General features: G+C 70.0%; 51 protein-coding genes and 3 pseudogenes (2 of these 54 cut by a window edge). 34 read left to right on the top strand and 20 right to left on the bottom strand.

Annotated features, from left to right (window positions below; translation table 11 throughout):
* From AC1HIL_RS40625 to AC1HIL_RS40610, 4 genes and pseudogenes are all read right to left on the bottom strand, one after another.
* On the bottom strand, nt 1–1,758 hold the 5' portion of the coding sequence (locus AC1HIL_RS40625; RefSeq protein ID WP_479669327.1) for an aconitase family protein. It extends 246 nt beyond the left edge of the window; the window shows 1,758 of its 2,004 coding nt (coding positions 1–1,758); it begins with the start codon at nt 1,756–1,758; its stop codon lies beyond the left edge, outside the window.
* A 94-nt stretch (nt 1,759–1,852) separates the two neighbouring features.
* Complete coding sequence (locus AC1HIL_RS40620) at nt 1,853–2,740, bottom strand: LysR family transcriptional regulator (protein ID WP_057594658.1); 888 nt, start codon at nt 2,738–2,740, stop codon at nt 1,853–1,855.
* A gap of 65 nt (nt 2,741–2,805) precedes the next feature.
* Nucleotides 2,806–3,457, bottom strand: a pseudogene (locus AC1HIL_RS40615) (nitroreductase family protein).
* Nucleotides 3,458–3,562: 105 nt separating this feature from the next.
* Nucleotides 3,563–3,691, bottom strand: a pseudogene (locus AC1HIL_RS40610) (SDR family oxidoreductase); the annotation flags it as partial.
* Nucleotides 3,692–3,717: 26 nt separating this feature from the next.
* On the opposite strand from AC1HIL_RS40610, the gene AC1HIL_RS40605 reads away from it, so the two are divergent.
* Entirely contained in the window at nt 3,718–4,581 is an 864-nt protein-coding gene (locus AC1HIL_RS40605) for a LysR family transcriptional regulator (RefSeq protein WP_479669328.1), read from the top strand.
* A 42-nt stretch (nt 4,582–4,623) separates the two neighbouring features.
* Here AC1HIL_RS40605 and AC1HIL_RS40600 read toward each other — a convergent pair whose 3' ends face one another.
* From AC1HIL_RS40600 to AC1HIL_RS40590, 3 genes are all read right to left on the bottom strand, one after another.
* Complete coding sequence (locus tag AC1HIL_RS40600; protein ID WP_057594656.1) at nt 4,624–4,863, bottom strand: hypothetical protein; 240 nt, start codon at nt 4,861–4,863, stop codon at nt 4,624–4,626.
* A gap of 135 nt (nt 4,864–4,998) precedes the next feature.
* On the bottom strand, nt 4,999–5,286 hold the full coding sequence (locus AC1HIL_RS40595; RefSeq protein ID WP_057594655.1) for a type II toxin-antitoxin system RelE/ParE family toxin: 288 nt from the start codon (nt 5,284–5,286) through the stop codon (nt 4,999–5,001).
* Entirely contained in the window at nt 5,283–5,576 is a 294-nt protein-coding gene (locus AC1HIL_RS40590) for a hypothetical protein (RefSeq protein WP_057594654.1), read from the bottom strand. The genes AC1HIL_RS40595 and AC1HIL_RS40590 overlap by 4 nt, the downstream gene beginning before the upstream one ends.
* Before the next feature lie 284 nt (nt 5,577–5,860).
* Here AC1HIL_RS40590 and AC1HIL_RS40585 point away from each other — a divergent pair, with 284 nt between their 5' ends.
* The 5 genes from AC1HIL_RS40585 (at nt 5,861) to AC1HIL_RS40565 (ending at nt 15,041) form a co-directional block, all read left to right on the top strand.
* Nucleotides 5,861–6,898 carry an alpha/beta fold hydrolase gene (locus tag AC1HIL_RS40585; RefSeq protein WP_479669329.1) on the top strand — a complete coding sequence of 346 codons (1,038 nt, stop codon included), beginning with the start codon at nt 5,861–5,863 and terminating at the stop codon, nt 6,896–6,898.
* A 246-nt stretch (nt 6,899–7,144) separates the two neighbouring features.
* Nucleotides 7,145–8,278 carry a non-hydrolyzing UDP-N-acetylglucosamine 2-epimerase gene (gene wecB, locus AC1HIL_RS40580; protein ID WP_261211218.1) on the top strand — a complete coding sequence of 378 codons (1,134 nt, stop codon included), beginning with the start codon at nt 7,145–7,147 and terminating at the stop codon, nt 8,276–8,278.
* A gap of 50 nt (nt 8,279–8,328) precedes the next feature.
* A complete protein-coding gene (locus tag AC1HIL_RS40575) occupies nt 8,329–10,539 on the top strand; it encodes a cellulose biosynthesis cyclic di-GMP-binding regulatory protein BcsB (protein ID WP_479669330.1) in 2,211 nt (736 codons plus the stop codon).
* 18 nt (nt 10,540–10,557) lie between these two features.
* The gene (locus tag AC1HIL_RS40570; protein WP_261211215.1) at nt 10,558–12,255 is read left to right on the top strand and encodes a glycosyl transferase family protein; all 1,698 of its coding nucleotides are present in this window, start codon (nt 10,558–10,560) and stop codon (nt 12,253–12,255) included.
* Nucleotides 12,252–15,041 carry an NfrA family protein gene (locus AC1HIL_RS40565; protein WP_479669331.1) on the top strand — a complete coding sequence of 930 codons (2,790 nt, stop codon included), beginning with the start codon at nt 12,252–12,254 and terminating at the stop codon, nt 15,039–15,041. Before AC1HIL_RS40570 ends, AC1HIL_RS40565 begins: the two co-directional genes overlap by 4 nt.
* An 8-nt stretch (nt 15,042–15,049) precedes the next feature.
* Here AC1HIL_RS40565 and AC1HIL_RS40560 read toward each other — a convergent pair whose 3' ends face one another.
* Nucleotides 15,050–16,039 (bottom strand): DUF4434 domain-containing protein, encoded by a 990-nt coding sequence (locus AC1HIL_RS40560; RefSeq protein ID WP_296734487.1) that lies wholly within the window; start codon nt 16,037–16,039, stop codon nt 15,050–15,052.
* A gap of 277 nt (nt 16,040–16,316) precedes the next feature.
* Between AC1HIL_RS40560 and AC1HIL_RS40555 the strand changes: the two genes are divergently transcribed.
* Together AC1HIL_RS40555 and AC1HIL_RS40550 are read left to right on the top strand one after the other, a co-directional pair.
* Nucleotides 16,317–18,500 (top strand): TonB-dependent receptor, encoded by a 2,184-nt coding sequence (locus AC1HIL_RS40555; protein WP_479669333.1) that lies wholly within the window; start codon nt 16,317–16,319, stop codon nt 18,498–18,500.
* Between the two features lie 23 nt (nt 18,501–18,523).
* Complete coding sequence (locus AC1HIL_RS40550; protein ID WP_261211205.1) at nt 18,524–19,264, top strand: DUF4198 domain-containing protein; 741 nt, start codon at nt 18,524–18,526, stop codon at nt 19,262–19,264.
* An 18-nt stretch (nt 19,265–19,282) separates the two neighbouring features.
* On the opposite strand, the gene prpR is transcribed toward AC1HIL_RS40550, so the two are convergent.
* Nucleotides 19,283–21,247 (bottom strand): propionate catabolism operon regulatory protein PrpR, encoded by a 1,965-nt coding sequence (gene prpR, locus AC1HIL_RS40545; protein WP_479669335.1) that lies wholly within the window; start codon nt 21,245–21,247, stop codon nt 19,283–19,285.
* 163 nt (nt 21,248–21,410) lie between these two features.
* On the opposite strand from prpR, the gene AC1HIL_RS40540 reads away from it, so the two are divergent.
* The 7 genes from AC1HIL_RS40540 to AC1HIL_RS40510 all read left to right on the top strand — a co-directional run bounded on the left by AC1HIL_RS40540 (nt 21,411) and on the right by AC1HIL_RS40510 (nt 28,090).
* The gene (locus AC1HIL_RS40540; RefSeq protein ID WP_479669336.1) at nt 21,411–22,607 is read left to right on the top strand and encodes a CaiB/BaiF CoA transferase family protein; all 1,197 of its coding nucleotides are present in this window, start codon (nt 21,411–21,413) and stop codon (nt 22,605–22,607) included.
* Between the two features lie 8 nt (nt 22,608–22,615).
* Nucleotides 22,616–23,560: a hydroxymethylglutaryl-CoA lyase gene (locus tag AC1HIL_RS40535; RefSeq protein ID WP_479669337.1), complete on the top strand. Its 945-nt coding sequence runs from the start codon at nt 22,616–22,618 to the stop codon at nt 23,558–23,560.
* A complete protein-coding gene (locus AC1HIL_RS40530; protein ID WP_057592716.1) occupies nt 23,557–24,549 on the top strand; it encodes a tripartite tricarboxylate transporter substrate binding protein in 993 nt (330 codons plus the stop codon). Before AC1HIL_RS40535 ends, AC1HIL_RS40530 begins: the two co-directional genes overlap by 4 nt.
* Nucleotides 24,550–24,551: 2 nt before the next feature.
* Nucleotides 24,552–25,418, top strand: a complete 867-nt coding sequence (locus AC1HIL_RS40525; protein ID WP_057592715.1) for an isocitrate lyase/PEP mutase family protein — start codon at nt 24,552–24,554, stop codon at nt 25,416–25,418.
* A 35-nt stretch (nt 25,419–25,453) separates the two neighbouring features.
* Nucleotides 25,454–26,488 carry an alpha/beta hydrolase gene (locus tag AC1HIL_RS40520; RefSeq protein WP_479669338.1) on the top strand — a complete coding sequence of 345 codons (1,035 nt, stop codon included), beginning with the start codon at nt 25,454–25,456 and terminating at the stop codon, nt 26,486–26,488.
* A gap of 107 nt (nt 26,489–26,595) precedes the next feature.
* Nucleotides 26,596–27,519: a Bug family tripartite tricarboxylate transporter substrate binding protein gene (locus AC1HIL_RS40515; RefSeq protein WP_479669657.1), complete on the top strand. Its 924-nt coding sequence runs from the start codon at nt 26,596–26,598 to the stop codon at nt 27,517–27,519.
* A 67-nt stretch (nt 27,520–27,586) separates the two neighbouring features.
* The gene (locus AC1HIL_RS40510) at nt 27,587–28,090 is read left to right on the top strand and encodes a hypothetical protein (RefSeq protein WP_057592712.1); all 504 of its coding nucleotides are present in this window, start codon (nt 27,587–27,589) and stop codon (nt 28,088–28,090) included.
* Here AC1HIL_RS40510 and AC1HIL_RS40505 read toward each other — a convergent pair.
* Nucleotides 28,074–28,697, bottom strand: coding sequence for a TetR/AcrR family transcriptional regulator (locus AC1HIL_RS40505; protein WP_261211196.1), 624 nt, complete (start codon nt 28,695–28,697; stop codon nt 28,074–28,076). The genes AC1HIL_RS40510 and AC1HIL_RS40505 overlap by 17 nt on opposite strands.
* A gap of 89 nt (nt 28,698–28,786) precedes the next feature.
* Between AC1HIL_RS40505 and AC1HIL_RS40500 the strand changes: the two genes are divergently transcribed.
* Entirely contained in the window at nt 28,787–29,521 is a 735-nt protein-coding gene (locus tag AC1HIL_RS40500) for a class I SAM-dependent methyltransferase (RefSeq protein ID WP_479669339.1), read from the top strand.
* Here AC1HIL_RS40500 and AC1HIL_RS40495 read toward each other — a convergent pair.
* Nucleotides 29,428–30,297: an AraC family transcriptional regulator gene (locus AC1HIL_RS40495; protein WP_479669340.1), complete on the bottom strand. Its 870-nt coding sequence runs from the start codon at nt 30,295–30,297 to the stop codon at nt 29,428–29,430. The genes AC1HIL_RS40500 and AC1HIL_RS40495 overlap by 94 nt on opposite strands.
* Nucleotides 30,298–30,397: 100 nt before the next feature.
* Between AC1HIL_RS40495 and AC1HIL_RS40490 the strand changes: the two genes are divergently transcribed.
* The 6 genes from AC1HIL_RS40490 (at nt 30,398) to AC1HIL_RS40465 (ending at nt 34,786) form a co-directional block, all read left to right on the top strand.
* A complete protein-coding gene (locus AC1HIL_RS40490; protein ID WP_479669341.1) occupies nt 30,398–30,943 on the top strand; it encodes a carboxymuconolactone decarboxylase family protein in 546 nt (181 codons plus the stop codon).
* A gap of 41 nt (nt 30,944–30,984) precedes the next feature.
* Nucleotides 30,985–31,545, top strand: a complete 561-nt coding sequence (locus AC1HIL_RS40485) for a peroxiredoxin family protein (RefSeq protein WP_479669342.1) — start codon at nt 30,985–30,987, stop codon at nt 31,543–31,545.
* 202 nt (nt 31,546–31,747) lie between these two features.
* Entirely contained in the window at nt 31,748–32,638 is an 891-nt protein-coding gene (locus tag AC1HIL_RS40480) for an SDR family NAD(P)-dependent oxidoreductase (RefSeq protein WP_479669343.1), read from the top strand.
* A 133-nt stretch (nt 32,639–32,771) separates the two neighbouring features.
* Entirely contained in the window at nt 32,772–33,728 is a 957-nt protein-coding gene (pip, locus tag AC1HIL_RS40475) for a prolyl aminopeptidase (protein ID WP_479669344.1), read from the top strand.
* A gap of 3 nt (nt 33,729–33,731) precedes the next feature.
* Entirely contained in the window at nt 33,732–34,394 is a 663-nt protein-coding gene (locus AC1HIL_RS40470; RefSeq protein ID WP_479669345.1) for a hypothetical protein, read from the top strand.
* 35 nt (nt 34,395–34,429) lie between these two features.
* On the top strand, nt 34,430–34,786 hold the full coding sequence (locus tag AC1HIL_RS40465; RefSeq protein WP_479669346.1) for a hypothetical protein: 357 nt from the start codon (nt 34,430–34,432) through the stop codon (nt 34,784–34,786).
* Nucleotides 34,787–34,835: 49 nt separating this feature from the next.
* Here the strand turns inward: AC1HIL_RS40465 and AC1HIL_RS40460 are convergent, their stop codons facing one another.
* Nucleotides 34,836–35,717: a LysR family transcriptional regulator gene (locus tag AC1HIL_RS40460; RefSeq protein ID WP_479669347.1), complete on the bottom strand. Its 882-nt coding sequence runs from the start codon at nt 35,715–35,717 to the stop codon at nt 34,836–34,838.
* Nucleotides 35,718–35,869: 152 nt separating this feature from the next.
* Between AC1HIL_RS40460 and AC1HIL_RS40455 the strand changes: the two genes are divergently transcribed.
* Nucleotides 35,870–36,523 (top strand): hydrolase, encoded by a 654-nt coding sequence (locus AC1HIL_RS40455; RefSeq protein ID WP_479669348.1) that lies wholly within the window; start codon nt 35,870–35,872, stop codon nt 36,521–36,523.
* A 38-nt stretch (nt 36,524–36,561) separates the two neighbouring features.
* On the opposite strand, the gene AC1HIL_RS40450 is transcribed toward AC1HIL_RS40455, so the two are convergent.
* From AC1HIL_RS40450 to AC1HIL_RS40430, 5 genes are all read right to left on the bottom strand, one after another.
* A complete protein-coding gene (locus tag AC1HIL_RS40450; protein ID WP_479669349.1) occupies nt 36,562–36,981 on the bottom strand; it encodes a BLUF domain-containing protein in 420 nt (139 codons plus the stop codon).
* 64 nt (nt 36,982–37,045) lie between these two features.
* A complete protein-coding gene (locus tag AC1HIL_RS40445; protein WP_261211182.1) occupies nt 37,046–37,579 on the bottom strand; it encodes a DUF695 domain-containing protein in 534 nt (177 codons plus the stop codon).
* Nucleotides 37,576–37,803 carry a hypothetical protein gene (locus tag AC1HIL_RS40440; protein ID WP_479672815.1) on the bottom strand — a complete coding sequence of 76 codons (228 nt, stop codon included), beginning with the start codon at nt 37,801–37,803 and terminating at the stop codon, nt 37,576–37,578. The genes AC1HIL_RS40445 and AC1HIL_RS40440 overlap by 4 nt, the downstream gene beginning before the upstream one ends.
* A gap of 481 nt (nt 37,804–38,284) precedes the next feature.
* Nucleotides 38,285–38,776 (bottom strand): GNAT family N-acetyltransferase, encoded by a 492-nt coding sequence (locus AC1HIL_RS40435; RefSeq protein WP_479669351.1) that lies wholly within the window; start codon nt 38,774–38,776, stop codon nt 38,285–38,287.
* A 57-nt stretch (nt 38,777–38,833) separates the two neighbouring features.
* Nucleotides 38,834–39,787 (bottom strand): AraC family transcriptional regulator, encoded by a 954-nt coding sequence (locus AC1HIL_RS40430; protein ID WP_479669352.1) that lies wholly within the window; start codon nt 39,785–39,787, stop codon nt 38,834–38,836.
* 247 nt (nt 39,788–40,034) lie between these two features.
* Here AC1HIL_RS40430 and AC1HIL_RS40425 point away from each other — a divergent pair, with 247 nt between their 5' ends.
* Both AC1HIL_RS40425 and AC1HIL_RS40420 read left to right on the top strand, forming a co-directional pair.
* On the top strand, nt 40,035–41,522 hold the full coding sequence (locus AC1HIL_RS40425) for an aldehyde dehydrogenase family protein (RefSeq protein ID WP_479669353.1): 1,488 nt from the start codon (nt 40,035–40,037) through the stop codon (nt 41,520–41,522).
* A gap of 59 nt (nt 41,523–41,581) precedes the next feature.
* Entirely contained in the window at nt 41,582–42,685 is a 1,104-nt protein-coding gene (locus AC1HIL_RS40420) for an NAD(P)-dependent alcohol dehydrogenase (RefSeq protein ID WP_479669354.1), read from the top strand.
* Nucleotides 42,686–42,701: 16 nt separating this feature from the next.
* Here AC1HIL_RS40420 and AC1HIL_RS40415 read toward each other — a convergent pair whose 3' ends face one another.
* The 3 genes from AC1HIL_RS40415 to AC1HIL_RS40405 form a co-directional block, all read right to left on the bottom strand.
* A complete protein-coding gene (locus AC1HIL_RS40415) occupies nt 42,702–43,088 on the bottom strand; it encodes a response regulator (protein ID WP_057592693.1) in 387 nt (128 codons plus the stop codon).
* A gap of 32 nt (nt 43,089–43,120) precedes the next feature.
* A complete protein-coding gene (locus AC1HIL_RS40410) occupies nt 43,121–44,146 on the bottom strand; it encodes an alpha/beta hydrolase (protein WP_057592692.1) in 1,026 nt (341 codons plus the stop codon).
* A 142-nt stretch (nt 44,147–44,288) separates the two neighbouring features.
* On the bottom strand, nt 44,289–45,830 hold the full coding sequence (locus AC1HIL_RS40405) for a carboxylesterase family protein (RefSeq protein ID WP_479669355.1): 1,542 nt from the start codon (nt 45,828–45,830) through the stop codon (nt 44,289–44,291).
* 173 nt (nt 45,831–46,003) lie between these two features.
* On the opposite strand from AC1HIL_RS40405, the gene AC1HIL_RS40400 reads away from it, so the two are divergent.
* The 9 genes and pseudogenes from AC1HIL_RS40400 to AC1HIL_RS40360 form a co-directional block, all read left to right on the top strand.
* Nucleotides 46,004–46,879: a fumarylacetoacetate hydrolase family protein gene (locus AC1HIL_RS40400; protein WP_422098942.1), complete on the top strand. Its 876-nt coding sequence runs from the start codon at nt 46,004–46,006 to the stop codon at nt 46,877–46,879.
* On the top strand, nt 46,876–47,673 hold the full coding sequence (locus AC1HIL_RS40395; protein WP_422098941.1) for an alpha/beta fold hydrolase: 798 nt from the start codon (nt 46,876–46,878) through the stop codon (nt 47,671–47,673). Before AC1HIL_RS40400 ends, AC1HIL_RS40395 begins: the two co-directional genes overlap by 4 nt.
* A gap of 2 nt (nt 47,674–47,675) precedes the next feature.
* Nucleotides 47,676–48,983 (top strand): metal-dependent hydrolase family protein, encoded by a 1,308-nt coding sequence (locus tag AC1HIL_RS40390; RefSeq protein WP_208512426.1) that lies wholly within the window; start codon nt 47,676–47,678, stop codon nt 48,981–48,983.
* Nucleotides 48,984–49,011: 28 nt separating this feature from the next.
* On the top strand, nt 49,012–50,307 hold the full coding sequence (locus AC1HIL_RS40385; protein ID WP_479669356.1) for a metal-dependent hydrolase family protein: 1,296 nt from the start codon (nt 49,012–49,014) through the stop codon (nt 50,305–50,307).
* A complete protein-coding gene (locus tag AC1HIL_RS40380) occupies nt 50,304–51,254 on the top strand; it encodes a branched-chain amino acid ABC transporter permease (protein WP_057592689.1) in 951 nt (316 codons plus the stop codon). Before AC1HIL_RS40385 ends, AC1HIL_RS40380 begins: the two co-directional genes overlap by 4 nt.
* Complete coding sequence (locus tag AC1HIL_RS40375) at nt 51,251–53,683, top strand: ABC transporter substrate-binding protein (protein ID WP_479669357.1); 2,433 nt, start codon at nt 51,251–51,253, stop codon at nt 53,681–53,683. The genes AC1HIL_RS40380 and AC1HIL_RS40375 overlap by 4 nt, the downstream gene beginning before the upstream one ends.
* 156 nt (nt 53,684–53,839) lie before the next feature.
* A complete protein-coding gene (locus tag AC1HIL_RS40370) occupies nt 53,840–54,661 on the top strand; it encodes an ABC transporter ATP-binding protein (RefSeq protein WP_082321691.1) in 822 nt (273 codons plus the stop codon).
* Nucleotides 54,661–55,158: pseudogene (locus tag AC1HIL_RS40365) on the top strand (ABC transporter ATP-binding protein); the annotation flags it as partial. The gene AC1HIL_RS40370 and the pseudogene AC1HIL_RS40365, both read left to right, overlap by 1 nt.
* 537 nt (nt 55,159–55,695) lie before the next feature.
* A protein-coding gene (locus AC1HIL_RS40360; RefSeq protein WP_479669659.1) for a Tm-1-like ATP-binding domain-containing protein crosses the window boundary here: on the top strand, nt 55,696–55,859 show its beginning. The gene runs 1,054 nt beyond the window's last position; 164 of the gene's 1,218 nt are visible here — the first part of the coding sequence; it begins with the start codon at nt 55,696–55,698; its stop codon lies beyond the right edge, outside the window.

The following is a 55,859-nucleotide window of genomic DNA, read 5'->3' as shown; positions in this document are numbered from 1 at the left end:
ATAGCCGGCGGCGATGCAGTGGTCGCGCACGGCGGTGGTGCCGAACTGCAGGAACAGTTCGACGCCGGGCGCCACGCGCAGCCCGCGCGACGCGGCCCAGTGCAACACCTCGTGGTAGTGCGCGAAGTCCTCGCGCTTGCCGGCGGTGCACGAGCCGCCATAGGCGATGTCCACGCGCACCGGCGCCGCGAGCGCCGCGAGCGGCAAGCCGTTGCCGGGGTCGCCAGGCGCGGCGAGCATGGCGCCGACCGCGGCGCAGTCGACATGCAGGGTCCGGTCGTACACCGCGCCCTCGTCGCTGCGCATCCACGGCTCGAGTTCGAATTCGATGCCGCGCCGCTCGCGCAGGAAGCGCAGCGTCTCCTCATCGGGCGCGACGATGCCGGTGAAGCCGCCGAGCTCGGCCGTCATGTTGGTGAGCGTCGCGCGTTCGTCGATGGACAGAGCCCGCACCGCGGCGCCCGTGAACTCGAACACCATGCCCACCCCGCCGCCCGCGCGGATGAAGGGCAGCGCCAGCAGGTGCAGCACCAGGTCCTTGGCAGTCACGCCCCCGGCGAGCTGGCCGGCGAGTTCCACGCGCAGCGAGCGCGGCATGGTGAGCCGCACGGCGCCGGTGACGAAGGCATTGGCCATGTCGGTGGTGCCGACGCCGAAGGCCACGCAGCCGAGCGCGCCGCTGTGCGGCGTGTGCGAATCGGTGCCGACGATCAGTTGCCCCGGCAGCGCATGGCGCTCGGCCACCATCGCATGCGAGATGCCGGCCACGTTCGAGCCGTCGTCGCGCGCGGCCTCGTCCTCGGTCGGCGTGCGATGGCTGCGCAGCGCGTACTGCGCGGCGAAGCGGCGCTGCGCCTCCACCATGCGATGCACGTTGGGCACCAGGCCACCGCGCACATGGGTCGGGCTTTCCTCCACGTAGGAGGTGTGGTCCTCGAACACGACGATGCTGTCGGGCCGGTGCAGTTCCAGGCGCGGACCGAAGGCGGCATGCAGCATGTGCGCGGCCATGCCGGTGTAGTACTCGTGGATGAAGCGCAGGTCGGCGCGCACGAAGGCGCCGTCGCCCGGCGCGGGCCGGCCGCCGGTGACGGGCGTCGAGAGTGCATGCCGCTCGACGATCTTCTCGAACAGCGTGCGCGGACGTTCCGTGTCCGATGCCGGCGCGGCCTCGGGCTGCCGCAGGTGCGAGGCGCCGAAGCGCAGCAGCCCGCCGCTGCGCAGGATGGCGCAGGCCAGCGCGTCGCGGCCCGCGAGCAGCTCGTCGAGGGCGATGGCCTCGCCGGCCTCGATGCGCTCGACCAGGCCGAAATCGGTGGAGGTGAACAGGCCGATGTTGTCGGCGTTCTGCCGATAGATGCGTTCGAAGCTGCGCGCGATCACCAGCCGCACGCCGGCCAGCTTCTCGGCCGCGGGGCTGTGCTCGCGCGACGAGCCCTTGCCGTAGCGCCCGCCCGCCACCACGACCTCGATGCCCGAGGCGGCGATGGCGCCGGGCGCGATCGGCTTGCGGCCGTCGACCTCGAGGCCGGTGTAGGGAAAGCGGCCGAGCTGCTCGTCGTAGTGCGTGAGGATCGCGATCGGCGTGATCTCGTCGGTCGAGACGTCGTCGCGCAGCGCGCCGGCCGCGGCCAGGCTGGAGCGTTCGCCACGCAGCACGGCCTCGATGGCGTCGGGCGCGGTGCCGAGGAACAGGATGCGGGGATCGAAGCGAAGCGCCGCGTCGCCGGGCGGGTCTTCTTGTCTGTCGTGGAGCATGCCGCATGCTGCGGCCGCCGCCGGCGCGCGGGAAGCGCCAAGGCGGCAGAGGGGGTCACGCGAAACGCGTGATCGGGTGAAACCCGCGGCCGGCTCAGCCGCGCAGGCTGTCGATCAGCGCGAGCACCAGGCGCGGCTGCGGCGAGCGGCGCAGGCTGTAGAGCTGCAGGTTGCGGTCGGCCCAGCGCTCGTCCAGCGGGCGGCGCTCGAAACGTGCGGTGCCCGCGAAGGCCGAGGCCGCGCTGCGCGGGATGATCGCGATGCCGAGCCCGGCCTCGACCATGCGGCAGACGGCGTCGAAGCTGCTGACCGACACCGTGGGCGAGAAGCGGCCGCCGCCGGCCTCGGCGCGCTCGTGCAGCGAGCGGTCGAGCGCGCCGCCCTGGTGCACGCCGATCAGCGGCTCGCGCAGCACGGCGGCGAAGGAGACGCTGTCGAGCGCGGCGAAGGCATGCCCCGCGGGCACCACCACCTGCAGCGGATCGTGCGCGAAATGCCAGGCCTCGAGCCCGGCCGGCACCGCCTGCTCCACGCCGACGCCGACGTCGGCGAGATCGTCGAGGCAGGCGCGCAGCACGTCGCGCGTGTCCTGCTCGTGCAGCGCCACGCGCGCCTGCGGATGCGCCTGCATGAAGCGCCGCAGCCGCTCGGGCAGGAAGCCGACCACGGCCGACATGTTGGCGTACAGCCGCACCGTGCCGCGCAGCTCGCCGCCCTCGCTCTGGACCTCGCGCGCCAGCGCCTCGAGGTCCTCGTCGATCTTGATGCCGCGCGTGAGCACCAGCCGGCCGGCGTCGGTCAGCGCGATGCCGCGCGGCGAGCGCACCAGCAGCGCGGTGCCGAAGGCGTGCTCGAGGTCGGTGATGCGCCGGCCCAGCGCGGAGGCCGCGATGTGCTCGCGCTCGGCCGCGCGCGCGATCGAGCCCGCCTGCGCGGCCGCGACGAAGAGGCGGATGCTGTAGGGATCGATGCGGCGTGCCATGGAGCGGGTGGGTGGAGGCTTCGCCGCATTCTCTCAGTCGCCCTCCGCGCCGATCGCGCCGCCGCTCAGACCAGCTGCAGCACCTGCGCCAGCGGCCGGCGCGGCCGGCGCGGCTTGCGCGGCTTGCGCGGCTTGCGCGGCCAGTTCTGGGGCATGGCATGGCCGATGGCAAGCAGCAGCACCGGGATCTCGTCGGCTGCCAGCGCGAAGGCCTCGGCGACCGCGGGCGCGTCGAAGCCGATCATCGGCGCGGAGCCGAGCCCCATCGCCTGCGCCGCATGGATCATGCATGCCGGCGCCGAAGGTCGCGCTGCGCACTGCCTCGTCGCGCTGGCGCTGCGGCTGCTCGAAGTAGAGGCTCTTCGCGGCGCCCTCCCAGCCCAGGACCATCTCCGCCGGCATGAAGCCGGCCGCGACGGCGCCCGCGAGGCGATCGGGCAGCGTGCGGTGGTCGGCGAGCTGGCCGCAGACGATGAAGGTCACTGCGGCTTCGCTGACCTTGACCTGGTCCCAGGCCAGGGCGCGCAGCCGCGCTTTCCGCTCGGGCGTGCGCACGGCGACGAAGCGCCAGTTCTGCAGGTTGAACGAGGTCGGCGCGGTCGTGGCCAGGCGCACCAGCTCCTCGATGCGCTCGTCGTCGATGCCGCTCGCGGGATCGAATAGGTTGGTGGTGCGGCGCTCTTCGATGGCCTGGAGGATCGGGTTCGGATGGGACATGGAAATCTCCTTGGATGAAAGGGACGAACGCGTGCCGTCCTCCGCCCGCGCGCGGCGGCGCGAGCGGCTGGAACGGGACGCAGGGGATCGGGGGAGAAAGAGGCGCTAGACGATGCTGTCGACCACGCCGCCGTCGACGCGCAGCGCGGCGCCGGTGGTGGCCGAGGCCTGCTCGGAGCTGGCGTAGAGGATCATGTTCGCGACCTCTTCCACGCGCGCGGCGCGGCGGATGAGATCGCCAGCGAAGCCGTGGGCGCGCGATGCCGCGTCGCCCAGCCGCGCCAGCGCGGCCGCCACGCCGGCCTCGGCGCGCCGTTGCCACCTCGACCGTGACCCTGGCCATCAACCAACTCGAGCAGGAGGTGGGCGCGCGGCTCATGCAGCGCTCGACGCGGCGGCTGGCCTTCACCCACGAGGGCGAGTCGCTGGTGGCGGATGCACGCCGCATCGTCTCGGAATGGGATGCGGCCCTGGGCGGCCTGCGCCAGCAGGGCGAACTGTCGGGCCCGGTGCGCGTCACCGCCACCAACGACTTCGGCCGCTCGCAGCTGCGGCCGCTGCTCGACGCCTTCCAGCAGCGCCATCCGCAGGTGCGCATCGGGCTGCATCTCAGCGACAGCACCATCGACCTGATCGAGACCCACATGGACCTCGCGATCCGCTTCGGCCCGCTGCCCGACTCGAACCTGCAGGCCCGCCTGCTGGTGCCCGGCGAGCGGCTGGTCTGCGCCGCGCCGGCCTACTGGAACGCGCGCGGCCGGCCGGCCCATCCTGGTGAGCTGGCGCAGCACAACTGCCTGGTGCTCGCAAGGCCCGGCGCGCCGCTCGCGGCCTGGACCTTTCGCGATGGCGACCGGTCCTTCAACGTCAAGGTGTCGGGCGACCGCGAGGCCAGCGACGGCTCGGTGCTGCGCGAATGGGCCGTGAACGGCACGGGCGTGATCTTCAAGAACCGGCAGGACATGCGCCACGAACTGGCGGCCGGCGCGCTCGAGGTGGTACTGGGCAATTACGTGGCCGGGCCGATCGACCTGTTCGCGGTCTTCCCCGGCGGTGCGCCCAGCCGGCGCGTGGCGGCGCTGGTGGATTTCCTCGCGGCCGCGCTGCAATCGCCGGCCGCCTGAGCCTGCCGGGACTCGGCGCTCAAGCCGCGAGGCTCAGAAATGTCAGAAATGGCCCTGCGCGTCGCCCGTGCGGTCGTGCACCCATCGCATGGCCTGCAGCTGGGCTTGCCGCAGCGCCTCCTCTGCACTGCCGTGGCCGAGGTCGTCCGCGGGCAGTTCATCGGCGATGAAGGCTGGCCCGCCCGCATAGTCGAGCCGCGCCAGGTAGCGGCCGCTGCCGTCGGGTTCCGCACGGCAGATGAACGCGTGTTCCCACAGGTCGATTCTTTCCTCGAAGCTCATTCGGATGGTCCTCTCGTTGTCCAGGTCTTCAATGACTGGAAACGAGTCTATGGACGGCGCGGCCGCGCCGCGTAGGAGCCGCCCGCGTGGGTGGGTGGGTCGGCAGGCGGGACGCGCGGATGCGACAAGCCCGGCTCAACGCGCGGGCGGCCACTGCCGAGCCGTGTGCAGCAGCGTCAACACCCAAACGGTTTGCGCGGCATCGTCCACCTCGTAGACCATGCGATAGCTCTCGTGCGGAATCAGCTCCCGGGTACCGGCGATCCGCCCTCGCTTGCCGAGCAATGGAAAGTCGATCAGCCGGGCAGCGGCGGCGCCGAACAATTCGTCCATCGCGATCGCCGCGTGCACGTTGTCGGCGGCGATGTAGGCCAGGATCTCTTCCCGGTCGCCTTCGGCCTGACGGGTCCAACGAACCCTCACGCGTCAGCCTTGATGCTCCGCTCGAGCAGTTGCTTGCGCCGAACGGCGAAGTCGGCCTCGACCTCGTCATGCGAGCGCCCATCGCCGGCTCGCATGTCGCGGCGGCCGGCTTCCACCTTTCGCGCCACGAAGGCTTCATGCTCCTGCGCCTCGCGCTGATTGCGTACGAACTCCCGCATCAGATCGCGCACCACCTGGGATGCCGGACGGTCCAGCGCCCGGGCGGCGGCCATGAACTCGTCGCGCAGCTCGGGCTCGAGCTTCATCGTGAATACGGCTTCCTTGGACATGGCACTCCTTGTACTGACCAGGTATATACGTCGTCATTATCTCAACAAACCCTGCCGCAAGCGTTCCTCGATCCCTCAGCCCTTTCAGGTCGAAGCTCATCCCTCGCGAAAAACGAAATTTACTGTCTGCAAACCCACCCCGGATACACAGCGATACGCAGCCCCGGCCCCCGGCCCCTCCCGCGAATGAACATCCGCGCCATCGATCGCCAGGCAGCGCAAACGACACCGGCGCGACAGGCCCTCGGCCCGATGCCATCCACCACCATTCGCAAGGAGTTCCCATGACGCTTTCTTCCCCGCTCGAGCGCCGCTCGTTCCTCGCCAAGGCCGCCATCGGCCTCGCCACGGCCCAGTTCGCGGCGGTCGTGCCCGCGTTCGCGCAGTCGAACGCGCTTTCCGCCGGCGGCACGCCGCGGCGCCTCGAGCCGCTCAAGCACATCGATGCGGGCGTGCTCAACGTGGCCTATTTCGAGGCCGGCCCCGCCAACGGCGCGCCGGTGCTGCTGCTGCATGGCTGGCCCTACGACATCCACATGTTCGTCGACGTCGCGCCGCTGCTCGCGGCCGCGGGCTTCCGCGTGATCGTGCCCTACCTGCGCGGCTACGGCGCCACGCGCTTCCTCTCGGCCGACACGCCGCGCAACGGCCAGCAGTCGGTGGTGGCGGCCGACATCTTCGCGCTGATGGACGCGCTGCGGATCCGCAGCGCCACGGTCGCGGGCTGCGACTGGGGCGCGCGCACGGCCTGCATCATGGCGGCGCTGCAGCCCGAGCGCGTGAAGGCGCTGGTGTCGGTCAGCGGCTACCTGATCGGCAGCCAGGAGGCCGGAAAAAATCCGCTGCCGCCCGAAGCCGAGTTCCAGTGGTGGTACCAGTACTACTTCGCGACCGAGCGCGGCCGCCTGGGCTACGACAGGAACCGCAACGCGTTCTCGAAGCTGATCTGGCAGCTCGCCTCGCCGAAGTGGAACTTCGATGCCGCGACCTTCGAACGCAGCGCGCGCGCCTTCGACAACCCCGACCACGTCGCGATCGTGGTCCACAACTACCGCTGGCGCCTCGGCCTGGCCGAGGGGGAAGCCCAGTACCAGCCGCTCGAGGACCGGCTCGCCAAGGCACCCGCGATCACGGTGCCGACCATCACGCTCGAGGGCGATGCCAACGGCGCGCCGCATCCCGAGCCGGCGAGCTACGCGAAGAAGTTCTCGGGCTTCTACGAGCACCGGCAGGTCGACGGCGGCATCGGCCACAACCTGCCGCAGGAAGCGCCCCAGGCCTTCGCGACCGCCGTGGTGGACGTGGCGCGACGCGCCGTCTGAGCCAGGTCTGGTCGCCGCCTCGGCATCCAGAAGTGCCAAAAAGTAGACACTTATGTTCTCATTTGTTGAAAGATTTCTAAAGCTTTAGTTACACTGTCGGCTTCGAGGGTCAGACGGCGCAGACCGGTCCCGCCCTGAGGGGGTACGCGAGTACCCCTTTATTCATTTGTTCGTGTCCGGCTTGCCGCCGCCCTGCGTCCACACGCGGGGAGGCTGTGCGTCGGCGCCAGCCACTGACTCCTCGAAATGCACGTACTGTCGATCTTCGGGACCCGTCCCGAGGCCATCAAGATGGCCCCCCTCGTCGCCGCCCTGCGCCGCGAGCCGCGCGTGCGCAGCTCGGTGTGCGTGACCGGCCAGCACCGCGAGATGCTGACCCAGGTGATGTCGCTGTTCGACCTCGAGGCCGACCACGACCTCGACGTGATGCGGCCCAACCAGTCGCTCAACGGGCTCTACGGCCGCCTGATCGCGGGCGCCGACGCGGTGCTCGAGGCCGAGCAGCCCGACTGCGTGCTCGTGCACGGCGACACCACCACCGCCGCGGCCTGCGCCATGGCCGCCTTCCATCGCCGCATTCCGGTCGGCCACGTCGAGGCCGGCCTGCGCAGCGGCGACATCCGCTCGCCCTTCCCCGAGGAGCTCAACCGCCGCTTCGTCGATTCGGTCAGCAGCTGGATGTTCGCGCCCACGCCCTCCTCGCGCGACGCGCTGCTCGCCGAGAAGCCGCCGGGGCGCATCTGGGTCACGGGCAACACGGTGATCGACGCGCTCGCGGCCACGGTCGAGCGGCTCGAGTCCGACCGCCCGCTGGCCGCCACGCTCGCGAAGCGCCACGGCTGGGTCGATGCCAGGCGCCGGCTGGTGCTGGTCACCGGCCACCGCCGCGAGAACTTCGGCGAGGGCTTTCGCAACATCTGCACCGCGCTGCGCGAGCTGGCGCAGCGCGACGACGTGCAGATCGTCTACCCGGTGCACCTGAACCCCAACGTGCACGACGTGGTGAAGGCCCAGCTGTCGGGCCTGCCCAACGTGCACCTGATCGCGCCGCTGGGCTACCTCGACTTCGTCTGGTTCATGCAGCGCGCCTACCTGATCCTGACCGACTCGGGCGGCGTGCAGGAAGAGGCGCCCTCGCTGGGCAAGCCGGTGCTGGTGATGCGCGACGTGACCGAGCGCCCCGAGGCCGTGGCCGCTGGCACCGTGCGGCTGGTGGGCACCTCGCCCGAGCGCATCGTGGGCGAGGCGCGCCGCCTGCTCGACGACCCCGCCGTGCACGCCGAGTTCTGCCGTCGCGGCAATCCCTACGGCGACGCGCGCGCGAGCCAGCGCATCGTGGACGTGCTGTGCGAGCGGCACACCGCCGAGTTCGTGCCGTGAGCGCCGAGCGCCGTCCCTCTTTTTTCCAAGTCTTTCTGCCGAGTCTTTCCATGCCTTCTCTGTTCTCGCGGCGCTTCGCCCTCCTCGCACCCACGGCGGTGCTCGCCTTGAGCGCCTCCTTCCTCGCGCACGCCAGCCCCGCGAGCGACGCGCTGCAGCGCCTTCAGGGCGAGACCTGGGTCAACCGCAGCTTCGCGCTGTCGGACCTGGGCATCGGCGACACCGTGCTGCTCAACGGCTTCGACAGCCGCCAGGAGTTCTACCTGCCGGTGCCGCGCGGCCTTGCATTGACCGAGGCCAGCATCGACTTCAGCGGCCGCTATCACAAGGCCGAGGGCGGCAGCACCTCGATGCTGCTGACGGTCAACGGCCGGCCGGTGCAGGCGCGCCGCATCGAGGCGGCCGAGGGCGACGCGAGCCAGAGCCTCAAGGTCGACACCGGCGTCGCGCGCACGGCGAACTTCGTGCGCCTCGGCGTCCAGTGGTCGAACAACGTGGCGCGCCGCGTCTGCGAACTCGAGCGCTCGACCGGCAACGTGCTCGCGATCTCGCCCGAGACGCGCTTCAACTACCGCTTCAACAGCGGCGCGCTGACCAGCCTCGCCGACGCCTGGGCCACGCTGCCCGCGCGCCCGGTCCTGCTGGTGGCTTCGCGCAATCTCTCGAAGACCAGCTACGACAGCGCCTGGCGCCTCGGCGTTGCGCTCGAGCAGGCCAACCGCCGCGTGCAGATCCAGGCCTTCCCGGTGGCCGGCGATGTCGTCGACACCTCGGGCTGGCAGGTGCCCGCGGGGCTCGCCGCGCTGCCGGCCTTCGCCGGTCTCGCCGGCGGCAATGCGCGCTACGAACTCAAGAACGAGGCCGAGGTCGGCGCGCTGCTGGTGCTCGGCGCCACCGCGGCGAGCGGCGATCTGCTGGTGGCCGACACGGCGCTGCGCCAGCAGATCGCCAAGGCGCTCGAGGCGCTGGCCGTGCAGTTCGCGGGCGACGCCGACGCGCTGCGCGCCTTCGCGCTCTGGCGCGAGCAACAGACCGCGCTCGCCGCGGATGCCGGCAGCGCCGGCCAGGTGCGCCTCGCCACGCTGGGCGCGCATCCGGTGATCGTGGTGCCCGAGAACGCGGGCGCGCAGGCGGCCGGCGTCTTCGCCGAGACCTGGCGCAACCTGCTGGTGTCGCGCGAGGCCGGCGTGCGCACGGCCGACGCGCCCGATGCGAGCGAACGTCCGGCGATCCGCCTCAACAGCCTCGGCGCCAGCGAGGCCGGCTTCGACGTGGTGTCGCGCGGCGAGTGGACCGCCACCCTGCCGCTGGGCGTGGTCGCGGCCAACGGCCGCATGCCTTCCGAGCTGGTGATCGACGTGGCGGCCGCGCCCGGCGCCTCGTCCACGCGTCCCGTGGCCTCGGTGTTCTGGAACGACGTGCTGCTGTCGGCCAAGCTCCTGGAGGCCGATGGCCGACCCGAGCGCCTCGATGCGCGCATTCCCGGCTATGCGCTGGGCCTGAGCAACGTGGTGCGCGTGTCCTTCCAGCGCCAGCCCTATTCGAACGACTGCCAGGAGATGCCGCAGGGCTTCCCGGTCAACGTGCTGCCCACCAGTTTCGTGCGCGCGGGCGACGCGCGGCCCGATGGCAGCTTCGTCGGCCTGCTGCCGCTGATGTCGGGCAACCCGCAGGTCGCCGTGCCGCAGGCCTGGCTGGCCGACGCGCCCGCGAGCCTCGCGCGCCTGGTGCGCATGGCCGTGGCCGCCGGCGTGACGCCGGTGCGCTCCGAGCTGGTGGTGACGCAGTCCGGCGCCTTCTCGCCGACCCGGCCCTTCCTCGCGCTGCAGGTGGCGGTCGACGGCGCCGCCTCGAAGGTGGAGGTCAAGGACGCGAGCCTGCGCATCCATGGCCGCAAGGCGCCGTGGCTCGAGCTCGACGACCTGTCGCAGCTCAGCGCCATCGAGGTGAGCCGCGCGCATGGCCAGGACGGCATGCAGTGGCAGCCGATCGGCGCGCGCGCCGTGGTGCCGACCAAGCCCTTCGTGCTGAACCGCGGCGACATCGCGATGCTCGGCGCCGACGGCCCCGTGAGCTGGCTCGACAGCGGCAATCCCGCGGACGAGAGCGCGCGCCGCGGCGGCGAAGGCGCGTTCTTCGAATGGCGCTCGTACGCCGCCTGGGGCATGCCGGTGATCGGCGTGGCCGTGTTCGCGCTGCTGCTGCTGATCCTGCTGGCCTGGCGCGCGCGGCGCCGCCATGCGCGCAAGTCGCAGCAGTAAGGACCCGACCGAAGCCGCATGTTCGAGCTCTACGGACCCTTCCTGCTGGCCGACTACTACCGCGGTCTGGAGATCGTGACCGCGGTGGTCGGCGTGGTGATCCTGCTGTCGAGCATCGACGACCTGTTCGTCGATGCCTGGTACTGGGTGCGCGAGATCTACCGCTCGCTGACCGTGCGCCGCCGCTACCGGCGCCTGACCGCCGCGCAGCTGCGCGCGGCGCGCGAGCAGCCGATGGCCATCATGGTGCCGGCCTGGCTCGAGTACGACGTGATCGCGCCGATGCTCGCCAACATGGTGTCGACGCTCGAGTACAAGAACTACGCCATCTTCGTCGGCACCTACCGCAACGATGCGCGCACCATCGCCGAAGTGGAGCGCATGCGCCGGCGCTACCGCCAGCTGGTGCGCGTGGAGGTGCCGCACGACGGCCCCACCTGCAAGGCCGATTGCCTCAACTGGGTGGTGCAGGCGCTGTTCCAGCACGAGCGCACCATGGGCGAGCCCTTCGCGGGCGTCGTGCTGCACGACAGCGAGGACGTGCTGCATCCGCTCGAGCTCAAGTACTTCAACTACCTGCTGCCGCGCATGGATTTCATCCAGCTGCCCGTGACCTCGCTCGAGCGCCACTGGTTCGAGCTGGTGGCCGGCACCTACATGGACGAGTTCGCCGAGTGGCACAGCAAGGACCTCGTGGTGCGCGAGAGCCTGTCGCGCATGGTGCCCTCGGCCGGCGTCGGCACCTGCTTCTCGCACCGCGCGCTGCAGACGCTGGCCGCGGAGCTCGACAACCAGCCCTTCAACACCGCCAGCCTGACCGAGGACTACGACATCGGCGCGCGCCTGGGCCGGCTCGGCATGAAGCAGATCTTCGGCAAGTTCGACGTCGAGTACGTGACGCGGCGCACCGCCTGGTTCGGCGCCGGCCGCGAGAAGCTCGGCTCGCTGCGCATGCCGCTGGGCGTGCGCGAGTACTTCCCCGACACCTTCCGCACCGCCTACCGCCAGAAGGCGCGCTGGACCCTGGGCATCGGCCTGCAGGGCTGGGAGCAGATGGGCTGGGCCGGCTCGCTGGCCACCAAATACCTGCTGTTCCGCGACCGCAAGGGCCTGTTCACCGCCTTCGTGGCGATCCTCGGCTATTTGCTGATGCTCAATTTCCTCCTCTTCTTCTTCGCCGACGCCATGGGCTGGTGGACCGTCTACTACCCGTCGATCTTCCAGTCGGGCGGCTGGCTCATGACGGTGATGGAGCTCAATGCCGTGGCGCTGCTGCTGCGCTTCGCGCAGCGCTTCCATTTCGTGTCGGCGCTCTATGGCTGGGAGCACGGGCTGCTGTCGATCCCGCGCATGGTGATCGGCAACTTCATCAACGCCATGGCCGCGGCGCGCGCATGGAAGCTGTTCCTCTCGCACAAGCTGTTCGGCAAGCGGCTGGTGTGGGACAAGACCATGCACGACTTCCCATCGGCCGATCAGCTGGTGCAGCAGCGCCAGCGGCTGGGCGAAGTGCTGCTGTCGTGGCGCGCCATCGACGAGACGCAGCTCGACAACGCGCTCACCATCCAGCGCGGCACGGGCCGCAAGCTCGGCAGCATCCTTCTCGAGCAGGGCTGGCTCGACGCGGGCACGCTCGAGGAGGCGATCTCGTTCCAGCGCGGCGATTCGGTGCTGGCGCCGCTCGCGCCGCAGGGCGCGCAGGGAGTGCCGGCATGAAGGGGCTCGACAACCGCACGCTGCTGGCGGTCGCGCTGGCCGCGGCCTGGCCCGCGGTGCCCGCGTTCGCCGCCGTCCATTCGCTGCCGGCCGCGCCTTCGCCCTCGACGTCCACTTCAACCGCTTCCACGCCCGGCGCCGCGCCGGCGCCGACGCGCACCGCGCCGCGCAAGCGCTCATCGCATGGCCGTGCCTGGCAACTGGCCGACCAGGCCTTCAAGGCCTATGGCCGCGGCGACTTCGAGACCGCGCTCGCGCGCGCCGATGCCGCCTTGCGGCTGCAACCCGCGGCGCAGCGCGTGCACCTGCTGCGCGTGTATGCGCTGCAGAAGCTGGGGCGCAACGACGAGGCCGCGCGCGCGGCCGAGCGTGCCATCGACCAGGGCCATGGCAACGCGGCGCTGCGTACGGCACTGGCCAACCTGCGTGCCACGCCCGCCGACGGCACGCCCGCCACCGAGGCCTACCGCGCGGGCTTCCCGCTCGCGGCGCAGGCCTACCGCGACTACGCCGAGGGCCGCGATGCCGAGGCGGCGAGGTCGGCCGAACAAGCGGTGCGCGCCGATCCGAGCCAGGGTCCCTGGGTACTGCTGTGGCTCGACGCGCTCGCACGGCAGCAGCGCTCCGATGAACTCGTACAGGCGGCAGCCACCGCGCTGGAGCTGGGTGCGCCGAACGCCACCGAGATCGCCGCGCGCGTGCGGCAGGCCAGTCGTTCGATCGCTCTGCGGCATGCGCAGAAGGCCTACGACGCCCTGTCGCGCCAGCAGCCGCGCGCGGCGGTCGACGAGGCCCGCGAGGCGGTGCGCATCGCACCCGATGTCGCGAGCCATCGGCAGTTGCTGATCGATGCGCTGCAGGCCGTGCCCGACCTCGAAGGCGCCGAACAGGCAACCACCGAGGCCATGGCCGCGCAGGACGACGGCGCGGCATTGCGACTGCAACGCGCCTACCTGCGCCAGCAGCTGTCGCGCGGCGGCGAGGCGCAACAGGATGTCGATGCCATGGTCGCCGACGCGAAGGTCGACGAGGCACAGCGCCGCGACGCGCGCCTGATCGGCGCCGACCTCGCGCTGGCCGCGCGCGACGGCGAGCGCGCGCGCACGCTGCTCGCGCCGCTGCCGCCCGACGACACGCAGGTGCGCTCGCGCCGCCAGCGGGCCGAGGATGCGGCGAGCGGCTGGGGCTTGCCTGCTACACCGCCGGTCACCGCCTATGCGCCCGTGAAGCTCTGCAACGACACGCCCGAGGGCCCGGCCTGCGCGCTCGCGCCCTGGGACTCGCCGAAGGCCGGCGATGCCGCCACGCGTGCCTACGCGGCCTATGCGCAGAAGCGCTATCCCGAGGCCATTGCGCTGGCGAAGCAGGCCGCGGCCGAACGGCCCGACGACGCATCGCGCCAGAAGCTGCTGACCACCACGCTCGCCGCGGGCACGACCGCGGAACGCCAGCAGGCGCTGCAGCGGCTCGACACCGCGATCGCCGCGCAGCCCGCCGACGCCACCCTGTTGCGCCAGCGCGGCTACCTGCACATCGCCAACAAGGACCCGGCACTCGCGCTGCAGGACTTCGTCGCGGCCCGCAACACCGGCCAGGCCCCGCGCAGCAACCTGCTCGACGAGGCGCAGGCGGCCGCCGGCACCGGCGACCGCGTCGGCGCGGCCGCCACGCTGCGCCAGGCCGTCGACGACGAGGACGTGGGCTGGCTCTCGCTCGACCGCCAGCAGCTCCACGACCTGCGCAGCACCATCGCCAGCTATTCGCGCGAATGGGGCGTCAACAGCACCGTGGGCTACCGCGGCGCTCATGCCGCCTCCTTCGGGCTGCCCGGGCAGCCGGTGGCCGTGCCCGGCAACGCGAGCTTTAACACCACCGAGGTGTTCTGGCGTCCGAGCGGCTTCCTCAACACCAGCCGCAGCATCTTCGACGTCTACGGCCGCCTCTCGACCACCCTGCACGCCGGCACCGACGTGACCGCCGCGCAGCTCGTGCAGAACCCTTGCGGCGGCATCGGCATCACGCCCGAGCAGCGCACCCGCGGCATCGCGGGCCTGCCCTCGACCAGCGGCGCCCTCGGCGTGCGCTACACGCCCGACACCGCGACCGGCCTCACCTTCGGCCTCGAGCGGCAGTTCATGCTGGGCAGCGCCACGCGGTCCGGCACCATCGATCCCGCGCCCGCGAGCCTGCGCTGCCAGCTCAACAACCGCTCCGCGGCCATCGACTACCGCGCCGACACGGGTTCGGGCGGCTGGCAGGCCTACCTGCTCTACGGCTTCTACGAGGGCACCGGCCTGCGCGTGGACACGCGCAGCTGGTTCACCATGGAGGGCTACCTGCAGGCCGGCTACACCCTGCTCGACATGCCGGCCGCCTACACCGTGCGCGACACCGCCGGCAACGTGCTCGCCGACGGCAGCGGCCGCCTCAAGCGTGGCCAGGGCTTCGCGGCCGGCGAGGTGCGCATCGGGCGCAGCTTCGTCACCGACTACAACGATCGCCTCGTGTTCTTCCCCCACGTCACGCTCGCCGCGGACTGGTTCTCCAACCGCAACCGCGCGAGCGGCGTGCCGATCGCGGGCTTCGACAGCGTGGCCCTGTCCGACCGCGGATCGAGCTGGTCGGCCGGCGCGGGCGCGGGCATCAACCTGCGCTACTGGTTCAACGAGGATCGCTACAACGCGCAGCGCTCGCATGTGGATGCGAGCTTGCAGTATCGGACCACGCTGGGAGGGGTGGCGGGGCGGGCGAAGGGAGTGTTCTTGAATCTGACCCTGTCGTACTAGGCGTCCGGTCAGGGCAGAACTCCCCAGTCCTCGCGCAGCCGCTGCGCCTCGGGTGTATCGCCCACCACCCAGGGATCGATCGCGAACGCGATCACGCGCTCCGCGCCATAGCCGCGCGCGATCTCCATCTGCCGCCGCACGCGCTCGGGCGTCGCGGCACGCGCCTTGAAGCCCTCCTCGCCACCCGGCGCGGCGGGCAACTGCTCGAACAGCTCGACCACCAGATCGAAGGCCACGCCGCGCCGCCGCAACAGAGCGCGCAGCGGCTCGAGCCCCGCGAGGTTGTCCATGCCGCCCACGCCCACGCCGTCCTGCAGCATCGGACGCAGCGGCACGCGGTCGAGGATCCGAGACCACAGGTCCGCGAGCGAGCCCTCGGTCGGCAGCCGGCTGAAGAAGGTCGACACCGCAAGCGGCTGGCCGCCCGTGCGGCGGGCGACGGTCGCGATCCCTTCGAGCCAGTCCACCAGCTGCTGCCGGCGCTCGGCCGTCGCCCAGTTGTACTGGTCGAGCTCGTAGGGCAGGTACCAGCCGCGAAAGCCCGGCAGCTTGGGCCAGCGCGCCGACTCCATGAACCGCAGGCAGCGATCGCGCGCGGTGGCCAGCAAGGACGGCAGCACCGCCGGATCCTTCGAGCCCATGGCCTTCCACCAACTCTCGTCGTAGGGCAGGCCCATGCGGATGCCCATGCCCTCGCGCGCGGCCTCCTCGAACAGCATGGCGAGCAGGCTGTCGGGCAGCGTCCAGTCGAATGCACCGCCGTACAGGGCGCTCCACTGCAACACGATCTCGTCGCAACCCAGCGCGCGCGTGATGCGCAGCCGGCGCCGCCATTCGTCGATGGAAAGCGATTCATGGCTCTTCCAGGGCTGCAGGAAGCTGCCCTGGAACCTCGGCGGCGGCGCGGTGCAGGCGCCCAGCAGGGCGGCCGCGGCCAGCATCAGGCAACTGCGTCGGCGAAGCAGCGGGAGCGGCAAGGGCGCGGGGAGAAAAGACATCGGGCCACAGTATCGGCGCGTCCCGCGCGACGGCTTCGCGCTCCGGCGGCGGGCCGCAGGTCGCTGTGGTCTCGAGGACACATTTGTCCACAAAGGTCAAAAGGCATAGGAAGGTTTGCAGCAACGCCAACCTATGATGAGAATAGTTTTCATTCATAACAAGCTCGCCAGAGCCCGGCCACGCTGGCCCGCCAGCGTCGTGCCGCCCCGTTTCCGACCTCGCCCCGCCCCCGCACCGGCTCGCCGGTGCCTGCTCTTTCTCGCCGATCCCCGACCGATGTCCTCCCGTTCCGCTCCCGCCTCCCGCACCGCCTCCACCCTTCCTCCCTCTTCCCTCCGCCCCCTGGCACGCCATTGCCTGGCCGCCTGCCTGGCTTTCGCCGCCGCCGGCACCGCGGCCCAGACCGCCACCGCGCCCGCGACGGGCCAGCTCGGCGAAGTCGTCGTCTCCGGTGAAGCCGAAGCCATCGGCGGCCTGCAGAAGACCTATGCCGGCGGCCAGTTCGCGCGCGGCGGCAGCCTCGGCATCCTGGGCATCACCGACCTGATGAACGTGCCCTTCAGCACCACCAACTACACGGCCGAGCTGATCCAGAACCAGCAGGCGCTGAGCGTGGCCGACGTGGTGATGAACGACGCCTCGGTGCGCCCGCTGACCTCGCGCGGCGGCTTCGGCGACGACTTCCAGATCCGCGGCTTCACCGTGCCCAACGCCGACATCGGGCTCAACGGCCTGTTCGGCCTCACGCCCACCACGCGCGTGCCGCTCGAGATGATCGAGCGCGTCGAGGTGCTCAAGGGCCCGGGCGCGCTGGCCAACGGCGTCGGCCCCAGCGGCAGCGTGGGCGGCAGCATCAACGTGGTGACCAAGCGCGCGGCCGACGTGCCGCTCACGCGCCTGACCACCACCTACATGAGCAAGGGCCAGCTCGGCACGCACCTCGACGTGGGCCGCCGCTTCGGCGACGAGAACCAGTGGGGCGTGCGCGTCAACGGCGTGTTCCGCAACGGCGAGGGCAACATCGACAACGGCAAGCAGAAGCTCGGCCTCGGCTCGCTGGGCCTCGACTACCTCGGCACGCGCCTGCGCTGGTCGCTCGACGCCTTCGCGAGCAAGGGCGAGACGCGCGAATTCCGCCCGCAGACCAGCTTCGCGGCCGGCATCACGCGCATTCCCGAACCGCCGTCGGCGCGCCTGAACTTCTACCCGGGCACCGAGCTGAACGACAACGTCAAAACAGCCATCTCGCGCATCGAGTACGACATCAGCGACAGCACCATGGTCTACGGCAGCGTGGGCTACACCGACCTCGACTACCAGCAGGTGTTCCCGAGCGGCCGGCCCAATTCGCTGGGCAGCTTCAACGTCTCGAACGCCTACTACGACTTCTACAGCAAGACCACCGCGGCCGACGCCGGCGTGCGCACGAAGTTCAAGACCGGCAGCGTGGGCCACACGGTGGCGCTCGGCGTGAACCTGCTCGACCAGGAGTCGGGTTTCTTCTACGCGACCTCGCGCACCACGAATCCGTCGAGCCTGTACTTTCCCTCTCCACTGCCGCTGGTGACCACGCCGCGCACGCCCGCGGTGAAGTCGGCCGAGCTCAAGCAGTCGAGCGTGGTGCTGGCCGACACCATGTCCTTCGCCGACGGCCGCTTCCTCGCGACGCTGGGCCTGCGCGACCAGACCATCGAGCAGGAGAGCTTCTCGCAGACCTCGGGCGCGTCGACCAGCCGCTACAAGGCCAGCGCGACCTCGCCGCTGGTGGGCCTGGTGTTCAAGCCGGTGCAGAACGTCTCGGTCTATGCCAACTACACGGCCGGCCTCACGCGCGGCGGCACCGCCGGCCCGGGCACCGCCAACGTCGGCGAGACCTTCGCGCCGCAGAAGTCGAAGCAGTACGAAGCCGGCGTGAAGGTCGACTGGGGCCGCCTCACGACGCAGGCCGCCGTCTACCAGATCACGCGGCCCAATGCCCTCACCGACCCGGCCACGCTGGTCTACAGCTTCGGCGGCGAGCAGCGCAACCGCGGCCTCGAGCTCACGGCCTACGGCGAGCTCCAGCAGGGCCTGCGCGTGATGGCCAGCGCGGCCTTCAACGACGCCAAGCTCACGCGCACCGCGGGCGGCACCAACCAGGGCAAGGACGCGGCCGGCGTGCCCAACCGCACCTTCAACCTGGGCCTGGACTGGGACACGCCGTGGGTGGCGGGCCTGAGCCTGAACGGCCGCGTGATCCACACGTCTTCCGTGTATGCCGACGCCGCCAACATCCTGCGCGTGCCGGCCTGGACGCGACTCGACATCGGCGCGCGCTACGCCACGAAGATGGGCGGCAAGCCCGTGACCTTCCGCGCCAACCTCGAGAACGTGTTCGACAAGAACTACTGGGTGACCAGCACCTACGTCACCGTGGGCGCGCCGCGCACGCTGATGCTGTCGGCCACCGTCGATTTCTGAACCTGAACCAAGGAGCTTTACGCATGAACCGCATCACCGCCATCGCCACCGCCGCCTTCGCCCTGCTGGGCCTCGCGGGTGCCGCGCAGGCGCACCAGATCTGGATCGAGCAGCCGGCCGGCGAGAAGACCGCCGTCGTGCGCTTCGGCGAGTTCGGCGAGAACCTGCGCGAGGTCTCGCCGGGCCTGCTCGACAAGTTCGGCAAGCCCACCGCCACCCTGGTGTCGGCCAGGGGCGAGCAGAGCGTCGACGCGCAGAAGACCGCCAGCGGCTTCGCGCTGCCCTTCGGCGCCGCGGCCGGCGAGAGCATCGTGGCCGAGGACGCGGGCTATCCGCTGTTCAACCGCAAGCAGGGCGACAAGCAGACCGTCGGCCGCTACCACCCGGCCGCGCGCCTGGTCACCGGCTTCGCGCCGCTGCAACCGAAGCTGGTGCTCGACATCGTGCCCGCGGGCAATGCCGGCGAGTTCAAGCTGTTCTTCAAGGGCCAGCCCAAGGCCAAGACCAAGGTCGCGCTGGTCACGCAATCGGGCTGGGCCAAGGAAGGCCACACCGACGAACAGGGCCTGGTGAAGTTCGACCTGCCGTGGCAGGGCACCTACGTGGCCGAGGTCAGCGTCAGCGATGCCGTGGCCGGCGAGCGGCCCGGTGCCAACGGTCCCGAGAAGTTCGACAGCGTGAGCTACGTGACGACGCTGACGTACGTGAAGGCGGACGGCATCGCGGCGCTGCCGGCGGGGCCTGCGGCGGCGCCGAACAAGTGATCGATCGCCGCCCGCGTTCTACGCGGGCGGATCGTCGGTCGCGCCCTCCATCTCCCGCACCCACCGCCACAACGTCGATCGGCTCACCCCCAGCTGCCGCGCGGTCTGCTGCCGGTTGCCGCCGTTCGCGGCCAGCAGTTCGCGCCACTGCGATTTCGCGGGCACACCGCTCACCTCGACCGGCACGGCGCTCTCGTCCGCGAACAGCTCCGGGCACTCGTGCCGCAGCTCCTCCCAGCGAATCTCCTCGATGCGCTCGAACTGCATGAGGAACACGGCGATGCGCTCGCCCACGTTCTCGAGTTCGCGCACGTTGCCGGGCCAGCCATAGGCCAGCAGGCGCGGCATCAACGGTGCCAGCGCACGCCGCGCATCGAGCGCGCCATGGCCCTGCCGCTGCAGGCAGCGCTCCACCAGCACCTGGGCCAGCAGCGCGACGTCCTCGCGGCGCTCGCGCAGCGGCGGCAGCACCAGGCGCAGGGTGTTGATGCGGTAGTAGAGGTCCTGGCGAAAGCGCCGCTCGGCGATCATCTGCTGCAGCGGCTGGTGCGTGGCCGCGATCACGCGCACGTCGACGGGAATCGGCGCGGTCGCGCCCAGCCGCGTGATCTCGCGCTCCTGCAGCACGCGCAAGAGGCGCGTCTGCAGGTGCAGCGGCATGTCGCCGATCTCGTCGAGGAACAGGGTGCCGGTGTGCGCGGTCTCGAACAGGCCGCGCTTGCCGCCGCGGCGCGAGCCGGTGAAGGCGCCCTCCTCGTAGCCGAACAGCTCGCTCTCGAGCAGCGCCTCGGGAAAGGCCGCGCAGTTCACCGCCACGAAGGGCCGGCCCGCGCGGGTGCTCTCGTTGTGGATCGACTGCGCGAACAGCTCCTTGCCCACGCCGCTCTCGCCCGCGATCAGCACCGTGAGGTCGTTGCGCGCGAAGCGCTGCGCGGTCTGCACGGCGCGCGCGAAAGCCGGGCTGTGGCCCACCAGGCTCGCGAAGCGATGCCGCGCCGCGCTCTGGCGGCGGCCGTGCTGCATGCGCAGGCTGGTGTCGGCCTCCTGGATCGCGCGCGCGTCGTAGAGCGTGAGCGCGGCGCCGACGATCTCGCCGTGCTCGCGGATCGGCGTGCGGTTCACCACCCAGTCGCGCTGCGCGAAGCGCTGCACCAGCGCACGTTCCTCCAGGCCCTGGTCGAGCGTGGCCCGCAGCGACAGCTCGGGCTGCATCACCTCGAGCGAGCGGCCCAGCAGGCGCGCGGGCGCATGGCCCAGCAGCAGCTGCATCGGCGGGTTGACCGCGATGATGCGGTTGTCGCGGTCGACCGCGAGCACCGCCTCCTGCAGGTTGTGCAGCACGCCGTTGAGCTGCTCGTAGCGCCCGGCCTCGAGCCGCGCCACGCGCGCGAGCTCCATCGCGTCCTCGAAGCCCTTGCGGATGCTCGACAGCGAATAGGCCAGCAGGCCGTGCAGCCCCGCCTGCTGGGCCAGCTCCACCACCAGACTCGAGCCCACGATCACGTCGAAGCCCTCGCGGCGCAATGACTCGAAGCGCTGGCGCGCGTCGTCGGGCGTGCGGTAGGCGTACTGGCTGACCTCGATGTTGAGCAGGTCCTTGACCTCGTCGAGCTCGGGAATGGTCTGGCCGTACATCACCACGCCCACGCGCTTGGCGATGCGCCGCGCCTTGATCAGCGCCTGCATCAGGTCGAAGCCGCCGAGCTGGATCGTCGCGACCGGCGCCTCGAGACCGGCGCGCAGGATGCTCGCATTCGAGCCCGCGCTCACGAAGGCATCGACCAGCCCGCGCTCGAGGCGGTCGCGCGCGATCGCGAGCGCGTCGCCGAAGGTGCCGTCGACCACCTCGATCTCGGCGCGGCCGACGTACTCGGCCACCACGGGCAGCGCGAATTCACGGATCTGGCGGTAGCTCAGGAAGCACAGGCGCGGCAGGCCGCGGCGCGCGGGCGAGGCCGGGTCGGAGGGGAGCGGGCGTTCCATCATGCGTTGCATTGAAACATGCCAAGCGTTTCATCCATGTCGCACAAGACACAGTGAAAACCCGAGTCTCTTGAAAAATATCCTTTCACATCAACGACTTGCCTCCAGCCCCATGCGCTGGCACATGCCGTGCAACACCAAGGTCTTTCAGGAGACACACGACTTGGCACTCGAACACATCACGGTGCTCGACCTGACGCACATGCTGTCGGGCCCCTACGGCACCATGCTGCTGGCCGACCTCGGCGCGCGCACCATCAAGGTCGAGCCGCCCGGCAGCGGCGAAGGCACCCGACGCCTGCTGGAGAACGATCCCGACTACGCACGCGGCGGCATGGGCGCCTACTACCTCACGCTGAACCGCAACAAGGAGAGCGTCTGCGTGGACCTCAAGAGCCCCGAGGGCAAGGTCGTGTTCCTCGACCTGGTGCGCCGGGCCGACGTGGTGTTCGACAACTTCAGCGTCGGCGTCACGCAGCGCCTGGGCATCGACTTCGAATCGCTGTCGCAGGTCAACCCGCGCATCGTGACCTGCTCGGTCACGGGCTTCGGCCAGACCGGCCCCGAGACGCAGCGCCCGGCCTTCGACCAGGTGGTGCAGGCGATGGGCGGCGGCATGTCGATCACCGGCACGCCCGAGAGCGGCCCCACGCGCAGCGGCATCCCGATCGGCGACCTCGGCGGCGGCATGTTCGGCGCGATGGGCGTGCTGGCGGCGCTGGCCGAGCGCGAGCGCACCGGGCGCGGGCAGCACGTCGACATCTCGATGCTCGACGCGCAGATCTCGCTGCTCAACTACATGGCGACCATGCACCTGATGTCGGGCCACGTGCCCGCGGGCATCGGCAACGGCCACTTCGTGCACGTGCCCTACAACAGCTATCCCACGGCCGACGGCCACATCATCATCGCCTGCATCGGCGACCCCTTCTTCGAGCGCTTCGTCGAGTTCATCGACCTGCCGGAGCTGCGCGACCCGGCCTACCGGCAGCAGCCGGTGCGCTTCGCGGCCAAGGCCGGGATCGACGCGCTGATCGCCGGCGAGCTGCGCAAGCAGCCGACCGCCCACTGGCTCGCGCGGCTGCGCGAGGCGCGCATTCCGTGCGGACCGGTCAACGACTTCGCGCAGGCGCTCGGCGACACGCAGGTGCTGGCGCGCGACATGGTGGTCGAGGTGCGGCTGCACACCGGCGAGACCGTGCGCATGCCGGGCAACCCGATCAAGCTCTCGGCCGCCGCGCCGAAGGCCTACGGCAGCCCGCCGTCGCTCGGCGAGCACACGCGCCGCGTGCTCGGCGACTGGGTCGGCTATTCCGACGCGAAGCTGGACGCGCTGCGCCAGGCCGGCACCATCGCCTGAAGATGCCGATGGAAGCCATCCACATCACCGACGTCGCGCCGCGCGACGGCCTGCAGAACCAGCCGGTGCACCTGGGCGCCAACGACAAGCTGCGCCTGGTGCAACTGCTCGCGGCCGCCGGCGTGCGCAGCGTCGAGGCCACCAGCTTCGTGTCGCCCAAGGCCGTGCCGCAGATGGCCGACGCGGCCGAGCTGCTGCCGCTGGTGCACGCCGCGCTGCCCGCGCTGCGCTGCTCGGTGCTGGTGCCCAACCTCAAGGGGCTGGAGCGCGCGCATGCGGCCGGCGCGGCCGAGATCGCGGTCGTGCTCTCGGCCACCGAGACCATGAACCAGCGCAACATCAACATGGGCCTGGAGCAGGCGACCGAGGTCAGCGAACGCACGCTGGCCGCGGCGCAAGCGCTGGGCCTGCGCACGCGCGCCTACGTCGCCGTGGCCTTCGACTGCCCGTTCGAGGGCGAGACCCCGCTGGCCGAGGTGCTTCGCCTCGCGCAACGCATGCAGGCCGCGGGCGCCGGCGAGATCGTGATCGCCGACACCATCGGCTCGGCCTCGCCGGGCATGGTGAAGCAGCGCATGCGCGTGCTCGCCGAAGCGATCGCGCCCGAGCGGCTCGCGATCCACCTGCACGACACGCGCGGCATGGCGGTCGCCAATGCCTGGGCCGCGCTCGAGGCCGGCATCCGCCGCTTCGACGCCAGCGTGGGCGGCATCGGCGGCTGCCCGTTCGCGCCCGGTGCCGCCGGCAACCTCGCCACCGAAGACCTGGTGCTGATGGCCGAGCGCAGCGGTTTTGCGACCGGCATCTCGCTCGACGGCCTGCTCGAGGCGATCGATTTCGCGCAGGAACGGCTGCAGCGCCCGCTCGGCGGCCGCGCGATCGCCTGGCTGCGGCGCCAGCGCGAGAAGACGAATTCATCCAACAACACATCCCCGGAGACAGCAACGACATGACGAACCCATCGACTCCCTTCACCGCGCATCCCACCCGCCGCACGGCACTCGCCGCGCTGGCCGCCATGGCCTCGGCCGGCGCCTGGGCGCAAGCACCGGCCGCCAAGTTCCCGACCAAGCCCGTCACGCTGGTCGTGCCCTATTCCGCGGGCGGCGGCACCGACATCGTGGGCCGGCTGATGGCGCAGCGCCTGTCGGACCTGTGGGGCCAATCGGTGGTGGTGGACAACCGCACCGGCGCCAACGGCGTGATCGGCTCGAACTTCGTCGCGCGCGCGCCTGCCGACGGCCACACGCTGCTGCTGGTGGTGGGTTCGCACGCGGTCAACCCGGTGCTGATGAAGAGCCTGCCCTACGACACCGACAAGGCCTTCACGCCGATCACCAACATCGCGAACTCGCCCTCGGTGCTGGTGGTGCAGGCCAACGGCCCCTACAAGACGCTGCGCGACGTGATCGAGGCCGCGCGCAAGGAACCGTTGGGCGTGGGCTATTCCGAGGGCCAGACCCGGCTGACCGGCGAGATGATCCGCCAGGCCGGCAAGCTGCAATCGACCGGCGTGCCCTACAAGGGCGGCGCGCCGATCATGGTCGACATCATCGGCGGCCACCTGCCGATGGGCGTGACCAGCGTGCTGACCGCCCTGCCCCACGTGCGCTCGGGCGCGCTGCGCGTGGTCGGCGTGGCCGACACGCAGCGCATGGCGCTGTTCCCCGATGCGATGACCTTCAAGGAGGCCGGCCTCGACGGCGTGGAATCGCTGAGCTGGTATGGCCTGTTCGGCCCGGCCGGCCTGCCCGCGCCCATCGTGGCGCAGATCAACCAGGACCTGAAGAAGGTGGCGGCCGACCCGGCCGTGCTCAAGCAGATGGAGGACCAGGGCGCGCACATCACGCTCACGCCGCCGGCCGAGTTCCGCAGCTTCCTCGCGGCCGAGACGAAGAAGTGGACGCAGGTCGCGCAACGCGGCGGCATCCGGGCCGAGTGACGATGGCCAGCCCCCTTCTGCGCGAGAAGCTCGAACGCCGCGAGTTCATCGTCATCCCCGGCCTGCAGGACATGATCGCCGCCACCATGGCGGCCAAGGTCGGCTTCGACATCGTCTACGGCTCGGGCTTCTGGCTCACCGCCTCGAGCCTGGGCCTGCCCGACGCGGGCATCGCCACCTACACCCAGATGCTCGACCGCATGGCGACGCTGGTGCGCGCGAGCGGCGGCGCGGCCGTGATCGCCGATGCCGACACCGGCTACGGCGGCCTGCTCAACGTGCACCACACGGTGCGCGGCTACGAGGCGGCCGGCGTCACGGCCATCCAGCTCGAGGACCAGGAGTTCCCGAAGAAGTGCGGCCACACGCCATTCAAGCGCTGCGTGCCGGTGCAGGACATGGTCGACAAGATCCGCGTGGCCGCCGAGGCGCGCGAGGACAAGAAGAACTTCCTGATCATCGCGCGCACCGATGCGCGCGCCGAACTCGGCGTGGACGAGGCGCTGCGCCGGCTCGAGGCCTATGCGCGCGCGGGCGCCGACATCCTGTTCTTCGAGGCGCCGCAGTCCGAGGACGAGATGCGCCGCGCCTGCGAGGCCTTCGAGCTGCCGATGATGGCCAACATGTCCGACGGCGGAAAGACGCCGATGCTGGACGCGCAGACGCTGCGGGAGATCGGCTTCTCGCTCGCCATCTATCCGTCGATGACCAGCCTCGCGGCCGCGGCCGCGATGGAACGCGCGCTGCGCCACCTGAAGGCCAGCGGCGGCAGCCTGGCACCGGGCGACGACCTGTTCGACTTCAACGAGTTCTGCCGGCGCATCGGCTTCGAGGAGGTCTGGGACTTCGAGAAACGCTGGGCACGATAGCGCCCCACCCCTACGAACAACAACGGAGACAAGAGATGAGACATGCATGGAAGCTCGCGCTGCTCGGCATCGCGGCCGCGGCGCTGGCCGGCTGCTCGACGGGCACGCTGCAGGTGGCCGACGTCGGCAGCTATCACGTGGGCGGACGCGCCGTCACGCTCTCGGGCCTGCCCGAGAAGGAGCTGGTGTTCACGCCCGGCGCGCCGCCGCTGAAGTTCGACCCCAACGGCGACTTCGAGGTCGAGGGGCTCTATGCGCGCTACACGCGCCTGGCGAACCCGAAGGGCCGCTATCCGCTGCTGCTGTGGCACGGCGGCGGCCTCTCGGGCGTGACCTGGGAGACCAAGCCCGACGGTCAGCCGGGCTGGGAGAACCACTTTCTGCGCGCCGGCTGGGACGTGTACGTGAGCGACGCGGTCGAGCGCGGTCGCGCCTCGTGGGCGCGCTATCCCGAGATCTTCAAGAGCGAGCCCTTCTTCCGGCCGAAGAAGGAAGGCTGGGAGCTGTTCCGCATCGGCGAGACCGGCTCGTACGACACCGATCCGGCGAAGCGCCGCGCGCTGCCGGGCACGCAGTTCCCAGTGGCCAGCTTCGACCAGTTCGCCAAGCAGTCGATTCCGCGCTGGAGCACCAACGACGCGGCCACGCAGGCGGCCTACGACGCCTATGTGCGGAAAGCCTGCCCCTGCGTGATCGTGGTCCACAGCCAGGGCGGCAACTTCGCCTTCAATTCGGCCCTGAAGTACCCCGACAAGGTCAAGGCCATCGTCGCCGTCGAGACCTCGGGCTCGCCGAACCCCGAGACCACCGACTTCGCGCGCCTCAAGGGCGTGCCCATGCTGTGGGTGTGGGGCGACAACCTCGAGCGCTATCCGTTCTGGGCGCGCATCACGGCGCAGCAGGAAAACTTCAGGCAGCGGCTGATCGCGGCCGGCGGCACGGGCGACCGACTGCTGCTGCCCGAACTCGGCTGGCGCGGCAACTCTCACATGTTGATGATGGACCGCAACTCGGATGCGATTGCCGAGCGCGTCGACCAGTGGCTCGCGAAGCAGGGCCTGAAGCGCTGAACAGAATCAAGAGCGAATCGAAGAACGAACGAAGGAGACAAGCGATGAATGCATGGAAGAACACGCGGGCGCGCCTGCTCGCGGCCGCGCTGCCGCTCGCGCTGGCCATGGGCCCCGCGGCCGCGCAGCAGGACTACCCGAACAAGCCGATCCGCCTGATCGTGCCCTTCACGCCCGGCGGCGTGACCGACACCGGCGCGCGCGTGGTGGCCGACAAGCTCGGTGCGCGCCTGGGCCAGAGCGTGGTGGTCGACAACCGGCCCGGCGCCTCGGGCAACATCGGCACGCAGATGGTGGCGACCGCGGCGCCCGACGGCTACACGCTGCTGCTGGGCTTCGACGGCACGCTGGTCATCAACCCGCACGTCTATGCCAAGGTGCCGTTCGACACCCTCAAGGACTTCGTGCCGGTCAGCAAGATCGGCGACGCGGTGCTGATCATCGTCGTGCACCCGTCGGTGCCCGCGAAGACGCTGTCCGAGCTGGTGGCCTATTCGAAGACCAACGCGGGCGGCGTCTCGTACGGCAGCGCGGGCACCGGCAGCACGCCGCACCTGGCCGGCGAACTGCTCAAGGCCCGTACCGGCGCGAACTTCGTGCACGTGCCCTACAAGGGCGGCGGCCAGTCGATGACCGACCTCGTCGGCGGCTCGCTGCCGATGCTCTACACCGCGGTGGCCGGTGCCTATCCCTTCGTGCAGAAGGGCCAGATCCGGCCGATCGCCGTGTCGAGCGCGCAGCGGCTGGCCTCGCTGCCCGAGGTGCCCACGGTCGCCGAATCGGGCGTGCCGGGCTTCGAGTCGAGTTCGTGGATCGGCATCCTCGCGCCCGCGAAGACGCCGCAGCCCATCGTCGACCGGCTGCAGCGTGAGCTGCATGCGGTGGTGCAGTCGCCCGAGGTGCGCGAGCGGCTGGCGTCGCTGGGCATCTCGGCGCTGGGCAACACGCCCGCGGAGTTCGGCCAGCAGATCCGCGCCGACCTCGCGAAGTACGATCAGATCGTGAAGGCGGCCAAGGTGCGGGTCGACTGACGTCGGGCGCGCGGCGCGCCACCGCACAATGCACGCGCACGCATCCTCGTGCGACCGCCGCCGCCCCATGAACCCGATCGAGATCCGCGCCCTGCCCGCGCATGCCCTGCTCGCCCGCTACGAGGGCACGGGTGCCTACACCGACTGCCACACGCTCGCCGTCGACGGCCGCGTGCCACTGGCCGCCTACGTCGAGGCCTTCTACACCTCGCCGGCCTTCAAGCCCGAGCGCTGGCTGCTCGGCATCGTGCTCGGACGGCGCGCGAACGACGGCGACGCCGCCGCGCTGGCCGCGGGCCATGTCGAGACCTTCTCGGCCTGGCGCGTCGAGGCGCGCGCGGCCGACCAGATCGTGCTGGCAACCGGGCGCACGCGCAGCTGGCTCATGGTGGCGCCGCGCGCGGACGGCGCGGCACCGCGGACCACGCTGTTCTTCGGCTCGGCCGTCCTGCCGCGCGCGAAGGGCGGGCTCGGCTGGACGATCGATGCGCTGACGGGCTTCCACAAGCTCTACTCGCGCGTGCTATTGCGCGCCGCCGCGAAACGCGTCGCGGCTAGGTCAGGTACCTGATCACGAGCAAGGTCACCTCGTCGGTGAAGGCCTTCACCTTGCGGTTCGCGAGCAGCGCGGGGTTGTGCAGCACGGCCTCGTGCGCGAGCGTCTCGACCGAGGAGACGCAGACGAAGGCCGCGAGATCGAGGTCGAGCGTGCGCAGCTCGGCGCGGTGAGCCTCGAGGTAGGCCCGCACCAGTTCGCGCACCTCGCGGTCGAAACCCTCCACCTCCGCCAGCCGGCCGATGCGCGGAATCTGCTCGACCAGCACGCGGTGCAGCTCAGGGTCGACGCGGTGCGCGTCGATCATCAACGCGACCAGTTCGCGCACACCCTGCTCGAGCGGCATGCCCGCGACCCGCACCAGCGCGCGACGCAGCACTTCCATCATGTCGTTCTTGTGCCGCTCGATGACCGCGGCCACCAGCGCCTCCTTGGTCGGGAAGTACTGGTAGAGCGAGCCGATGCTGGCGCCGGCCTCGGCCGCGATGCGGTTGGTGCTCGCGCGCTCGAAGCCCTCGCGCACCAGAACGCGAGCAGTGGCCTCGATCAGCGCGTCGACGGTCGCGCGCGAACGCTCCTGCGAGGCCTTCTTTCTCGGGTGGACGACGGGTGCGCGGGCCATGGCGTTCCTCGAATGCGAGTAGACATTGTGAGCAATTGCTCGGATTATCGATCGCAACGCAGCGATGCGGAACACCCCCTGGAGATGCCATGAACAAGACCCTGCGCCCGGCGCGCGACTTCACCCCCGCGGTGCCGGTGCTCGGCGCCTACGACCCCATCGTGTCGCTGTTCACGCGCGAGCGGCGGTGGCGTTCGGCCCTGCTGGCGCAGCTCGCGCCGCGGCCTTCCGACGTGATCGCCGATGTGGGCTGCGGCACCGGCTCCTTTCTGGCGCTGCTCGGCCGTTCGGGGTCGACGCCTCGGCTGATCGGCATCGACCCCGACGAGCGCATCCTCGAGCGCGCCCGCGCCAAGCTCGCCGCCACCGGCGTGCGCTGCGAACTGCACCGTGGCTACCTGCGCGACGCGGCTGCGCTGCTGTGGCCGCTGCAGCCGACCAAGATCGTGAGCAGCCTGGTGCTGCACCAGGTGCCGCTGGCGGAGAAGCGCGCGGGCCTCGCGGCCATCCACGCGGCGCTGGTACCGGGCGGCGAGCTGCACATCGCCGACTACGGCCTGCAGCGCACCCGGGCCATGCGAACGCTGTTCAGGCTGGTGCAGTGCGTCGACGGCTTCGCCGACACCCAGCCCAATGCCGACGGCATCGTGCCGCGTTTGATGCAGGAAGCGGGCTTCGCCGAGGTCGAGGAGACCGCGGTGATCCCGACGCTGACGGGGTCGATCTCGCTCTATCGCGGCAGGCGCCGAGCCGCCAACCACTCGCGCGGCGACACGCCCAGCTTCTGCGCGAACACGCGCGACAGCGCCGAGGCATTGGCATAGCCGAGCGCGTCGGCAATGGTCTTCACCGAGGCACCACCACGCAGTTGCGCCTGCGCGATGCTGAGCCGCCAGAGCGCGAGGTAGTCGGCGGGCGTGGTGCCCACCACCTCGCGGAAGCGCTGTGCGAAGGCGCTGCGCGACAAGCCCGCCTCGCGCGCCATCTGCTCGAGCGGCCAGGGCTCGCCGGGCCGTTCGTGCAGGCCGACCAGCACGCGCGCGAGCCGCGGATCGCCGAGCCCCGTCAGCAGGCCCGGCGGCAGTTCGCTCTGCGCCGGATGGTCGAGCAGCCAGCGCAGCAGCTGGATCAGCACCACCTCGAACAGGCGGTCGGCCAGCAGCCGGTGGCCGCACTGCACGCGCAGGGTCTCGGAGAACAGCAGCGCCAGCGACTGCTCGAGCCCCTCGACCTCGCGCAGCGGCAGGCGGATCAGCGGCGGCAGCGCGCGCGCCAGCGGATGCGTCTCGCCGCCATCGAAGTCCAGCGTCGCGCAGACGAAGTCCGAGCCTTCGACGGGCGCGTTGTGGAAGTGGTGTGTCAGCGGGCGTGGATAGAACAGCAGGCTCGGCTCCTTCACGACCAGCTTGCGCGGCGCGCCGCTGCGCGAGGCATGCGTGACCACCATTTCGCCGCGGCGCAGCACGTGCAGGAAGCCGCGCCCCGGCTCGGCCGCGAAGCTGGTGGTGCCGCACAGCGGGCCGTTGTGGAACAGGCGCGCCCGCACGCGGAAGCGCTCGAACAGCGAGGACAGCCTGTCGATGGGAGGTGGCGCGGCCATTCGGACGAAAAGATATGTTTAGTGGATAAAACGATCCGAATGATACGAGCATCACCAGCAAACTTCCTTCACCGACACAACCCCTTGAAAGGAAAGCACCATGTCCCGTATCCCCCTCGTCTCCCCCGCCGAAGCCACCGGCGACACCCAGGCCCTGCTCTCGCAGATCCACGGCGCCTTCGGTGCCACGCCCAACATGTTCCGCGCCGTCGCCAACTCGCCGGCCGCGCTCCAGAGCCTGTGGGGATCGTTCGGCGCGCTCGGCGGCGGCGTGATTCCCGCGCAGCTCGGCGAGAAGATCGCGGTGGCGATCGCCGACCGCAATGCCTGCCACTACTGCCTGGCCGCGCACACGGCGCTGGGTCGCAAGGCCGGTGCCTCGTCGGCCGAGATGACCGCCGCGCAGCACGGCGAGTCCGCCGATCCGCAGACCGCCGCCGCGCTGCGCTTCGCGCTCGCGGTGGTCGAGCAGCGCGGCCGGATCGACGCCGCCGAGGTGCAGGCGCTGCGCGACGCGGACTTCGACGACCGGCAGATCGTCGAACTGCTGGCGCACGTGGCCTTGAACCTGTTCACGAACTATGTGAATGTCGCCCTCGACGTGCCCGTCGATTTCCCGGGCGTGAAGCTGCGCGCGGCCGCCTGAGCGGCGGCGCCGGGCCCTGCCATCTCATTGGAGCCAACACCATGTCGAGAATCCATCCCCCGGCGCCCGAACTGCAGGTCGATCGCTGGCTCAACACCGAGGCCCCCGTCACGCTCGCATCGCTGCGCGGCAAGGTCGTGGTGCTGCACGCCTTCCAGATGCTGTGCCCGGCCTGCGCCACGCACGGCCTGCCGCAGGCCAAGAAGACGCGGCAGCTGTTCGCCGCGAAGGACGTCGCGGTGATCGGGCTGCACTCGGTGTTCGAACACCACGCGGTCATGACGCCCGCGGCGCTCGAGGCCTTCGTGCGCGAGTACCGTTATGTCTTCCCGATCGGCATCGACCGGCCCTCGCCCGGCAGCAGCATTCCGCAGACCATGCGCGCCTACCAGTTCCAGGGCACGCCGAGCGTGGTGCTGATCGACAGACAGGGGCGGCTGCGGCTGAGCCACTTCGGACTGCTCGACGACATGTCGCTGGGCGCGGCCATCGGGCAGCTCGCGGCCGAGGAGTTCGCCGCGCCGCTGGTCGCGGATGCGGTGCGTGCAGAGGAGGCGGCCCCCGGCGATGGCTGCGGCGACACCGGCTGCGCGGCTCGCTGAGCTTGCGCCTAAAGGCTTCAGGCCCGACTCGCGCACACTCTTGCATTACCCCCATTGGCCGATGGTCAGGCCCGTGCCGCGCCGCCACAATGACCGAGGCGCACGCCACGCCCGCGGCCTCGTCGGAGCAGAACATCCGAATCCAACACACCGACACGCGCCGCGGGATCCCACTCCGCTCCACGTCAAGGAAAGCTTTCAGATGTACTTCGAGAACAAGACCGCCTGGGTGACCGGCGCTTCCTCCGGCATCGGCGAGGCACTCGCGCTCGCGCTGCTCGAGCGCGGCGCGCGCGTGATCGCCTCCGGCCGCCGCCCCGAGCCGCTGGCCGCTCTCGCGGCGCGCGCCCCCGAACGCGTGCTGGTACTGCCCTTCGAGGCCACCGACTACGACGCCCTGCCGGCCATCGTCGAGCGCGCCGCCGCCTGGCACGGCCGGATCGACGTGCTGATCAACAATGCCGGCATCGCCCAGCGCAGCCTCGCCATCGACACCGATCTCGCCGTCTATCGCCGCCTGATCGAGGTCGACTACCTCGCCCCCGTCGCCCTCACGCAGCTCGTGCTGCCGCGCATGGCCGAGCGCCGCGCCGGCCACATCGCCGTGATCGGCTCGGTGGCCGGCAAGGTCGGCGCGCCGCTGCGCACCGGCTACAGCGGTGCCAAGCATGCGGTGCAGGGCTACTTCGATGCGCTGCGCGCCGAGGTCGAGCAGGCCTACGGCATCCGAGTGAGCGTCGCGCTGCCGGGCTCGGTGCGCACCTCGGTGTCGATCAATGCGCTGGGCGCCGACGGCAGTGCCCGCGGCCGTTCCGACGCGAACATCGACCAGGGCATGGAGCCCGCCGTCGCGGCCGGACTGCTGCTCGACGGCATGGCTTCGGGCCAGCGCGAGATCGAGATCGCGGCCGGGCTGGAAGCGGCCGCGCTGCAACTGCGCCGCCACGATCCCAACCGCCTGTTCGACATGGCCGCGCAGGAGGGCGCGCGGCTCGCGGCACAGCGCGAGCAGCAGGGGGCGGGGGCGAGCTTCGATCCGGCCGATGTGCGGGCGGCGGGGACTTATGGGCAGGATGCCTTGAAGGCGGCTTGAGCGTTGCTGGTCTGGGCAGACGTGCCGCCGCGGGCTCGGCGCGAGGTCGTTGCAGAATGCGGTCCGACTCCACTCGCGGGCGTGGAGTTCGCGCTCTCGCGCGGCTTTGCATGAACCCCGAAGAAAGCATCGAATGACCGAGACCCTGCGCCAGCCCTACCCCCCGATCGAACCCTACGAGAGCGGCATGCTCGACGTGGGCGACGGCCACCGCATTCGCTACGAGCGCGTGGGCACGCCCGGCGCCAAACCCGCCGTGTTCCTGCACGGCGGCCCCGGCGGCGGCATCTCGCCCGAGCACCGGCGGCTGTTCGATCCCGCGCGCTACGACCTGCTGCTGTTCGACCAGCGCGGCTGCGGCCTCTCGGAGCCGCATGCGGGCCTCGAGGCCAACACCACCTGGCACCTGGTGGCCGACATCGAGCGCCTGCGCGAACTGGTGGGCGCCGAGCGCTGGCTGGTGTTCGGCGGTTCGTGGGGTTCGACGCTGGCGCTGGCCTATGCGCAGAAGCACCCCGAGCGCGTGAGCGAGCTGGTGCTGCGCGGCATCTACACCGTCACGCGCGCCGAGCTCGACTGGTACTACCAGTTCGGCGTGTCGGAGATGTTCCCCGACCGGTGGGAGCGGTTCCAGGCCCCGATCCCCGAGGCCGAGCGCGGCGACATGATCGCGGCCTACCGCAAGCGGCTGACCGGCGACGACCCGGTGGCCCGGATCGAGGCCGCGCGCGCCTGGAGCGTCTGGGAGGGCCAGACCATCACGCTGCTGCCGAGCCCCTCACTCGCGGCCTCGCATGCCGACGACCATTTCGCGCTGGCCTTCGCGCGGCTGGAGAACCACTACTTCGTGCACGACGCGTGGCTCGAGGACGGCCAGCTGCTGCGCGACGCGCACCGGCTGCACGGCATCCCGGGCGTGATCGTGCACGGCCGCTACGACATGCCCTGCCCCGCGCGCTACGCCTGGGCCCTGCACAAGGCCTGGCCCGAGGCGGAGTTCCATCTGATCGAGGGAGCCGGGCATGCGTATTCGGAGCCCGGGATCCTCGATCGCTTGCTGCGGGCGACGGATGGGTTTGCCGGGCGCTGAAGCGTGAATCTCTCGAGCACTGAGCGGCAAGCCCTCGATGCATATCTGGCGCGCATCCAAGACCATGATCTGCCGGGCACGGCACTGCTTCCCGACGCCGAGATCGTCCGCTGGAGCCTGGCGCTGCGTTTTCACCCGATGCTGCGACGCCTCGGCGGCCTGGTGCTCGACGATGCACGGACAAGCAACCATCACGTGCTGCTGACCGAACCACCGCTCGCTGGCGCAGTCCTGTACCTGGCTCATGACGGCGACTCGCGCGTGGTGTTTGCCGACATCGAGGCCTTTCTGGACGCGGCCCGACGCGCCGATGCCGAAGATCGAGATGTCGAGGACCTCCATCCTTCGGTCTCTCCGCTCGCCGGCGACCAGGCAGGCGTGGGCACGTTCATCCGCTCGCTGCTTGCATCCCCAGACGACGAGGATGCGGCCATCGCCTTCATTCCATCGCTGGACCTGCGCGATACCGCGCTGTTGCGCGAACTCGCCTCGCACGAGAACTTCTTCGTGGCGGAAGCGCTCGCGGTGGAGATCGCGAAGCGTCCGGCCGAAGCGCTGCGCGGGATCGCCGGGATGTGCGCGGCGCATTCGCATCCGCAGGCGGCGAATGCGGGCCAGCGGGCCGTGGCCGCGGTGGAGCGGTGGACGCGAAACGGACAGCGCTAGGATCGGCGCCATCCACACACATCATCCCGGCGTCGATGCGCGACTTCCTCTATTACTCGCTGATGCTCCTGCTGGGCTTCGCCTGGTACCGCTTCGGTCAGAAACTGCTTGCGAAAGGCAACCGCGACGAGAACGACGAGCTCACCAAGGGCTTCGTCGGGCCGATCGGCTTCCTCGTGGTGGGTGGCATCGCGTGCTACCTCCTCGTCGCCACCTTGCGCGCGCTGGTCCGGGGCGAGGTGCCCTGCATCGGCAAGGGCTGCGCGGGGCAGGTGTACACGCTGGCGATGCATGCGGGCGAGTACTGGTCGAACGTCTTCTACATGGCGTGGCTGGTGCTCGCGCTGGGGTATGCGTTGCATGTGACGTTCAGGATCTGGTTCCGGGTCTGAGGCTTCCGGCGCGTATCCACACCGCGTCGAAGACCCACGAAGCACCCGTTCACGCGGGGTGCGACAACCGCTCGCAGTGCTCGATCAACAGGTCGGTCAGCACGCGTATCTTCCTGGCCGGATGCTGGCCCGGCGGCCGGATGACGTACGCACCCGCGGGCGGCGGTGGATAGCGCGTCATGACCGGCACCAGCGCGCCGGCGGCCACGTATTCATGCGTGAGCCAGTCCGGCACATAGGCGATCCCGAGGCCCGCCACCGCGGCCGCGACCAGTGCCGTGCCGTTGTCGGCCTTGAATCGTCCCTGCGGTCGGACCGTGATGATCCGGTCGCCATCCATCAGTTGCCAGGCCTCGGTGCCCTGCATCAGCGCTTCATGGGCACCGAGTTCGTCCGGCGTCTCGGGCGACCCGTGCGTGTTGATGTAGCCCGGGCTCGCCACGAGCTTGCCGTAGATCGGGCCGACGCTTCTTGCAATGAGGTTGGAGTCCTCGAGATAGCCGACCCGGATCGCGCAGTCGAAGCCTTCGGCGATGAGGTCGACGAACCTGTCGCTGTAGCAGGTCTGGATGTGGAGCTGGGGATGGCGCTTCGCCATCTCGGCGAGCATGGGCGCGAAGTGGGTCGGACCGAAGCTCAACGGCACCGCGATCCTCAGGCGCCCGCGAAGCTCGCCCGCGGGCAGGATCGTCTCCATGGCCGTGTCGATGTCGATGCAGACCTTGGCCGCATGGTCGCGGAAGGTGCTGCCCGCTTCTGTGAGCGCAGCGCCGCGCGTGGATCGCGCGAGCAGTTGGACACCCAGTTCCGCTTCGAGCCGAAGCAGCCGCCGGCTCACCATCGACTTGGAGATGCCCATCCGCACGGCGGCCGGTGAAACCCCTCCCGCGCTGGCCACTTCGACGAATGTACGCAGGTCCTCGATGTCCAAGCTGGCGTTCCTCCAATCGCGACACAGTTCGCCGAAAGATGGTACTACCGGGCGAAGAGATGGATCGCAATACTCCCTGCGGACGACATCGCCACGAGCGGACTCGTCGTCTCGAACCCATCCCGCAAATAGCGGCAACACAGGAACCAGCCATGACTTCTCGCAACGGCCTCTCTTCGCTTCTTCGTCCCGAAGACTCGGTCCTCGTCCTGATCGACCATCAGCCCTACCAGCTCGCGAATCTCAACTCGCACGAACCGCAGATGGTCATCAACAACACCGTCGGCCTCGCGAAGGCCGCCAAGGCCTTCGGTGTGCCCACCATCCTGACGAGCGTGATCGCCGAGCGCGGCGGCCTGCTCTTTCCCCAACTCACCGACGTCTTCCCCGGGCAGGAGGTCATCGACCGCACCTTCATCAACACCTGGCAGGACAAGGTGGTGGTCGACGCGGTCAAGGCCACGGGGCGCAAGCAACTGATCATCGCGGGCCTGTGGACCGAGGTCTGCGTCGCGATGCCGACGATCCAGGCACTCGGCGAAGGCTGGGACGTCACCGTGGTCACCGATGCGTCGGGTGGCGTCTCGGTCGAGGCGCACCATGTCGCGATCCAGCGCATGATCGCGGCCGGCGCGAACATGCTTACCTGGCTCGCGGTCGCCTCGGAATGGCAGCGGGACTGGGCACGCACCGACAGCGCCGCCGCATTGACCCAGGTGATCACGCAGCACGCGGGAGGCAGCGGCATCGCCTACCTGTGGGAGCAGCAGCTGCTCAAGACCCCCGTGCCCGCCGACGCGGCATGACGATGGATAGGAAGGCGTGAAGGGCCTTCATCCGCGCGTCATGCCGTGCGCCAGTTCGGCGTCCTCGCCAGCGCGCGGAAGATGGCGGCCGCGTCCGCGCCCGGCGTTTCGTAGAGATCGAGCACCTGCCCCGTGACGAGGCCATGGAAGAGGGTCTCGAGGCGCTTGTCCCATTTCAGCAGCGCCATCGACCAGGCCGGAAAGAAGCGCGCCGGGATGCCCGCGAGCTCCAGCAAGCGCGGCGACTGGTGGCGCCTGTCGCGCTCGATCGCGGCATAGAGCGCGCGCACCTCGCGTTCCTCGCCCTCCAGGTACTGCATGTAGGCGCCGTCGAGGAAGCACAGCGCGCCGGTGATACCGAACCGCGGGTTTCGGGTGCGCGATGTGTGGAGGATGCTTGAGAGATCGCTGGGATGCGGCGAGGGCGCACGGCTCGCGTAGATCAAACGTACTAGCATTTATGAATGCTACGCCATGCGGAATACAGCAGCACCGCGAGCCGAGCGAGCTGCCATGGGATCTTCACGCCCGACGCGGCTCGACCTGGGCTCGCTTTCTCAGGTGGGTAGCCCACCCGACATCGAGGACGGTCGAGAACGTGAACATCAGCTCGCTTCTCGAACTCGCCGTGCGCATGGCAGCCTCGACATCGACCGTGTCGTCGACATAGATCAGCCAGAGCCGAACACCATCGCCGACTTCGGCCATGACCAGCTTGGAACGCTGTCCCTCTTCGAGCGCCAGACAGAGTTCGTCCTCCAGCCTGCGCAAGGCCTCGAGTTCGGTCTCGGTCGGCATCCCCCTGTCTTCACCACCGTAGTCGACGGTCACACGCAGCAGACGCGACATGCACCGCAACTCGTCGTCGCCGGGCTCCCGGTCAAGGATCCGGCCAACGACCCGCTTCCCGCCATCGGTCTCTCCTTCGACGATCAGCCATGGCTCGACCGCGAGTGGTTGTGCCCACGGCTGGGCCGGACGCATGAGCGTTGCGCCGACTCCGAACGCGAACGCCAGCCAACGGCGCCGCGAATGCCGCTGCGTCTCGCCGCTCATTGCGCTCGCAACGCCTTCCAACCGATCTTCAACTCGTTGTCGGTCACGACGGTCACGCCGATCTCGGGGCCCGCGACTCGCAATGCCCGCACCACCTTGTCGGTCAGGCCGTCCGCGTGGCACACGCCGGCGCCCAGGCCCAGGGTCGCCGCAATGACCATCCACGATGCACGCCGAAAGCGCCAACTGCGCATCGACGGCCGTTTCACCTCGTGTTCCCTCATCACTGCCACACCGTCATTTCGCGTCTCCTTGCGCTCGTTGATCCCCCTCGATTCCGCATCGTCTGCACAGCCCCCGCACACGCGGCTTCTTTCGAGACTTACCTGACCTCGCCATCTCGCTCGGCAGTCATGCTGGCGCGAACTAATTTCCGGCTTGACGAATTTGCAAGCCTCGCGCAATCTTCACCGAGGGGAGCGACCGCGGAGAGAGGGGTTGACATGATGATTCGTGTTCGCTTGCAGCAAGCACGCCTTGCTCTTCAACAGGACACCATGGCCATGCTCGTCGTGTATGGATCCGTCGGCCTCTGGGTGGTTTTCTGGTTCGGCGACTAGCAAGGCTTCGGGGAAGTTTCGGCCGCATCGGTATATCTCGGGCGAAGGCGTTCGGATCGAACTCGTAGCGCAGGATCGCGGTCCGGGCACGGCCGAACTGCATCGGAGATCGCCCCCCCGGAATTCAGTGGGCCGATATCGCTCGCTAAAGCGCCATCACCATCTCGTGCCAGGACATCCCTCCATGGTCCGACGGCGAAGGCCGCACGTACCCGTAGCCCTGCCGTTCATAAAGGGCCACGTGCCGCTGCTTGCACATCAGGTGGATCGTGCGCTTGCCGGCCCGCCGCATCCGCTCGACGAAGGTCTTCATCATCACGGTGGCATATCCCCGCCCCTGGAACAGCGGATCGATGACCACCGACATGATCACGACGTTGGGCGCCTCGGCGTCGTGGCCGACCAGTTCCTTGAACGCCTCGTCGGACATCGCGACCTCGTGCGCGCATCCGCTGTTGATGAAGCCGATGACCTGCCCCTCGAGCTCCATGACGAGGAAGCCCTGCGGGTACTGCGCGATGCGCGTGCGGATCTTGGCCAGGGTGGCGGCCTCGTCGCCTTCATAGGCACCGATCTCGATCGCGTAGCAGCGTTCGGCATCGGAAGAAAGGGCTTGGCGGAAAACGGGGTCTGACATGGAGAGCGGGGTCGAGGCGAATGGCGAACCCGCCATGGTACGGACTCGCGCGGCGGCTCAGCGTGCCGAACGGCGATGGCGCGCGCGCAAGGTGTCGGAAGGCGACTCGCCGAATTGCGCCTTGTACTGCTGCGCGAGACGGCTCAGGTGAAAGAAGCCATGGGCGAACGCGATGTCGGTCACCGTATCGTCGTCCTCCCCGTCCAGCAAACGCTCGCGCACCTGCGCCAGACGGATGCGCCGCAGGTATGCCGTCGGCGTGATGCCGCGGTGCGCCTGGAACGCCAGCTGCAAGGCACGCACGCCGACGCCCAGCGAAGCGGCGATGTCGGACACCGTCAGCGACAGGTCCGCGATGCGGTCGTGAATGAACGACTCGGCCAGGGTCGCGAGGCGCGCCGGCCGCGAAGCCGGCCGCTCTCCGCGCATCCAGCCGGTGTAGTTGTGCGGATGCCCGTGGAGCAGCGACATGAGGACGAACTGCTCGAGCGACCGATAGGCCGGCGCCGGCAGCGCCGCGGGCAGGGTATCGACCAGGTCCCACACGCCGGACCATGAACGCTCGAGCGCCGGCGTGAACGGCACTGGATCGAACTTCAATCCATCGTCGAGCGGACGGCCGACGAGGCTCGCGCAGCAGGCCTCCAAGGCGGCCGTATCGGGCCGGAAGGTGATCTGCTCGAAGCTGGCGCCGAAATCGAAACGGGTGGGCCGGCCGGCCGACACGGGGATCGTCGTGCCGGCGCGCCAGGTGGCGCTGCGGTTGCCCTGGGAGACGGTGCCTTCGCCGGCGGTGCAGCGCATGAACAGGAACAGGCCGGGGAACTCGCCCGCGTCGACTTCCACGCGCGCGCCGTAGGCCAACTGGACCAGCGCCAGCGGCCGTGCCTCGGTCGCGCTCAACCGCGTGTCCAGGGCCCTGGCCCGGCGATCCAGGTGGAGTTCGTGCGGGCAGTACACGGCGCCCACGGCGTGGATCGCTTCGTCGAGATCATGGGTTCGATAGTGCATGGTCGCCCCTTCCACGGACTGCGTGGCGGCTCGTGCGCACCGCAGCCGCGCGAGCATTCTAGGGGTGCGTTCCCCGCATGGAAACGCGATACGGGAACGCCCGGAGGCCTCTTCCTGCGCATCGCGGATAGCGCTTCGCATTCCGGATCGCGGCGCGCCGCTTCTTCCTCAAGACTGGCGCCAGCCGAGCCGACCGAGCCAACCGGGCCGGTCGCGCTTCCATCCATCCATGCAGAGGAATCCCCTGATGAGCTCGATCCAAGACCTCGGTCTTTCCGAAACCTACGGTGCCTTCATCGACAACGCGTTCCAGCCGGTCGACGGCCCCACCTTCGCGGCCCTGCATTCCGGCACGGGCGAGCAGATCGCCCGCATTGCCCGTTGCGGCGCGGCCGAGGTCGATGCGGCCGTGCAGGCCGCCGCCAAGGCCTTCCCGGCCTGGCGCGCCACCGCGCCCGAGGAACGCTCGGCCCTGCTGCTGAAACTGGCGGCGGCCGCGGAGGCCGATCAGCAGCGCCTAGCGCGCATCGATTCGGTCGACATCGGCCGGCGCCTCTTCGAGACCGGCCTCGACCATCAATTCGCGATCTCGCAGTACCGCTACTTCGCGGCCGCGGCCATCACGCACGAGGGATTCGGCCGCCCGATTCCCGGCGGCTACATGGTCGCCCGCCGCGAGCCCTACGGCGTGTGCGGCCAGATCATTCCGTGGAACGTGCCCGCGATCATGGCGGCCTTCAAGATCGCACCCGCGATCGCGGCCGGCAACACGGTGGTGCTGAAGCCCGACGAGAACGCTTCGCTCAGCACGCTGGAGCTGTGCAGGCACATCGCGAAGATCTTTCCGCCGGGCGTCATCAACATCGTGCCCGGCTTCGGCGAGGAAGCAGGCGCCGCCTTGACCGCGCACCCCGGCGTGGCGAAGCTGGCCTTCACGGGCAGCAGCGAGGTCGGCCGGATCATCTCGCGCGCCGGTGCCGAGCGGCTGGTGCCCGTGTCGCTGGAACTGGGCGGCAAGAGCCCGAACATCATCTTTCCCGACATCGAGGACATCGACGCGGTGGTCGACAACGCGATGTTCGCGACCCTGTACTGCAACGGCCAGTCCTGCCTCGCGGGCACCCGGCTGTTCGTGCACGACGCGGTCTACGACGCCGTGATGGACCGCCTCGTCGCCGGGATGGAGCGCGTCAAGGTCGGAGCGGCGCTCGCGCCCGACACCGTGCTCTCGAACCTCGTGTCGCCCGAGCAGGGCGAGCGCGTGATGAACTACATCGGCATCGGCAAGGCCGAAGGCGCGCGGCTGATGACCGGCGGCCAGCGCATCGCCGTCGAAGGGCAGGCCCACGGCCATTTCATCGCGCCGACGGTGTTCGAGGCCGACAACCACATGCGCATCGCGCAGGAAGAGATCTTCGGCCCGGTGCTCAGCGTGATCCGCTGGAAGGACCACGACCGGATGATCGAGGAGGCCAACGGCGTGCGCTACGGCCTGGCCGCCGGCCTCTACACCAGCAACCTGCGCAACGCCTGGGACACGGCCGAACGGCTGCAGGCTGGCTCGGTGTGGATCAACCACTACTTCAACCTCGCGAGCGGCTCGCCCTTCGGCGGCTTCAAGGAGAGCGGGATCGGCAGCGAGTACTGCCACGAGACGCTCAACATGTACACCCACCTCAAGGCGGTGACGATCCAGACGCGAGTGGCCGCGCCCTGGTTCGCACCCAAGGCCTGAGCCCGCGACACGCAGCCCTTCGCCCTTCCCCCATCCCCATCACCTGAATAGGTCATCCCATGCAGATCACAGCCGCCGTCATGCGCGAGAAGGGTGGCAAGTTCACCCTCGAGGACATCGAACTGGAGCCGCCGCGCGACGACGAGGTGCTCATCCGCATGAAGAGCTGCGGCGTCTGCCACACCGACACCCTGCCCCGCGACCAGGTGGTGCCCGCGCCCTTCCCCGCGGTGTACGGCCACGAGGGCGCGGGCATCGTCGAGCAGGTCGGCAGCCGCGTGAGCAAGCTCCAGCCCGGCGATCACGTCGTGATGAGCTGCAACTCCTGCGGCCACTGCGACACCTGCCAGACCGGCAAGCCCATGTACTGCCGGCACTTCTTCAAGGCCAACTTCGGCTTCGCGCGCATGGACGGAACGCCCACCATGCACAAGGGCAGCGACGTCGTGCACGGCGCCTTCTTCAACCAGTCCTCGTTCGCGACCTACGCCCTGGGCACCGAGCGCAGCGTGGTGAAGATCCCGTCCGATGTGCCGCTCGAGATCATGGGCCCGCTGGGATGCGGCGTGCAGACCGGCGCGGGCGCGGTCATCAACTCGCTGCGCCCGCAGGCCGGCGATTCGATCGCCATCTACGGCGCGGGATCGGTCGGCCTCTCGGCGCTGCTCGCGGCCAACGTGACCGGCTGCGCGATCCGCATCTGCGTCGACCTGAACGAGGCGCGCCTGCAGTTCGCGCTCGAGCTCGGCGCCACCCATGTGATCAACCCGCGAACCACCGACCCGGTGCGGCGCATCCAGGAGATCACTGGCGGTGGCGGAACCCAGTTCTCGCTCGAGACCTCGGGCAATCTCACGGCCCTGCGCCAGGCCGTCGACTCGATCCAGATCATGGGCGAGTGCGGCATGATCGGCGCGCCCGCATTCGGCAGCGAGATCGGCCTCGACACCTGGGGCCTTCTGCTGGGCCGCAAGATCCGCGGCATCTGCGAGGGCGACTCGGTGCCGGACCTGTTCATCCCGAAGCTGGTCGAGCTGTATCGGCAGGGGCGTTTCCCCTTCGACAGGCTGATCCGGTTCTATGCCTTCGATCAGATCAACGAGGCGGTGGAAGACGGCGAGCAGGGCCGGACCATCAAGGCCGTGCTGCGCTTTCCCGACTGAACGACGCGCCCGACCCTCAGGTCCGATCCGCCGCCCGCTCCGTCTCCTCGAGAAAGCGCAGCAGGCCCTCGATCTCCGTGGACTTGTCGAACACCGCATCGGCGCCCAGCAGCATCGCGCGCTCGCGCATGTCGGGCGTCGCGAAGTTCGAGAAGATCACCATGCGCTGGCGCGGCAGGCGGTCCTTGCAGCCCATGAGCACGCCGAAGCCGGTGCCGTGGCGCAGGAAGAGATCGACCACGGCCACGTCCCATTGGCCGTCGGCATCGTGCAGCCAGGCCACGGCCTCGGCCTGGGTTTCGGCCGTGCCCACCATGTGCACGGGCGCGAGCTCTTCCAGTGTCGCGATCAGGCTGTCGCGGATCAGGGGGTTGTCCTCTACGAGGTAACCGTTCAGGCTCATGGTGTTTTCGCCATCGTGTGGACCCTTGGCCCTCAGAGCGCGAACGACCGGCGCAACCGCTCGCCCGCGAAGGCCTGCGCGTCCCGCGCCTTCTCGAGCACCGCCGCGGCGCCGAAGAACTCGTGCGCCACGCCTTCGTACTCCTTGCGCGCGATCTCCACGCCCGCGTCGATCAGCGCGCTCTCGAGCCGCGCGCCGTCGCTGCGCAGCGGATCGAGCCGAGCATTGACGATGGTGACGGGCGCCAGCCCGGCCAGCGGCGCATCGACCAGCGACAGCCGCGGGTCGTCGAGGTCCTGCTCGCTGCGCGTCACATGGGTGAAGAACCAGTCCATCATCGCGCGGTTGAGCGGCTTGGCGATCGCGTTCTCGAGGTAGGACTCGGTGTTGCGGCTGGTCTGCGTGACGGGATAGACCGACAGCACATGGCGTGGCGCGCTGAGGCCGGCATCGCGCGCGGCGATCGCGGTAGCCACCGCGAGATTGCCGCCAGCCGATTCGCCCGCGAGCGCGAGGCGCGAAGCATCGCCGCCGAGCGAGGCCGCATTCTCGATCAGCCAACGATAGGCCGCCAGCGCGTCGTCCCACGCGGCCGGAAACTTGTGCTCGGGCGCGAGCCGGTAGTCGACCGACAGCACCATCGCCTGCGCGGCCGCGGCGAGCCCGCGCGCGCCACCGTCGTACACCTGTCGGTTCGCGATCACCCAGCCGCCGCCATGGAAGTACAGCACGACGGGAAAGGGCCCCTGCCCCGCGGGCGTGTAGAGCGTGGCCGCCAGCGGGCCGGTGGCGCCATCGACCGTGAGTTCGCGCGTGGTCACGCCGGGCACCAGCGCCTCGGGCACGGCCGAACGGTTCTGCTGCTCGAGCACCTTCTTCACGGCATCGGCCGGCGTGGGCTGACGGCGCGCCTCCTGCGGCGTGAGCTTCTCGATCGCCTGGGGCTCCAGCGCGTCATGGGCCTTCGCCACCGCGATCTGGTCGTCGTCCGCGCGCAGCGCCGCCACGACGTTGGACACCGCATTGAGAAGAGGGTTGGGCTTCTTGTCGTCGCTCACCGGTTGCTCCTGGGGCTGAAGAGGGAAGAGGTTGAGCAACTTGTACGACGCAAGCACCCCGGGGGGCTTGTCGGACGTGGGCGCGCGAGGGCGTGAGGCTTCGAAACCCCTCGCCCCGCCGCGTGCCCCGCGTGGGTCGAATTCAGCGCGCCGGAACTGCGAGCCCGAGCAGACCCAGCGCCTGCCGGTGCGTGCCCGATGCCGGGTCCGCGAGATCGGCCAGCACGCTCATGTGATTCCGATGCGCGGGCCGCTCGGCGCCCACCACCACGCGGCGGCCCCAGGCCTTGGCGATCAGCTCGGCCTGGCGATGGAACTCCTCGCTCTCGTCGCCGCCGACCACCGTCACCAGCGTGCCCTGTTTCGGCGCGGGCATCGCGGCCGGGCTCAGTCGAAGCGCCGAAGCCTCGGTCAGCCCGATGTCGGCCGCGAGGAAAGGCGCGTGCCGCAGGGGCTCGAGCTCGTAGACGCCCGAGATCGGCAGTGCCGACTTGACGAGGTCGCGCGGCAGGTCGGGCCCGACCCGTTGCCAGTCGCAGGCCAGCAGCAGCGTTGCGAGATGGCCGCCGGCCGAATGGCCCGCGACGACGATGCGCGCGGGATCGCCGCCATGCGCCGCGATGTTGCGATGCACCCAGGCCAGCGCCTGCGTCATCTGCCGCGCGATGTGCTCGATGTCGACCGCGGGGCACAGCGCGTAGTTGAGCTGCACGAAGGTGGCGCCGACATCGGCCAGCGGTGGCGCGAGGAAGGCATGGTCACGCTTGTCGAGCGCGCGCCAGTAGCCACCATGGATGTAGACGAAGACCGGCGTCTTCCCGGCACCCGATGCGGCCGGCAGGATGTCGAGCCGCTCGCTCTCGTCGTCGCCGTAGGCCAGATCGCGAATCCATTCGGGTCGCTGCAGCGCCTGCGCCGACGCATCGGCCCAGTACTTCAGGATCGACGGGTGTTCGGGAATGCGCGCACGGTTGTTGTACTGCGCATCGAACCATTCGGGCGCCGGCGGCGGTGTCGACGCGGCCGCCGCCTCGGCCGCCGCGCGCTTCGCCGCCGAGTCGCGCAGCGCCGCATCGACCAGCGCATCGGCCATCCACAGCGCGGTGCGCTCGACCTCGCGGTCCTCGAGGCCCCAGATGTCCTTGAGCACCACGTAGGGCTCGATGCCGTAGACGATCGAGAGGGCATGGTGCAAGCGGTCGCGCATGCGCGGGCTCAAGAGCGGCGACATCGGCTCGAGCGCGTGCTCGAGGATGCGCACGCGATGGCCGCGCCGGTACGGTTCCTCGGCCAGCAGGCCCGCGCGCTCGAGGCCCCACTGCTCCAGCGAGAGCTGCGCCGCGGCGCGCATCGGTGCCTCGAATTCCTTGAAGCGCGGGAAGGTCTGGCAGAACAGCTCGTGCAGCCGCTCGCGGCCGTTCGGATTGTCCGACGCCATCTGGCGCACCGGGCCCAGCGAGCTGTCGACCACCGCGGTGACGAGCGCGCTGCGGCTCGGGAAGTAGCGGTAGGCGGTCGCGCGCGACACGTTCGAATGCGCCGCCGCCTCGGCCACCGAGGGGATGTGGCCCTTCAATCGGATGATGTCCATCGCGGCCTGCAGCAGCTGGCGAAAGGTGGCGGCGCGAACGCCGCGTTCCGGCGCGCGCGGCGCCTCGCTCGGTGTGTGCTTGAGTCTTGCCATCGGGTTTGTACGGGGATGGGAAATGCGGAAGTCGTCTTGTGGAGATGGTGACACGGCTCGTATGATCCGCGCACCCAGATTTGAGACTCACGTCTCAAAAATGCCGAATGACTTCCGGAGCCACCGGGGCGATCGCAGCGCGACGACCCCGGGGCCATATGGAGACAAAGTCGATGCGCTTCGCAAGCTGGAGTTGGGGTGGCCGCAACCATGCGGGCACGATCTCGGCCGACGGCCGGGAAGCCACGCCGTTGGCGGTGGGCGACGCCTCGCGCGGCGTGCTGCCGCTGATCGAGGCGCTGGCACGCAACGAGCCGCTGCCGCAACCCTCGGGCACGCGGCTGCCGGTCGAGGTGATCACCCTGCGCGCCCCGCTGCCGCGTCCGCTGCGCGGCCTGTTCTGCGTCGGGCGCAACTACAGCGCGCATGCGGCCGAACTCGCGGGCTCGGTGTTCCGCAGCAGCATGCCCGAGAGCGATCCGTGGCCGATCGTGTTCGGCAAGCTCGGCGAATGCGTGATCGGTCCGCACGATCCGGTGCGGCTGCCGCGCTCCTCGGTGTCGGTGCAGATCGACTACGAATCCGAGCTCGCGGTGATCATCGGCCGCGGCGGGCGCGACATCCCGCGCTCGCAGGCGATGGAGCACGTGTTCGGCTACACCATCGTCAACGACGTCACGGCGCGCGACGTGCAGATGCGCCACCAGCAGTGGGACCTCGGCAAGAGCTTCGACACCTTCTGCCCGATGGGCCCGTGGATCGTGACGGCCGACGAGATGGACGGCCGCGCCACGCGCGTGCGCGGCTGGGTCAACGGCGCACTGCGCCAGGACGGCCTGACGCGCGACATGATCTTCGACATCCCGACGCTGATCGAGACCTGCTCGCGCGGCATCACGCTGCATCCGGGCGACGTGATCGCCACCGGCACGCCCTCGGGCGTGGGCATGGGCCTGAATCCGCCGCAATGGCTGAGCCGGGGCGACACGGTGCGCATCGAGATCGACGGCATCGGCGTGATCGAGAACCGCTTCGAGGCGCTCGCATGAGCTTCCAGTTCATCGACCGCATCGCGGTGGAGGACGAGGGCGAAGGCCCGGTGGTCGTCTGCGTGCATGGCCTGGGCGGCAGCTCGAACACCTACACGCCGCTGATGCCCGCGCTGGCGCGCCATCGCGTGGTGCGCATCGACCTGCCGGGCAGCGGCCGCTCGCAGCGCGCCGAAGGACCGCTCACGATCGAGCGCTACGTAGCGACCGTGCTCTCGGTCTGCGAACGCCTGGGCATCACGCGCGCGCACTGGGTCGGTCATTCGATGGGCACCATCGTCTGCCAGCACATCGCCGCGGCGCATCCCCGGTGCGTGGCGAGCCTCGCGCTGTTCGGCCCGCTGATCGCGCCGCCCGATGCCGCACGCACCGCGATGAAGGCCCGCGCAGACAAGGCACGCGGCGGCGCGGTGGGCATGCACGAGATCACGCAGGCGCTGCTGCAGGGCGCGATCTCGGCCGACACGCGCCAGCGGCTGCCGGTGGCGGTGGCCTTCGTGCGCGAGAGCCTGATGCGGCAGGAAGGCGAAGCCTATGCGCGCAGCTGCGAGGCCCTGGCCGGCGCGCAGCCCGCGGCGGTGGAGAACATCGAGGCCGCGGTGCTGCTGGTGACCGGCGACGAGGACGGCGTGGCGCCGCCGCAGGCGGTGCGCGCCATGGCCGACCGGCTGCACCGCGCCGCGAGCAAGCGCGTGGTGGTGCTGCCGAAGTGCGGCCATTGGACACCCGTCGAGCGCCCCGACGAGTGCCAGCGCGAGTTGCGCGAATTCCTGGCGGCGCAGGCGAGGAGCTGACCGTGGCCGACGTGCTGTTCACCAACGTCCGCATCTTCGACGGCGGCGGCGAGGCGCCCTTCACCGGCGACGTGCTGGTGCAGGGCAACCGCATCGCGCGCGTCGTGAAGACTTCGCACGGCGCGCGCTCCGCGCCCGTGCATGGCGCCCAGGTCATCGACGGGGCTGGCGCCTTCCTGATGCCCGGCATGGTCGAGGCCCACACGCATTTCTCGTGGAACGACCAGCCCAGCCTCGACGCGATCCAGCGCATGCCGCCCGAGGAGCACATCCTGTGGTGCGCCGAGGTCGCGAAGCGCTACCTCGACATGGGCTGGACCAGCTGCGTGGGCGCCGCCACCGCCAAGCCGCGGCTCGACGTGGTGATCCGCAACGCCATCAACGACGGCACCATCGTCGGTCCCCGCTACCTGGCCGCGAGCCAGGAGATCACCGTGCCCGGCGGGCTCGGCGACACCACGCAGCCGCACCTGCCGCAGCCCGAGTTCGCCTTTGGCGCGGTGGTCAGCGGCGCCGAGGAGATGCGCCGCTGCGTGCGCATGTTCGCCAAGTACGGTGTCGATTCGCTCAAGATCAATCTCTCGGGCGAGTCGATCACCGGCATGCCCAGCGAGATGAGCCAGTTCACCGAGGAGGAGATCCGCGTCTGCGTGGAGGAGGCCAAGGCCTGGGGCAAGCGCGTGGCCGCGCATGCGCGCTCGACCTGGTCGATCAAGCAGTGCGTGAAGCACGGCATCGAGGTGATCTACCACGCGAGCTTCACCGACAACGAGGCGCTCGACCTGCTCGAGGCGCACAAGATGGAGCACTTCATCGCGCCCGGCCTCGCGTGGCTGATCAACACCTGCCACCACGCGAGCCAGTGGGGCCTGACGAAGGAAGTCACCACGAAGATGGGCTACCACCGCGAGCTCGATGCCGCGGTGGAGAGCATGCGCGCGATGCGCAAGCGCGGCATCCGCATCCTGCCCGGCGGCGACTACGGCTTCGCCTGGACGCCGCACGGCACCAATGCCAAGGACCTCGAGTACTTCGTGAAGTACGTGGGCATGAGCCCCATGGAGGCGCTGCTGTCGGCCACCGCCTGGGGCGGTCCGATGATGCGCATGGGCAAGGTGCTGGGCTACATCCGCGAGGGCTACCTGGCCGACATCCTGCTCGTGGACGGCGATCCGCTGGCCGACATCACGGTGCTGCAGGACAAGTCGCGCATCCTGGCCGTCATGAAGGACGGCGAGTTCCACCGCGCGCCGCCGCTGCGCCAGGCGCAGGGCCTGCGCGTCGCCCCTCCCACCCGCTGGGCCGCCTAGGCCTTCCGCATCCCGACCGGAGCACCGCATGGCCGACGTCGTCTTCACCAACGTGCGCATCCTCGACGGCACGGGGCAGAACCCCTACAGCGGCAGCGTGCTGGTGCGCGGCAACCGCATCCGGCAGGTGGGCCGCAGCACCGCGCCGATCGCGCCCGGCGGCGCCACCGTGATCGACGGCGCGGGCGCCACGCTCATGCCCGGCATGTGCGAGGCCCACACGCACTTCTCGTGGAACGACGCCGCCACGCTCGCGGCGATCCAGACCATGCCGCTCGAGGAGCACGTGCTGTGGTGCGCCAAGGTCGCGAAGCGCTACCTCGAGGCCGGCTTCACCTCCTGCGTGGGCGCGGCCTGCGCCAAGCCGCGGCTCGACGTGGTGATCCGCAACGCGATCAACGCGGGCCAGATCCCCGGGCCGCGCTACCTCGCGGCGAGCCAGGAGATCACGGTGCTCGGCGGCCTCGGCGACGAGACGCTGCCGCACCTGCCCTTTCCCGAGTTCAGCTTCGGCGTGAACATCTCGGGCGCCGACGAGATGCGCAAGGCGGTGCGGCTGTTCCTCAAGTACGGCGTCGACTCGATCAAGCTCAACCTCTCGGGCGACAACTTCACGCCGCAGTCGCCCTCGGAAACGACCTGGATGCTCGACGAGGAGGTGGCCGCCGCGATGCGCGAGGTCAAGATCCGCGGCAAGCGCGGCGTGGCGCATGCGCGCTCGTCGGAGAGCGTGAAGCAGGCGCTGCGCCACGGCATCGACCTGATCTACCACGCGAGCTTCGTCGACGAGGAGGCGCTCGACATGCTCGAGGCCGCCAAGGACCGCGTCTTCGTCGCGCCCGGCATCGCCATCCTCTACGCCATGCTGCACGAGGCCGAGCCCTACGGCATCACCTACCAGATGGCGGCCGACATGGGCTACCAGATCGAATGGGACGCGGCCTGCGTCTCGCTCGCCAAGATGCACAAGCGCGGCATCCGCGTGCTGCCGGGCGGCGACTACGGCTTCGCCTTCACGCCCCACACGCAGAACGCGCGCGACCTCGAGTTCTTCGTCAAGTACCTGGGCTTCACGCCGATGGAGGCGATCCGCTCGACCACGCTGTACGGCGGCCAGATCATGATGCGGCCCGACGATCTCGGCCTCGTCAAGGAAGGCTATCTCGCCGACCTGATGCTGGTCGACGGCGATCCGCTGGCCAACCTCTCGATCCTGCGCGATGCGAAGCGCATCCTGGCCGTGATGAAGGACGGCGAGTTCGCCAAGGCACCGGCGATCGCCTCCGAGCGCGGCTGGGACCGGGGCTGGGAGCGCGCGGCATGACGCGCGCCGCCCTCACGCGCTGGGCCCTGTGGCTGGTGCTCGGCGTGCCGATCGCGGTGTTCGCGGTCTGGGCCGTGGCCGACAACGCCTCGCTGTTCTTCAAGACCCTGCTCAACGGCCTCACGCTGGCCTCGCTCTACTTCCTCGTGGCTAGCGGCTTTACGCTGGTGTTCGGGCTGATGCGCAACGTGAACCTCGCGCACGGCTCGCTCTACCTGTTCGGCGCCTACGTGGGCTGGTTCGTCGGCGAGCACACCGGCTCCTGGGTGCTCGCGGTGATCGCGGGCTTTCTCGCGGCCGCGGTGCTGGGCCTCTTGATGCAGCTGCTGGTGTTCCGCCACATGCAGGGCCAGGACCTGCGCCAGACGCTGGTGACCATCGGCCTGTCGATCGTGTTCGCCGACCTGATGCTGTGGATCTGGGGCGCCGAGATCTACACCTTCGATCCGCCCTCGTGGATCTACGGCTCGACCACGCTGCCGCTGGTCGAGAAGTTCCCGACCTACCGGCTGGTGGTGCTGCTGGCCTCGGTGCTGATCGGCGTGGGCCTGTGGCTGCTGCTGGCGCGCACGCGCATCGGCATGATGATCCGCGCCGGCGTCGACGACCGCGGCATGCTGGCCGCCTCGGGCGTCAACGTGCAGCTGGTGTTCGCGCTGACCTTCGCGATCGGCGCCGGCCTCGCGGGCCTGGCCGGCGTGGTCGGCGGCACGGCCCTGTCGATCTCGCCGGGCGAGGACACGCGCTACCTGCTGGCCTCGCTGGTGGTGGTGATCGTCGGCGGCATGGGCAGCGTGGTCGGTGCAGCCATCGGCGCGCTGCTGATCGGGTTGGCCGAGCAGTTCGGCCTGGCCTACGCGCCGACCTACAGCGTGGTCTTCACCTTCGTGATCATGGTGGTCGCGCTGGCGTTCAAGCCGCGCGGGCTGATGGGGAAAGCCGCATGAGCGCGGCACAGTGGCGCCGTGCCATGAAGTCGGGCGGGTCGATGCCCGCGCAGGACGCGCGCGTCACCGCGTTGCCGCGCGCGGTCGCGTCGCCATCGCAACCCGCCGAGCCGCCGCCGGCCCACGGCGAGCTGCCGCGCTGGCTGGGCAGGCTGCTGCGCCCCGTGCGCTGGCGCCATCTGGTCGTGGCGCTGCTGGTGCTGGTGTACCCCTTCGTCGCCTCGCCCTTCTTCACCTTCCAGATCGGCGCCCAGTCGCTCGCGCTCGGCCTGATCGCGCTGTCGCTGACCTTCCTCGGCGGCTATGGCGGCATGGTCTCGCTCGCGCAGATGACGGTGGCGGGCTTCGCGGCCTACGTGGTCGCGATCGTGGGCAGCAGCAGCAACACGGCGATCAGCCTGGGCTGGCCCTGGTGGCTCGCGGTGCTGGCGGCGCTGGTGCTGGCCACGCTGTTCTCGGCCGCGGTGGGCTGGCTCTCGGTGCGCACCGAGGGCATCTACACCATCATGATCACGTTGGCCGTGGGCGTGGCCTTCTTCTACCTCGCGCAGCAGAACTACACGCTGTTCAACGGCTTCCAGGGCTTCAGCAAGCTGGCCGCGCCCACCGTGTTCGGGCTCGACCTGCGCGAGCCCGTGCCCTTCTACCTGCTCACGCTGGGCTGCTCGGCGGCAGGCTACTTCTTCATCAAGCACCTGATCCGCGCGCCCTTCGGCGTGGCGCTGCAGGGCATCCGCGACAACCCGCGCCGCATGCAGGCGCTGGGCTTCGACGTCACGGCGCACCGGGTCGCGGCCTATGCGGTGTCGGGCTTCCTGGCCGCGGTCGGCGGCGTGCTGCTGGTCTGGTACAACGGCCGCATCTCGCCCGGCACGCTCGGCATCGGCGCGATGATCAACATCCTCATCATCGCCGTGCTCGGCGGCATGAAGCACCCCATCGGTGCCTTCATCGGCGCGATCGTCTTCGTGCTGCTGCAGAACTTCGCCATCGACCTGGTCGACCGCGAACGCTTCAATCTCGTGATCGGCGGGGTCTTCCTCGCGATCGTCCTCTTTTCCCCGACGGACTGCTGGGCCTGTGGCATCGCTTGCGCACGCGCCTGGGCGCACCTTTCCCCACCCGTGGCTCAGGCCGCATTCACCAGTGACAACAAGGAGCGAGACATGAAGAGAGTCGAGAAGGCGTTCGGACGCGGCATCGTCGCCGCCGCTGCAATGTTGGCGATGGCCGGGGCCGCGGGCCTCGCGCAGGCGCAGGAAACCCTCAAGATCGGCCTGCTGGCCTCGCTCGAGGGACCGTTCGCGGCGCCGGGCCAGGACGGCATGCGCGGCGCCGACCTCGCGCTGAAGGAGAAGAAGGGCATGGCCGGCGGCAAGAAGATCGAGTTCGTGAAGGTCTCGTCGGACGCCACGCCCGACAAGGCCGTGAACTCGACGCGCAAGGCGGTCGAGCAGGACAAGGTGCAGATCATGATCGGCCCGCTGTCGGGCGACGAGGGCATCGCGGTCAAGAACTACGCGAAGACGCAACCCAACGTCACCTTCATCAACGGCTCGGCCGGCGCGCAGGCCGCGACGCTGCAGGACCCGGCTCCCAACTTCTACCGCTTCAACACCGAGGGCGCGCAGTGGATGGTGGGCCTGGGCGAGCATGCGCTGTCCAAGGGCTACAAGCGCACCTTCCTGATCGCCGAGGACTACGGCTTCCCCTACTCGCAGGTGCAGGGCTTCATGGCCAGCTACTGCGCCAAGGGCGGCAAGGTGGTCGACAAGGCCTGGGTGCCGCTGGGCACCAAGGACTACGCCTCGGTGATCGCGAAGATCCCGAAGAACGTCGATGCGCTGCTGGTGGTGCTCGGCGGCTCCGACGCGGTGAACTTCCTGACCCAGTACGAGCAGGCCGGCGGCGACAAGCCGATGATCGGCGGCTCGATCACGGTCGACCAGACGGTGCTGAACTTCAAGGGCAAGCGCCGCGAATCGCTGCTGGGCACGGCCTCGGCCGGCCCGATGGCCGACTCGATCGACACGCCCGAGTGGAAGAAGTTCGTGGCCGACTACAAGGCCAGCTTCAAGGACGGCTTCCCGAGCCCGTCGCTGTTCGCCTACCTCTACTACATCAACACCAAGGCCACGCTCGATGCGCTCGACGCGGTCAAGGGCGACCTGTCGAACAACCAGAAGGCCTACCGCGAGGCGCTGCAGAAGACCAACTTCAAGGGCCCGGCCGGCGACGTGAAGATCGATGCCAACCGCAACGGCGTGGGCACGACCTACATCACCGAGGTGAGCAAGGCGCCCGACGGCTCGTTCTACAACAAGGTCGTGAAGTCGGTGCCGAACATCTCGCAGACGCTGGGGCTGTCGGACGCCGACTTCAAGAAGATGGGGATGGGCACGCGCGACGTGCCGGATTGCCGCACGTGATCCACACCGGTGGTCTTTCTCCCTCCCCCACTGGGGGAGGGCCGGGCTGGGGGCACGACGGCCCGCGCGACCGCGCGGCGTTCGTCGGGCACCGCCCCCATCCCGACCTTCCCCCAGAGGGGGAAGGAGCAAGACATCGCCCCACACGGAACTGAGATGGCCACGATCACCACGCTGCGACCGCCCGCTTCGCGCGCGCCCCAACCCGCGCGCGGCGGGAGCACGCAGCTCCTGTCGGGCGATGCGCTGCGCCTGGACGGCGTGACGCGCGCCTTCGGTGCGCTGCGCGCGGTCGACGGCGTCTCGCTCGCGGTCACGGCGGGGCAGAAGTACGCCATCCTCGGATCGAACGGCGCCGGCAAGACCACGCTGTTCAACGCCATCACGGGCGACTTCCCGCCGACCGCGGGACGCATCCATTTCTTCGGCGAGGACATCACCGACCTGCCGCCGCAGGACCGCATCCGCAAGGGCCTGCGGCGCACCTACCAGTCCTCGCTGCTGTTTCGCGACCTCTCGGTGCGCGACAACCTGTTCCTCGCGGTGCGCGGCGTGGCCAGCGGCCGCTTCAGCTTCCGCCGGCCCGGCGCCGGCCATGCCAGCACGCGCGCGACCGAGGACCTGCTCGAACGCGCGCGCCTCGCGCACATCGCCGACGAGAAGGTCGCCAACCTCGCGCACGGCCAGCAGCGCCAGCTCGAGATCGGCATGGCGCTGGCCGGCGCGCCGCGGCTGATCCTGTTCGATGAGCCCGCGGCCGGCCTCTCGCCGGCCGAGCGGCGCGAGCTGGTGGCGCTTCTGACCTCGCTGCCCGCGCACATGAGCTTCGTGCTGATCGAGCACGACCTGGACATCGCGCTGCGCGTGGTCGACCGCGTGACGGTGATGCACAACGGCCGCGTGTTGCGCACCGGCAGCCCGGCCGAGATCGAGGGCGATGCGCAGGTGCAGGCGATCTACATGGGGAGCAAGCACTGATGGCCTGGTTCGGCGGCGGCGATCGCGACACGGCAGCCGGCCGGTCCACCGCGCTGGTGGTCGAGGGCCTCGACGTCTACTACGGCCGTGCCCACGCGCTGCAGGGCGTGAGCCTGTCGCTGGAGCGCGGCGTGCTCGGCATCGTCGGGCGCAACGGCATGGGCAAGACCACGCTGTGCAACGCGCTCACCGGGCTGGTGCCGGCGCGCGGCAGCGTGCGCTTCAGCGGCGAGGAGATCCTGGGCCTGGCGCCCAACGAGATCACGCGCCGCGGCATCGCCTACGTGCCGCAGGGCCGGCGCGTGTGGCCCTCGCTGTCGGTCGACGAGACGCTGCGGCTGGTGGCGAGCCGCCGGCGCGAGGTCGACCGCGTCTATGCGATGTTCCCGCGGCTGGCCGAGCGGCGCGGCAATGGCGGCGCCCAGCTCTCGGGCGGCGAGCAGCAGATGCTCGCGATCGGCCGCGCGCTGCTGCTGAACCCCAAGCTGCTGGTGATGGACGAGCCGACCGAGGGCCTGGCGCCGGTCATCGTCGACCAGGTGGCGCAGGCGCTGCGCGATCTCGCGGCCGAGGGCCGCATCGCGGTGCTGCTGATCGAGCAGAACCTCGGCGTGGCGATCTCGGTGGCCGACCGCATCGGGCTGATGGTCAACGGCCGCATCGCGCGCGAGATGCCGGCGGCCGAGCTCGCAGCCGACCGCGAGCTGCAGGAGAAGCTGCTGGGCGTGCGCTCGGGCGGCCATGGCGACGAGGCCGAGCCGGAGCAACCGGCGCCGCGCGCGGGCGGGGACGGCGGCCGCGACAACGCGCCACGCGTCTACACCGTGCGCCGCGCCCATGGCGATGGCGCACCCTCGCTCGACGACCTCGCGCCGGCCAGCGTGCGCGGCTTCACGCGCTGGAACGCCGGCGGCACGGCCGCGCCCGCGGCCGACATCCCGCGCCTGATCGCGCCGCCCGAGCCCGCGCCCGAACCGGCGCAGCCCGCGGCCACGTCGGGCCAGGTGTTCGACTTCCCGGTGGCCGCAAGCAGCGTGCGCGCGGCCTACGTGGCCGGCACCTTCGACACCAAGAGCCGCGAGCTGTTCTTCCTGCGCCAGTGCATCGAGCGGCTGGGCCTGCGCGTGGTCACGGTCGACCTCTCGACCTCGGGCAAGCCCTCGACCGCGAGCGTGCATCCGCGCGAGGTGGCACGCCA

The sequence above is a fragment of the Variovorax sp. ISS6 genome, from assembly GCF_056523145.1.
Note: the sequence above shows the minus strand (reverse complement) of the source record. Positions and strands in the feature narration are given on the sequence as shown.

Excerpts from the sequence above, each read along its gene's own strand:
- AC1HIL_RS40515 (WP_479669657.1), top strand. The coding sequence starts at position 26,596 with ATGGGCCCCGCGGCCGCGCAGCAGGACTACCCGAACAAGCCGATCCGC.
- AC1HIL_RS40400 (WP_422098942.1), top strand. The coding sequence starts at position 46,004 with ATGCGCTTCGCAAGCTGGAGTTGGGGTGGCCGCAACCATGCGGGCACG.
- AC1HIL_RS40380 (WP_057592689.1), top strand. The coding sequence starts at position 50,304 with ATGACGCGCGCCGCCCTCACGCGCTGGGCCCTGTGGCTGGTGCTCGGC.
- AC1HIL_RS40530 (WP_057592716.1), top strand. The coding sequence starts at position 23,557 with ATGACGAACCCATCGACTCCCTTCACCGCGCATCCCACCCGCCGCACG.
- AC1HIL_RS40590 (WP_057594654.1), bottom strand. The coding sequence starts at position 5,576 with ATGTCCAAGGAAGCCGTATTCACGATGAAGCTCGAGCCCGAGCTGCGC.
- AC1HIL_RS40555 (WP_479669333.1), top strand. The coding sequence starts at position 16,317 with ATGTCCTCCCGTTCCGCTCCCGCCTCCCGCACCGCCTCCACCCTTCCT.
- AC1HIL_RS40560 (WP_296734487.1), bottom strand. The coding sequence starts at position 16,039 with ATGTCTTTTCTCCCCGCGCCCTTGCCGCTCCCGCTGCTTCGCCGACGC.
- AC1HIL_RS40550 (WP_261211205.1), top strand. The coding sequence starts at position 18,524 with ATGAACCGCATCACCGCCATCGCCACCGCCGCCTTCGCCCTGCTGGGC.
- AC1HIL_RS40435 (WP_479669351.1), bottom strand. The coding sequence starts at position 38,776 with ATGTCAGACCCCGTTTTCCGCCAAGCCCTTTCTTCCGATGCCGAACGC.
- AC1HIL_RS40500 (WP_479669339.1), top strand. The coding sequence starts at position 28,787 with ATGAACAAGACCCTGCGCCCGGCGCGCGACTTCACCCCCGCGGTGCCG.
- AC1HIL_RS40565 (WP_479669331.1), top strand. The coding sequence starts at position 12,252 with ATGAAGGGGCTCGACAACCGCACGCTGCTGGCGGTCGCGCTGGCCGCG.
- AC1HIL_RS40445 (WP_261211182.1), bottom strand. The coding sequence starts at position 37,579 with ATGAGCGGCGAGACGCAGCGGCATTCGCGGCGCCGTTGGCTGGCGTTC.
- prpR (WP_479669335.1), bottom strand. The coding sequence starts at position 21,247 with ATGGAACGCCCGCTCCCCTCCGACCCGGCCTCGCCCGCGCGCCGCGGC.
- AC1HIL_RS40430 (WP_479669352.1), bottom strand. The coding sequence starts at position 39,787 with ATGCACTATCGAACCCATGATCTCGACGAAGCGATCCACGCCGTGGGC.
- AC1HIL_RS40525 (WP_057592715.1), top strand. The coding sequence starts at position 24,552 with ATGGCCAGCCCCCTTCTGCGCGAGAAGCTCGAACGCCGCGAGTTCATC.
- AC1HIL_RS40510 (WP_057592712.1), top strand. The coding sequence starts at position 27,587 with ATGAACCCGATCGAGATCCGCGCCCTGCCCGCGCATGCCCTGCTCGCC.
- AC1HIL_RS40620 (WP_057594658.1), bottom strand. The coding sequence starts at position 2,740 with ATGGCACGCCGCATCGATCCCTACAGCATCCGCCTCTTCGTCGCGGCC.
- AC1HIL_RS40495 (WP_479669340.1), bottom strand. The coding sequence starts at position 30,297 with ATGGCCGCGCCACCTCCCATCGACAGGCTGTCCTCGCTGTTCGAGCGC.
- AC1HIL_RS40585 (WP_479669329.1), top strand. The coding sequence starts at position 5,861 with ATGACGCTTTCTTCCCCGCTCGAGCGCCGCTCGTTCCTCGCCAAGGCC.
- AC1HIL_RS40415 (WP_057592693.1), bottom strand. The coding sequence starts at position 43,088 with ATGAGCCTGAACGGTTACCTCGTAGAGGACAACCCCCTGATCCGCGAC.
- AC1HIL_RS40520 (WP_479669338.1), top strand. The coding sequence starts at position 25,454 with ATGAGACATGCATGGAAGCTCGCGCTGCTCGGCATCGCGGCCGCGGCG.
- AC1HIL_RS40570 (WP_261211215.1), top strand. The coding sequence starts at position 10,558 with ATGTTCGAGCTCTACGGACCCTTCCTGCTGGCCGACTACTACCGCGGT.
- AC1HIL_RS40600 (WP_057594656.1), bottom strand. The coding sequence starts at position 4,863 with ATGAGCTTCGAGGAAAGAATCGACCTGTGGGAACACGCGTTCATCTGC.
- AC1HIL_RS40605 (WP_479669328.1), top strand. The coding sequence starts at position 3,718 with ATGCCGCGTCGCCCAGCCGCGCCAGCGCGGCCGCCACGCCGGCCTCGG.
- AC1HIL_RS40575 (WP_479669330.1), top strand. The coding sequence starts at position 8,329 with ATGCCTTCTCTGTTCTCGCGGCGCTTCGCCCTCCTCGCACCCACGGCG.
- AC1HIL_RS40420 (WP_479669354.1), top strand. The coding sequence starts at position 41,582 with ATGCAGATCACAGCCGCCGTCATGCGCGAGAAGGGTGGCAAGTTCACC.
- AC1HIL_RS40395 (WP_422098941.1), top strand. The coding sequence starts at position 46,876 with ATGAGCTTCCAGTTCATCGACCGCATCGCGGTGGAGGACGAGGGCGAA.
- AC1HIL_RS40440 (WP_479672815.1), bottom strand. The coding sequence starts at position 37,803 with ATGAGGGAACACGAGGTGAAACGGCCGTCGATGCGCAGTTGGCGCTTT.
- AC1HIL_RS40485 (WP_479669342.1), top strand. The coding sequence starts at position 30,985 with ATGTCGAGAATCCATCCCCCGGCGCCCGAACTGCAGGTCGATCGCTGG.
- AC1HIL_RS40405 (WP_479669355.1), bottom strand. The coding sequence starts at position 45,830 with ATGGCAAGACTCAAGCACACACCGAGCGAGGCGCCGCGCGCGCCGGAA.
- pip (WP_479669344.1), top strand. The coding sequence starts at position 32,772 with ATGACCGAGACCCTGCGCCAGCCCTACCCCCCGATCGAACCCTACGAG.
- AC1HIL_RS40480 (WP_479669343.1), top strand. The coding sequence starts at position 31,748 with ATGTACTTCGAGAACAAGACCGCCTGGGTGACCGGCGCTTCCTCCGGC.
- AC1HIL_RS40505 (WP_261211196.1), bottom strand. The coding sequence starts at position 28,697 with ATGGCCCGCGCACCCGTCGTCCACCCGAGAAAGAAGGCCTCGCAGGAG.
- AC1HIL_RS40455 (WP_479669348.1), top strand. The coding sequence starts at position 35,870 with ATGACTTCTCGCAACGGCCTCTCTTCGCTTCTTCGTCCCGAAGACTCG.
- wecB (WP_261211218.1), top strand. The coding sequence starts at position 7,145 with ATGCACGTACTGTCGATCTTCGGGACCCGTCCCGAGGCCATCAAGATG.
- AC1HIL_RS40375 (WP_479669357.1), top strand. The coding sequence starts at position 51,251 with ATGAGCGCGGCACAGTGGCGCCGTGCCATGAAGTCGGGCGGGTCGATG.
- AC1HIL_RS40425 (WP_479669353.1), top strand. The coding sequence starts at position 40,035 with ATGAGCTCGATCCAAGACCTCGGTCTTTCCGAAACCTACGGTGCCTTC.
- AC1HIL_RS40490 (WP_479669341.1), top strand. The coding sequence starts at position 30,398 with ATGTCCCGTATCCCCCTCGTCTCCCCCGCCGAAGCCACCGGCGACACC.
- AC1HIL_RS40385 (WP_479669356.1), top strand. The coding sequence starts at position 49,012 with ATGGCCGACGTCGTCTTCACCAACGTGCGCATCCTCGACGGCACGGGG.
- AC1HIL_RS40370 (WP_082321691.1), top strand. The coding sequence starts at position 53,840 with ATGGCCACGATCACCACGCTGCGACCGCCCGCTTCGCGCGCGCCCCAA.
- AC1HIL_RS40450 (WP_479669349.1), bottom strand. The coding sequence starts at position 36,981 with ATGCTAGTACGTTTGATCTACGCGAGCCGTGCGCCCTCGCCGCATCCC.
- AC1HIL_RS40465 (WP_479669346.1), top strand. The coding sequence starts at position 34,430 with ATGCGCGACTTCCTCTATTACTCGCTGATGCTCCTGCTGGGCTTCGCC.
- AC1HIL_RS40535 (WP_479669337.1), top strand. The coding sequence starts at position 22,616 with ATGGAAGCCATCCACATCACCGACGTCGCGCCGCGCGACGGCCTGCAG.